We start from the raw sequence: 55379 nt of genomic DNA, 5'->3' as shown, positions 1-55379 counted from the left end.
GTGGCGCTGACCGCGGCGGCAACCGACCTGACCATCCATCAACTCGACAGCCTTGCGCCCGCCGAAATCCCCGAGCCGGACCTCTTCGGACGCCGGGTGCCGCGCACCTTCGACTCACCACGCACCCGCGCCTTGATGAGTGTGATCGTCGAGCGGCATATGCTGCATGACGGCGAGGCCCTGCGTGAAAAGGCCCGGCAGCCGATCACCCTGGCTGAGGCCGTGGCCGGTTACGATCCATGGGCCGACTACCTGCGCCGCTGTGCACCGCCGGTACGTTGGAGCTTGAATAATGGCGACTTTTAGCTGACGCTGCTCGCCTGCCCGTTCAACTGCTGCGAGGAAGCGCCCGCCCATGACTGCTGCCACTGCTCCGTATTTCTGGCGTGACCCCGCGCTGGCCTTTATCGAGGCACGGACCATCGCCGATGGGCGCAAGGTCACCTACAGCCGGCATGCCCACGAGCATTTTTCCATCGGCGCGATCACCACCGGGCGCAGCTATTACCACTACGGCAGCGAGACATTCCAGATCAGCGCCGGCACGGTGGTGTTGATGAATCCGGGCGATGTGCACGCCTGCAACCCCATCGACAATGAGCCGTGGTCCTACCAGATGCTGTACATCGACACGCCCTGGCTGACGGAGTTGCAGCATCAGTTGGGCTTCAGCACCGACCAGGGTTACCGACCGTTCAATACGCCCCATACCCAGGACGCCGTGCTGTACCGTGGCTTGCTGGAGTTGTACCGCATTCTGGTCGATGAACAGGCCGAGCACTTGCAGAAACAGGACGCGCTGGTGAGTTACTTCAGCGACGTACAACAGCGCCTCAACCCAGCCGGCACCCCGCTGCGCGAGGTCAACCACAAGCTGGAGCGGGCCGCCGAGTACATCCGCACGCACTGCACCGAAGGGGTGAAGCTGGAAGACATCTGCCTGGCGGCCGAACTGTCGCCGTCCTACCTGATCCGCGCCTTCAAGCAATATTATGGGCTGACACCCCATGCCTTCCTGGTCAACCAGCGCATCCAGTTCGCTCGCGCCCGATTGCGTCAGGGCGCGCCCATCGCCGACGTGGCCCTGGCGGCGGGGTTTGCCGACCAGGCGCATTTCCAGCGCGCGTTCAAACAGCATTTCGCCGCAACGCCAGGGCAATACCGCGACGTGCTCAAGCCATCAGCAAATAACCCACACTGGCCACCAGCAACGCGGCCATTGAACGGTTGAATATGCGCACGCCCTGGGGGTTGCCCAGGTAGCGCCGCAGAAACGTGCCGGCATAGGCCCAGCACGCCACCGACAGATAGCAGATCACCAGGTAGAGCCCGGCAAACAACCACACCTGCCGTGCATCGCCATCAGCGACGAACAACCCCATCCCGGCCACACACGCCAGCCAGGCCTTGGGGTTGAGCCACTGCATGATCGCGCCGTACAGCATCGACGGCGCCGTGGCACTGCCATCGGCGTCCAACCGACCATCGTCCACCGCCAGTTTCCAGGCCATGTACAGCAGAAAAGCCACCCCGCCCCACTGGATCAATTGGGTCAGTATCGGCCAACGTATCAGCACCTCATGCAACCCCAGGCCAATCAACACCAGCAGCAAGGTGAAGCCCACGGCGGCCCCCAAGACGTGTTTCTGGCTGGCGACAAAACCGAAACGCGCCCCCGAACTCAGTGCAACCACATTCACCGGGCCGGGGGTGATAGACGTGGCGAGTGCGAAGGCAGCCATGGAAATGATCAGACTCATTGCAGTTCCTTGTTATTCGAGCGAGTGACGATGGGACCACGGTAAAGGGGCCGCTCGGTCGAGGTATTGAAGAAAATGCCCCTCGCTCGCTTAGACGCTTTTATTCCATTGATATAACTGTATTTTTTCTTTCGCACAGGCGATTGTGATAGGCAAAAATGCGTATTTGCCGTGCGGGGGCCGATGCTAGAGTTCAATTCCTACTGATCAAAAAAAGGAACCGCCATGTCACGTCGCCTGCTGGCAGCCGCCTGTCTGATGTTGTGTTTTTCCGCCGCCCAAGCCGCTGAGCGCTGGGAAACGCTGCCGCCAACACCCGCCCCCGTGGCCGGTGCCAAGACCGGCTATGCCGCCGTCAACGGCATCAAGGTCTACTACACCCGTACCGGCCATGGCTCGCCGGTGGTGCTGCTGCATGGCGGCCTGTCCAACTCCGATTACTGGGGTAATCAGGTCAAGGCCCTGGCAGCCAGGCACACGGTGATCAGTATCGACAGCCGCGGCCACGGACGCAGCTCGCGGGACGAAAAACCCTATGGTTATGACTTGATGGCCGATGACGTGGTGGCCGTGCTCGACCACCTGAAAATCCCCCGCGCCGACATCGTCGGCTGGAGCGACGGCGCCATTATCGGCATCGACCTGGCCCTGCGTTACCCGGACCGCCTCGGCAAAGTCTTCGCCTTCGCCGCCAACACCCAGACCGCTGGGGTGAAGGAAGGCGTCGAGAAGAACCCGACCTTCGCCGCCTTCATCGAGCGCGCCGGCAAGGAGTACGCCAAGCTGTCGCCGACGCCGAAAGAGTACGACGCGTTTGTCGAGCAGATCAGCCATATGTGGGCCAGCCAGCCGAACTGGACTGACGCACAATTGCAAAGCATCAAGACGCCGATCCTGATTGCCGATGGCGACCATGACGAAGCGATCAAGCGCGAACACACCGAGTACATGGCCGCAACCATCCCCGGCGCCGGCCTGCTGATCCTGCCGAACACCAGCCACTTTGCGTTCCTGCAAGACCCGGCGTTGTTCAACGCAGCACTGCTGGGCTTCCTCGACGGCAAATAGGCACCGCCTCAAGTGCCGGGCATCTGGGTGACGATGTCGCCGATGCCCAACACCCGGCCATCCTCGGCGAGGATCTCGACCTTGCGCAGTGGCTTGAGCGAGCGCGCATCCAAGACTTGCGCGCCGACATCCTCCGGCTCGGTATAGGCCTGGCCCCATTGCGCCAGCGTCACCAGCACCGGCATCAGCGCACGGCCCTTGTCGGTGAGTTGGTATTCGCTGCGTGCGCCGACTTCGCTGGTCTGCAACAAACCTTGCTCGACCATGTCCTTGAGCCGTGTGGCGAGGATGTTTTTCGCCACGCCCAGGTGTTTTTGAAAATCACCGAAACGTGTTACTCCGGCAAAGGCGTCGCGGATGATCAACAACGTCCACCAGTCGCCCACCACGTCCAGGGCGCGGGCAACCGGGCAGCCATCGCCTTCCAGGCATTTGCGTTTCATCGTCGGGCCTCCGAGCACTTGCAAAATAAGGTTGCATTATAGGACCAACAGGCTCAGGATAAAAACGGTTTCATTATTAAACCTAATTAACTGTCTGGAGCGCATCATGGATATTCGTGGAAAAGTGGTACTGGTCACCGGCGCCAATCGCGGCCTGGGTAAAGCATTCGTCATTGCCTTGCTGGAAGCCGGCGCGGCCAAGGTCTACGCCGGCGCACGCGATCCAGGCAGCGTGAACCTCCCCGGCAGCACGCCGATTGCCCTGGACATCACCGACCAGGCCAGCGTGCAGCGCGCCGCCGAGCAGTGCACCGATGTAGACGTGGTGATCAACAACGCGGGGTTCCTGAAATACGGCGCGGTGCTGGCTGAAGACAGCGTCGAAAACCTGCAACAGCACTTTGACGTGAACACCTTCGGCACCCTGCGCGTCAGCCGTGCCTTTGCGCCGATCCTGGCCAGGCAAGGCGGCGGCGCGCTGATCAATGTGCTGTCGGTATTGAGCTGGCTCAGCCCGCCCGGCACTGGCGGCTACAGCGCCTCCAAGTCCGCCCAGTGGGGCCTGACCAATGGACTGCGCGGCGAACTGCGCGAACAGAAGACCCTGGTGATCGGCGTGCACCCCGCCTACATCGACACCGATATGGTGGCCGAAGTGCAGGCGCCGAAGAGCACGCCCCAGGACGTGGTCGCCATCACCCTCAAGGCCCTGAGCGAAGACCGCGAGGAAGTGCTGATCACCGACATGACCCTGGCCGTGAAGGCCTCGTTGTCCACCGACAGCCCGTTCTACCTCAACAACTGATCAACCCGATGCCCGCCAGCGGCTTATCACCGCTGCGCGGGAATCCGGACGTCGCCATCGCGGCACTGGGTTTTCACACTGCGCGGGCAACCAGCAAAGGCCAGGTCCTTGGTCAGGCATACCCGCACCTCGGACAGCACTTTGCCTTTGCAGATGACTGCCAGCCCATGATTGCCCATGCGCGGGTTGCTCTCACGGAACAACGCCTCGATCTCACTGGCCTGCAACGCCGGCGGCGTATTGAACGGCTGCAGTTGCTGCGGAATGCTCACCACCCCCAGCGCCTGGTCGGTTTTTTCCAGGTAGGCCGACGGTTCCAGGCCACTGCAGGTGCCATGCTTGGACCATTCATGCTTGAGCAATGCACGGGTCGGAAACAGTGTTGCGCCCTTCTCGATTTCTTCACGACTCAACGGCGACTGCGGCGCACAGGATGCCGGCCAGCCGCCACGCGCATACTGCGGCCACAGACCATGCAATACAAAACCGTAACCCTTGCCGGAACATTGCTCGTTGTCCGGGTGCGTCAGGCAAAAGGTCGGCGACCACGACAACGACAGCACATAAAAATCAAACTCCCCCGGTGTGCCTTGGCTGCGCGGAGCCGCCATCGCACTGGTAGCCAGCACCAGCCACATCGCCATCCAGTATTTCATTTGTCTATTCCTTGGAAAAAAACGACCCTAACGCGCCTACTCAGGACGATGGGGGTTACGTTGTAGCACCTTGTCCAGGATCCGATCGGTCTTCAACGCTTCGATACCCAGCGATGGGTGCTCGGCTTCGCCACGGATATGTGCGTTCATCGCCAACACGTGGTGCCACTGGATATGCGCGTGGCACGGCACTTCCAGCACTTCGCACGATTCACCCTCAAGGTGCAGCGGCTGGTCTTCGAAGACCGAGAATCGGATGCGCCCACGGCTGCCGATCAGTTCCACCCGGTCCTCGCGACGGTCCGCGACAAAATTCCAGCAGCCCATGCCCAGTGCGCCCGAACTGAACGTCCAGCACGCCGTCACTGCATCCTCGGCCGCATAGCGCCCGGCTTGTCGCGCGGTAAAGCCTGTGACCTCAACGATGTCCCCGGCCAGGTACTGGAACAGGTCGAAACCATGGCTGGCCAGGTCGGCGAAGTAACCACCGCCAGCGATGGTCGGGTCAGTGCGCCAGTTGGCGGGGCTGGCGTCGTCGGCACCCGGTGGCTTGCACAAGGTCCAGGTCAGGTGGCGCAGTTCGCCGATGCGCCCATCTCGCAACCAGTCGCGCACTTGCTGGAAACGCGGCAGTGAACGGCGGTAATAGGACACAAACAGATACAGCCCGGCACGCTCGAAGGTGCGCTGCATCAACGCGCTCTGCTCGGCGTTGAGCGACATGGGCTTCTCGACGCAGCAATGCTTGCCGGCCGCCGCGACCATCAGGCTGTATTCGAGATGGCTGTCCGGTGGCGTGGCGATGTACACCGCGTCCACCTCGGGGTCGTTGATCAGCGCCTGGGCGTCGGTGTAGAAACGCGCAATGCCATGGCGTGCCGCATAATCACGCACCGCCGCTTCGCGGCGCCCCATCACAGCCACCAGCGCAGAACCTGGCGCTTTGTAGAAAGCCGGTCCACTCTTCAATTCAGTGACACTGCCACAGCCGATCATGCCCCAGCGTACGGTGCTCATCTGCCCTCCTCGTGCGTTTTGATCAATCGGGCAGTATCCACATCCCCACACGTCAGTGCCATAAGCACTTAGCATGACAATTGCATTACACTTTTATGACACTCATCCCGCTGCGGGGGCACAGACGATGAAAATACGTGCAACGGTCATTTGCGAACACGAGGGGAATATCCTCTTCGTGCGCAAGGCCAGATCAAAATGGGCATTGCCGGGAGGCAAGGTCGAACGCAACGAGCGCCCGGTCGGCGCGGCCGAACGCGAGCTGGAAGAAGAAACCGGATTGAACGTGGACGGCTTGCTGTATTTGCAGGAACTCAAGGCCCGCGACACCGTGCACCACGTGTTCGAAGCGTCGGTGGTGAACGTCGCCGATGCAAAACCTTGCAATGAAATAGTCGATTGCCAGTGGCACCCCTATGGCGCCATGGACGAGCTGGACACCACCGACGCCACCCGCCACATCGTCAAATCCTTCCTGCGTCGCCTGTAGTTCAGCGCTCTGGGCGCAGACCTACAAGCGCCACGTTCAAGACTGAGGCTTGCGGCCTGCCGCCTGCCCCCGCAGATACAACGCCTCCACTAACTTCTGCCGCTCCTCCCGAGGCAACGTGCTGGCGAACTGCGCCAACGTCGTGTCCACCAACGCACGCAGCGCCATGTCGGCTTCACGGGCCTTGGCCAGTTCCGCCACCAGCACATCCCGATCCAGGGTCGGCGCTTCCAATTGCTTGATCACGCCCATGCGCGCTTCACGCCCGGCCATGATCAGCGGCTGGCTGTCGGCCCGGTTGTGCCGCAGCAGTTGGCGCAATTCCCGGCGGCGCTCCGGCGGCAGCTTGATCATCGCCTGGCGCAAGCCGTGCTGGTTGACCACCGCCTCCGCGGGCTTGGCGCTGGCCATCCAGTGGTAGAGGCCACCGCCGACGCCGCCGATCAGGAACACGTTGAGCAAGACCGAGGCCAGCAGCCAGGGTTTGAGGGACTTCAGGCTCATTGCTCGGTGTCCTCGGCATTGACGGTAAAGATGACTTGCGCATCGCCTTGATCGAAGACGCTGGGCAACACCTCGGACGACAGCATCGGCAGCGGCACGCTCAGGGAGGCCACCAGCATCCCGGTGACGATGCCCGCGACACCCACGCCTACCAGGCCGGCCGGCGACAACCAGCGGGCATAGCGCGACCAGAATGAATGGCCGCGCGGGGCCGACAGCCGAATCTGCCGCGCCAACGAAGGATCGACGTAGGCCAGTTGATGGCTGTCCAGTTGACCGTCGAGCCAGCGCGCCTGTTGCTGGGCCTCATGCGCAAGCACATTGCCGCTGTCCAGCAAAGCCTGGGCTGCGGGCTGTTCAGCGCGGGGCCAGCGGTGCAGGTCGGCGCCATAGGCGTCGGCCAGGTAAGCAAAACGTTCGGGTGTCATGGTTTTCCCCTTCCTGGGCGGGCAAGCCCGGGTGTGTCGGCAAGTTGGCTACGCAACTGGCGTCGGGCCCGCGACAGCAGGCTCTCCAGTGCCTCGACGCTGATGTTCATCAGGGCCGCGGCGTCGATGTTCGACAGCTCCTGGTAGTACTGCAACACAATCGCTTCGCGCTGACGCTCAGGCAGCGCCGCCAGGGCGGCAGCCATCCGGGCGCTGCGGTCGGCGGCTTCCAGCTGTTCATCCGGCGTCAGTGCGCTGTCTGTCAGCGCCAACGCTTCCTCGTCCTCCAACGGGCGCTCCTTGCGCCGGCGCAGACGGTCGTGGCACAGGTTGAGCGCCACCCGGTGCAGCCAGGTGTCGAAGCGCGCCTCGCCACTGCGCCAACTGGCGGCGTGGCGCCAGATGCGCAGGAAGCTTTCCTGGGCCACGTCCCTGGCTTCGTCGGCATCCCCCAGGATCCGGCCGGCGAGCGCCAGCAGACGCGGCAGTTTGCGCGTCACCATTTCGTTGACGGCCGCCGGTTCGTTGTTACCGATGCGCGCCAGCAGTTCAACGTCCGGATCAGTGTCTTTCAATCGGGCAATTCTCGGTCAGCGTATCCAATGCCCTTCACGCCAGTACCAATTGGGGCCGTGAGCCTCCCAATGGCCCGGTTCCCAACGCGCATTGCGCATCACCGGCTGCCAGTGCCCAGGCACCCACCCATAGCCGTGCCCTTCCCAGCGCCAGTGGCCGCGGTCCCAGGCGTAACCCGGGCGCTCCACGGGGATCACTTCCACGCGTTCCGGTGGCGGTGCCTGGCGGATGATGATTTCGGTCTGGGCAAACACAGGGGTGCTGACAAGCGCGGCAAGGGCCAGCGGAGCAAGCAAGGCATAGCGCAATTTGGCCAGGGGTCTCATGGCAACTCCTTCATGCAACACGCGAAAGTGCGGGTGCTGATGGGTTGAACGGCGGGGGCGGGAAAATCCGTCGCAGATTTTTTGGCAGTATTGCTCAGGGGGTGGCAGGGCTTGATGAAATGTTTGAAAGCTTTGCGACGGATTTATGCCGATGGCCGCGTTGAAGGATTAACGCTGATCAACCCAAGAGGAAACACCATGTATCGCCGACTTTACATGCTGGTTGCCGCACTGCTGATCGTCAGCCTCAGTGGCTGCGTGATCTTGCCGGAACATCGCCATTGCTGCTGGCGCTACTACGGCGCGCTCGAAGCCCCGAGCCACACCGTCGATGCCTGACCCAGCGCAGTACACCGGATACCCCGGTCAACAGAGGGTCGCCCCGTCCGGCGACCTCTCGTCTGCTGCACCGCCGAAGGCTTGACTCGGCGCCCCGATCGAAAGACGCTCTTGGCTTTTCGCCATCATCCAGAGCAGCCGCCCCATGAGCATCGACCCTCCGAGCCAGCCCGACAGCGATGTGTACAAGACCTTGCTGGAGTCGACCAAGGCCATTCCCTGGCGTATTGATTGGCAGAGCATGACCTTCAGCTATATCGGCCCGCAGATCGAGGAGTTGCTCGGCTGGACCCCGCAAAGCTGGGTCAGCGTGGACGACTGGGTCGAGCGCATGCACCCGGACGACCGTGAATATGTGGTGGATTTCTGCGTATCGCAGTCCCGCGCCGGGGTCGACCACGAAGCGGATTACCGCGCGCTGACGGTGAATGGCGACTACGTGTGGATCCGCGATGTGGTGCACGTGGTGCGCAAGGACGGCGAGGTCGAGGCGCTGATCGGTTTCATGTTCGATATCAGCGAGCGCAAGAAGACCGAAGAGCACCTGGTGCGCTTGCAGAAACAACTCGAGGAATATTCCTACCAGGATGGCCTGACCGGTATCGCCAACCGCCGCATGTTCGACACCGTGCTGGAACGGGAGTGGGCCAGTGCCCAGCGCAGCCAGTTGCCACTGTCGTTGATCATTCTGGATATCGATTTTTTCAAGCAGTACAACGACCACTACGGCCATATCAAAGGCGATGAGTGCCTGCGCCAGGTGGCACACACCTTGTCCCAGGCGGCCAATCGGCCACGGGATTTCATTGCGCGCATCGGCGGCGAAGAGTTCGTGTGGTTGCTGCCGGAAACCGATGCGCAATCGGCCAGGCAGGTGGCGCAACGCTGTCTGCACCTGATCCGCCAGCAACAGATCGAGCATGGTTATTCGGCGGTGTCGAACCTCCTTAGCCTGAGCCTGGGCGTGGGCACACGTATCGTCAAACCTGATACGCCGATGCTGGGGTTCGTCGAAGAGGTCGACAAGTTGCTGTACCAGGCCAAACGCAATGGACGAATGCGCGCGGAGTTCACCGACAGTGAAGTTTGACGCGAAGGTCAAATCCCAGGCAAAAAAAATCCCAAGTAGCTGATGGAAACTTGGGATTTAAAAATGCATAAACCGTGGGAGGTGAACGCCCGGCTATAGTAACGATTGTAAAAAGCTGTAACAAGATTATTTTAATCCTTTCGTCGGATTAAAAGCGCTGTAAGTCATTCAATAACCACACGTTTTTTAAGGTAGCCAACCCTATAAGTGCCACTTTTTGGTGCAACTACTGGTGCTATTTCCACTGATAAGAAAGGGTTATTGAGTTAAGGCGACTTCACACTTTTCGATATACGCTCGCTCAACTGTTCGCAGGCATCTTGTGTATCGAGGCTATTGGGCAACACCGAGCGCGCCACACTTTCCACCTGTCGACACAGCGCCAAGCGCTCATTGGTCGCATCCCGCTCGCGGTCTACCTGGGCATTGAGCTGCACAAAATAGACCCCCAGCAACACCGCCGCGCAAAGCACTCCGATCACGAAGTAGCGAAAGTTGTTGGACGGCGGCTCGGATGGACTCATGGCTCACTGCGCCCTGCTCTTTTCATAACGCACGTCGCCGTCCTCGACCTGCGCCGCCAGCGTCCAGCCCAGGCGTTGGTAAAACCCGTTGGCCCGGATTTCGTCGCGCCCATCGGTGATCAGAAACAACCTGTCATGGTGTTTAAACAGTGCGGCTTCGGCCACCGCCATCAGTCGACGCCCCAGCCCCAGGTTCTCGTGAGACGGCAATACGAACATCGCGAACACCTCGCCGGTTGCCAGGTCGACCATGCTGAAGGCCACGGGCCGGCCATCCACTTCGGCGATCCATACGCAGGGGGCTTCGCGGATGCGGTCAGCCAACACCTCTGGGGTGATGCCCAGCTCGGCCATCTGCTCGACACTCAGATGGTTTTGCACCACCGAGGTGCGAAGGGTGAAGAGCGTGTCGACATCGTCCTGCGTCGCCGCGCGGATAAGCGTTTGCATACTGGCCTCCCAATGAAGGACCCAATTGTATGTAAATTGAAACACAGCGACTGTCGTGGATTTGTAAAACCGCCGCCCTACAAGGCCTGGCCATGTTGCTGGCGACGGAATTGCCCTGGGGCCAGGCCATGGGCCTTGCGGAAGCAGCGGGAGAAGTACGCTTCATCGGTAAACCCGCAGCGGTGCGCAATGGGACCGATCATCTGCGCACTGTTGAGCAACAAGGTGCGCGCCAACTGCAGGCGGCGGTCGAGCACCAGTTGCGAAAACGGCTTGCCAGTCTCCTTGCGCAACAGGTGCGTGAGGTAGTTGGGTGACAGGAACGCCGCCGCCGCCGCGTCGGTAAGGTTGAGGGTCGGCTCGTGCAGATGCTCGCGGATGTAGCGTTGCACCCGCGCCAACGCATCCTTGCGCCCGCGCCGGGTGGCATTGTTGGCGGCGAACGCCTGCAACGGCGCGGCATACTGTTCGCAGACCAGGCCGATCAGTTGAAACAGGTAGCCCTTGAGACGCTCGCGGGCGCCAAAGGCACGGTGGGCGTCCAGTTCGCGCATGTGAACGAGCCAGCGTTGCACCTGCTCAAACGCCGCGTCATCGAGGATGAAGTCCAGCTGTTCCTGGAAGCGAAACGGCGAAAGCTCAGGCGCCTGGCCGATGGGAATGTCTTCCAGGTCGAGGGGGTCGCAGGTCAGTTGCGGCAGGAAAAACCCCTGACTGAAGTTGATCAGCATGAACTCGCCGTCTTCGGGATGGGGAATCACATGCAGGCGATGGGGCAGGATAAAGGCAAGGGCCTTGCGCGGAAACGGCCGCACCGCGCCACCAATGTGCTGCACGGTGTCGCCGCCAAGGTTGATCTGGATCTGGAAGTATTCATGCCGATGCGGGCTGGTCAGCGCCGCCCGCCCGCGCTTGTCGCGGATGTAGAAGTCGGAGCGGTCGCTGCGCTGCTGCATGCCGTAGGTGGTAACGCGGGTGCCTGGCATAACGGTCTCTCGGGTGGCCGGGTCACCACTTTAGCCTCAAGCCTGGCCGAGGGTGAACTGCAACTCGCCGATGCCCTCGATGCCCGCCGTAACCATATCGCCCGGCTGCAAGGCACCGACACCTGCGGGGGTGCCGGTGAAGATCAGGTCGCCCGCCTTCAGCGCGACCGACCTTGAGGCATGGCTGATCACTTCGCTGACCGACCAGATCTGGTCGGCCAGGTCGCCCACCTGACGCTGTTCGCCATTGACATCAAGCCAGATTTTTCCGCTGGACGGATGCCCTACCGCGCTCACCGGGCGCAATGCGGTACTCGGCGCAGACGCATCAAACGCCTTGGCCCACTCCCACGGCCGCGAGAGTTTTTTCGCATGGGCTTGCAGGTCGCGGCGGGTCAGATCGACGCCAACGCCATACCCCCAGATGTGGGAAACCGCCTGTTCCGGACTGATATCCACGCCGTCCTTGCCGATGGCCACCACCAGTTCCACTTCATGGTGCAGGTCGGCGGTCAGCGGTGGGTAGGCGATCATACCTTCGGCGGGCACCACGGCATCCGCCGGTTTCATAAAGAAAAAGGGCGGCTCGCGGTCCGGGTCGTGACCCATCTCACGCGCATGCTCACTGTAGTTGCGGCCCACGCAGAACACACGGCGCAGCGGGAAGCGCGCATCACTGCCCTGTACTGCGAGGGATGGGGTTGGTGCGGGGATGAATACGTAGTCAGTCATGGCCTGTGCCTCTGGGTTTGCCTGGCGCCAGTATGGCCAGGGGCGCCGAGGGAAAGTTGGACTGGCTTACGCAGATTTTGCACGGGGCGGTGCTTGCTCGATCATTTGCGTGCGACCTTGTAGCGCACGCAATCCTGATAGAAACCCCGGCGAATCGCCTCGGGCTTGAGCCGCGAACGGCTGTCGTAGGTCTGTTCGGTGATGCCCATGGCCATCATGCGCATCCAGGATTTGTTGAACTTCATGCTCTGGATCTTCTGCCGCGCCGCGTACAGCGACACCCCCGACAGTTTCAACTCCTGGGCCCTGGCCGCGGTGCCGGCGCCCCAACTGCACATGTACTTGTCACCCTCGCGCAGCTCCCGAGCCTGCACGGCTGCAGCGCCGCCGGCCAGGGAGCAGGCGATCAGCATGATTCCAACAGTGCGCATTTGCATCCCCACCTAACCACCTGAAAATAAAAGCGATTCTGGCGAGGATTTAGTTACAAAGGGGCCATTAAATTGCCTTATCACCACTGATAGGTTGCGCTCGCCTGCACAGTGCGCTGCGAGCCATACCAGCACCACGAATAGGAGTAGCAGGACGCGACATACTCTTTATTCGCCAGGTTGGTGGCATTGAGCGCCAGGCGCAGGTTGTCCTTTAGGCTGGTGATGTTGGGGATGTCGTAGTGCACGGCGGCATCGAACAAGGTGTAGCCCGGCACCTTGAGGGTGTTGGCGGTATCGCCCCACGAAGACCCGACATAACGCGCGCCCGCACCCGCGCCGAAGCCCTTGAGGTGACCATCGTGGAAGGTGTAGTCAGCCCATGCCGACGCAGTGTGGCGCGGCACGCCGTAGGTGGTGGTGCCTTCGGCGGCGATGGCCGGACCTACGCCGATATCGCTGATGGGCGCGTACCGCACGGTGTTGTTGGATTTGCTGATGCGGTTGTCCAGGTACGCGTAGGCCGCCGTGATGTCGAGGTTGTCGTTGAGGCTGGCCTTGCCTTCCAGCTCGAAGCCACGGGATTGCACTTCGCCGTCCTGGCTCTGGCAGCGCCCGGTGCCGCACAGGTGAGTGGGGTCCGGGTCGGTGGTGAGCACGTTGGTCTGGCGCAGGTCGAAGATGGCCGCAGTGATGAAGCTGTTGCTGCCCGGCGGTTGGTACTTGATGCCGATTTCGTACTGCTTGCCTTCGGTCGGTTTGAACACCGAACCGCCGTAACCGGTGCCCGATTGCGGGTTGAACGACTCCGCATAGCTGGCATACGGCGCCAGGCCATTGTCGAAGAGGTAGACCAGGCCGATACGACCGGTAAACGCCTTGCTGTCCAGGGACGACTCGGATTTGGCGCCGGTGCGCAGGGTCTTGGTGCTGCTGTCGGTGCTGGCCCAGTCATAGCGACCGCCCAGCAAGAGCACCCATTTGTCCCACTTCATCTGCTCTTGCAGGTACACGCCGGTCTGTTCGCTGCGCGAAGTGCCGTCGGTGGTGTAGGCCGGCACCGGGACAGCCGCGCCATAGACCGGGTTGAAAATATCCAGGGTCGGACCTGCGGTGTACACGCCGGAACCGGACTTGGTGTCGGTGCTGGTGTTCTGGTAGTCGAGGCCCATCAACAAGGTGTGCTGCAAGGGGCCGGTATCGAATCTGGCCTGCAACTGGTTGTCGAGGGTGTAGGCATCCAGGTCGACATCGCTGGCGATGGTCGAACGGCGGATGGTGCGGTAATCCGCCATCAGGTAGTTGTTGTAGAGGCTGCGGTACTGGCCTTCGCTGCGCAGGTAACGCGCATTCTGGCGCACAGTCCACACGTCATCGAAGTGATGCTCGAACGCCCAGCCGATCGAGTAATACTCGCGGTCGCTTTTCTCGAAGTTCTTTTCGCCATCGTAGAAATCCACATCGATGCTGCGTCCAGTCGGGCTGTGCAGCACCGACCCCCAGGCCGGCACCGAGCCGTAGGAAGCCCCCTTGGGGTCCTTCTGGAAATGCCCGAGCAGGGTCAGCGAAGTGGCGTCGTCCGGACGCCAGGTAAAGGCGCTGGACAATGACTGACGGCGCGTCTCGGTGTGCTCCACCTGCCCATCGGCATCGTCGAAAAGCCCGGCCACACGGTAGGAATACACACCCTGATCATCCAGGGGGCCACTCAAGTCGAAGGTGGTGCGCTTCTTGCTGAAGGTGCCGTATTCCACGCCCACTTCATGAAACGGCGTGTCCAGCGGGCGCTTGCTGACCATGTTGATGACCCCGCTCGGCGTGCCCTGCCCGTACAGCACCGACGCCGGGCCGCGCAGCACTTCCACGCGTTCCAGGTCGAAGGCGTCTTTCTGCGGCAAGGCGTCACGGCTCGACGGCATGCGCAGGCCATCGAGGTAGGTGGCCGGGGAGAAACCGCGGATGGTCAGTTGATCGAGACGCGATGCGGTGGCGCCACGGGTTTCCGGGATGACGGCGGCGCTGTAGCGCAGGATCTGGTTGAGGCTCTCGGCGTTCTGCGCACGCATCTGGTCTTTGGTGACGATGGAAATCGACTGCGGGGTTTCGATCAGCGCGGTGTCGGTCTTGGTACCCGACAAGCTGCGCGTGGCCACATAGCCGGCCACCGGCCCGGTCGGGCTTTCGGCCTGGTACGCGCCGCTGATGGTGGTGGCCTGGAGTTCCATGGCCCCACCGTTATCCGGGATGGCTTCGAGGCGGTAGCGGTCGGCGGAAATCTTCAAGGCTTGCAGGCCGCTGCCGGCGAGCAATTGGCTCAGTGCCACGTCGGTGTCGTATTGCCCGCTCAAACCCTTGCTGCGCTTGCCCCGGGTCAGGCCCGCATCGAAGGCCAGCACCAGACCCGCCTGCTCGGCCAGGCTATTGAGTGCCTGGCTCAAGTCACCCGCAGGAATCGAGAAACGGCGCAGCGCGCTGCTGCTCTCTTCGGCATAGGAGGATTGGACGGTCAACAACGGCACGGCGGCAAAAGCCATCGCCACTGACAGAGCCAGTGGGTGCAAGGGACGAGCAAGGCGCGACATGGGAAATCCTGCGTAAGGGAGGTTCTATTAACCATGACGGCCATGTCGGGAAATCGGGCAAGGATGCGAGCGATTTTTATTTGGCGGGCAATTTTGCAATCAGGTTTATCGCTTTTCGGTGTAGCACTTCGGGCTGACTTTTCGCGGTTTTTCCCCCTGCGTAGTGGGCTCTTTCTGAATTTTCCAACCGTTCATCCAGCCGCATTTTGCTGCGGCATGCTCCGACGCCTTGCCCTTTGCCGAGACGTCATGGATGACCCACGCTGCCCACATTGCCCTGATCGAATTTGAGCTGGATGGCTTTCATCAGAGCCTGGTGATTTATCGCCAGCAGATGAACGCCTGGTATTCGCGCGCGCTGGATTCAGTGAGCCATGCGGCTGACATGCCGTCGTTGCTGGGGATTGACCGGGTATTGCGGGTTGGCGATTCGCAGCGTTCGGTGAGCCTTTCCGACACTGACTTTTCGACCGTGACCCGCTGCCCGATGGGCGGTGAACTGAAGATCGAGAGCAAGTTCGAGTCGGTATATGACGTACCAATCGGCAATATCCCAGTTGAGGTCATCGGCCTGGATGACGGCAGTTCCAGCGTAATCATGCTGGATGAACAGGGTAAGGGCTCACATCACTGCGCGGCGGGTGGGCGCTATCAGGTGCGGGTGCAGGGCGGTGTTTCCAGCGAGCAAGTCGACGCGTTGTTTGCCTCCTACGACGGGTTGATGGGGGATCTGCAGCAGTGGCTTCGGGAGCAGTGGTCTGGCTTTAAACCGCACTGGGAGCGCTCGACCGCCAGTGCGATTGGCAGCGGTCTGTTGGCGGGCAGTTGGGCGGCGATTCACGACGTGTGGGACAGCATCAAGCTGGTACAGGCGATTCTTGAAGACCCGATGCAGTTCGCCGAGCAGTTAGGTGATCAAGCCGCCAAGTTGGCACAAGTCGCCACCGATACGCCAAAGGTCATGGAGCAGGCCATGTTGCTGGCCAGTGACGAGGCGGCGCTGTACCTGATGGTACGCACGGCGATGCTCTGGCTGGACGCATTACCGCCCAGTGAAATGGCCGAGGTAGCGGCAGGGTTTGTGGTGTCGCTGCTGATTGACCTGGTGATTGGCGCCGTGTTGACCATCGCCTTGCCGGCCGCGGGTGTGGCGTATTTGAGTTTGCGGTTGGTCAAGTATGGAGTGCGGATTCTTGAGGCGGCGGTGGGTTTTGTTAAGGGTCTTCTTGCGATTCTGACGAAGTTCATGCAAGCGGTGGATCGCTACAAGGCGGTGGCGGTTCGCGGGGTGGTCGGCGGGCTCAAGCAAGGCACGATGCAGATGCGCTGGAAGGCGCGGCAGAACGCGGTGCTGAAGCAGAAAGAGCATGTGGATGATGTGCCGGTTTTTGCTCGAAACCCGAATGGGGATGCGGCGGCACCTGCGGACAAGACCGCCACCAACGGCTGCCCGGTGTCGATGGTCACCGGCGAGGAACTCCTGACCCTCACCGATGGGACGCTGGACGGGATCTTGCCGTTTGAGTGGACGCGGTTGTATCGCACCAGTGCGGTTGAAGTGGATTGTGGGTTGGGGTTTGGCTGGAGTCATGCGCTGGCGCATCGGCTGAGTGTTTCCGGGGATTCGGTGCTTTGGACCGATCATGAAAACCGCTCCACCACCCTGCCCTTGCCGTCTACTTCTCGCCCCGCAATCACCAACAGTCTTGCCGAAGCCGCAATCTATCTGGGTTCGTCGCCTGATGAACTGGTGCTGGCCCAGGCGTCACGTTTCTACCACTTCCGCGACGGTGTGCTGACAGCGATCAGCGATGCGTATGACAACCGCCTGCGCATTTCCCGGGATTTTCTGGGGCGTATTGAGCGGGTGGATAACGGCGTCGGGCGCTCGCTGTTTTTGCGCTACGCGTCGGGCCGCATCGTGGCGGTGGATTACCAGATTCATCGCGTTATGGATGACGGTCCGTTTGTGTGGGTGACGGAGCAGACGGTTGTTTCCTACGCCTATGACGACTTGGGACGACTGGTTTCAGCGACCAACGCGGTCGGCGAAAGCGAGGTTTATCGCTACGACGAACAGCACGTCATCCTTGAACGTGGCTTGGCCGGTGGGGCGAGTTTCTTCTGGGAGTGGGAACGGCCTGGCAAGGCGGCGCGGTGCATTCGGCACTGGGCCAGTTTCTCGCAGATGGACACGCGTTATGCCTGGGATGACAACGGCCAGGTCACGGTGTTTAACGCCGATGGCAGCCAGGAAGTCTACGTGCATGACCAGCGGGCGCGGCTGGTGCAGCGGGTGGATCCGGATGGGGCCGAGCATTTCAACTCCTACGATGACAGAGGCCGGCTGACGGTTGAGCAGGACCCGCTCGGGGCGATCACGGCGTATCAGTACGACGAAGCCGGGCGCTTGGTGGCGGTGTTTCCGGGGGACGATGAGCCGACGACCTACGAGCATGATAACGGCTTCGTACGGGTTGTAAGGCGGGGTCAGGCGGTTTGGAAGTATGAGCGCAACGATCAGGGCGATGTAACGCGCAAGACCGATCCAGACGGTCACGTTACCGATTACACCTACAACAAATACGGACAGCTGATTGGGGTTTGGTACCCGGACCACAGCTGTCAGCGGCTGGTGTGGAACGAGCGTGGGCAGTTGCTTGAGGAGCAGTTGCCCAATGGTGGGATCAAGCGTTATCGCTATGACGATCTGGGGCGACAGATTGCGCGTGAGGATGAGCATGGCGCGCTGACCCAGTACCAGTGGAACGACGTTGGGCGGTTAGTCCAGGTCGTCTTGCCGAGCGGCGACACGCGTAAATATACCTACAACGCTTACGGAAAAATCACCGCCGAACGCGACGAACAGGGCCACGTCACCCACTACGAATACGCCGACGGCCTGCATCTGATCAGCCGACGCATCAATGCCGATGGCACCCAGGTCAAGTACCGCTACGACAACGCGCGGTTACTGCTGACCGAGATCGAAAACGAGGTGGGCGAGACCTACCGGCTCCAGTACCACAACAACGGCCTGATCCAGCAGGAAATCGGCTTTGACGGTCAGCGCACGGCGTACGTATACGACCTCAACGGCAACCTTCAGGAAAAGACCGAACACGGCGATGACGGCAGTCAGCTGGTTACCCGTTACCAGCGCGATCATGCCGGACGCCTGATCAGAAAAACCCTGCCCGATGGCAATACCGTCGATTACACCTACGACCGCCAGGGCAATCTCTTAGGCGTCGAAGACGGCCACTGGTCACTGGCCTACGAGTACGACAGCCAAAACCGCCTCACCGCCGAACACCAAGGCTGGGGCACCCTGCGCTACGGCTACGACGCCTGTGGTCACCTGCAAAACCTGCGCCTGCCGGACAACAACCGCCTCACCTTCACTCACGACAAAGGCGGCCACCTCGCCACCGTCGAACTGAATGGCGCAGTACTCACCTCACACCTGTTCAAGGCCGGTCGCGAACAGCAACGCCAACAAGGCCAACTGTTCAGCCACTACCAACATGACCACCAAGGCCGCTTGTTCAACCAGAGCATCAAAGATGCCGAAGGCCCGGTCTATCGCCGTCATTACGACTACGACAAATCCGGCAACCTCACCCGCCAGCTCGACACCCGCAAGGGCGAACACCGCTACCACTACGACCCACTCAACCGCCTCACCCGCGCCGACCACACCCAAGCCGATCAGGAACGCTTCGGCCACGACCCCGCCGGCAACCTGCTCATGCACAACCGCCCCGGCCCCGACATCGTCGCCGGCAACCGCCTGATGATTCAGGGCGACCATCATTACGACTACGACGCCTTCGGCAACCTCATCCGCGAACGCCGCGGCAAGGGCCACGCACTCGTCACCGAATACCGCTACGACTGCCAGCACCGCCTGATCGGTATTAAAAAACCCAACGGCCAGACCGCCAGCTACCGCTACGACCCGTTTGGGCGGCGTATCAGCAAAACCGTCGACGATGTAACCACTGAGTTTTTCTGGCAAGGCGACAAACTCATCGCCGAACACCACTCGGATCGGCATCGCAGCTATCTCTATGAACCAGACAGCTTTCGCCCGCTGGCGCTGCTGGAAGGCTTCGGTCCAAAGGAAACCAAGGCCTACCACTACCAGCTCGACCACTTGGGCACCCCGCAAGAACTCACCGCCCCGGATGGCGAAATCGTCTGGTCGGCGCATTACCGTGCCTACGGGGAAATCACCCGCCTCGACATCGGAAAAGTCGACAATCCGCTGCGTTTCCAGGGTCAGTATTTCGATCAGGAAAGCGGGCTGCACTACAACCGCCATCGCTACTACAATCCGGATGTTGGTCGGTACCTGACGCCGGATCTGGTGAAGCTGGCGGGTGGGATCAATGCGTACCAGTACGTGCCCAATCCGACGGGATGGGTGGACCCTTTAGGACTGAGTGCCTGTCCCGGGGAGGACAGCTGCAAACTACAGACAATCCCAGGCGCGGACGATCCAACCCAAAAAGCACATGTGGACGATGGAGTTCAATCGCCTCCCCTCATCCACGGAGTTAATGCGGAAACCTTGATTCGAACACACACCATCGAGGGCAAACGCTCAACCAAACGGGTTGAGAGAATTGCTCTCAGCATGCGAAGCGATGGGTACAAAATCAACGAACCCATTGAAATACTCGAACACAACGAACGGCGCTATATTGTTGACGGGCATCATCGTGCCTCGGCAGCAAGACAAACACATACGCCAGTCACCTTAAAGTTAATCACCGATATATATAGCCACAAAACCACGTTCAACAGCATTGAAGAAGTGATAGAAGCATCAAATGCGGTTGGGCTCGATAGATTGGATAGGCCAAGACGATGAAAAATCAGACCCTGGAAAATTTGATAGCCGAGTATTTGACGCAAGTAAAAATAGCGACTGACTTGCTTGAACAAACTTTTGGAACCAAGAACATTCTCAGGCTGTGGCACTCCAAAAAAATTCCGCGACGAGGATTTGTCACCGACGGCGTAACCTATGAGTTGCATGGCATTGGATGCAGCGTTTATCTATCTGAACTCTGTGTCGACTTTGATTACGGCCCGAATGAAAGAGTCGATGGATTCGACCCGTGGAGACTATATATGTACGCGTGCGAGGTACCATGCAGATACAAGAAATATACCAATAAAGACTCGCTTGAGCGTGATTTCAGCGAGTACCTGAAAAAGGGCAAAGCTCAGAAAATCTCTGGATCCATGTCCAACTTGTACTTCATACAGCCTTGATTGCATGGCCTGATCCAATGATCAGGCCCTCCACTTCTCACCCCCACGCCACCACCAACAACCCCACCCCCAACACCAGACACAACGGCGAATAAAAATACGTATCCCACCGCGCAAACCTCGACCCACCGACCTTCTTGAAGAACCCGACCAACTCCGAATCCCCAATCGCCCGGGCAAACATCAGTACGGCAATCGCGCTGATGCCCCACTGCAACGCCCCATGGGATACCGCCGAGAAGTACAACCCGGCGCGCAGGCACACCAGCAGTGCAATGGCCACCAACCCCATCGCCACCAGGAACGTGCCCAATGCCGAGGGCTTGAATGCAGGTCTGGGTCCGTTGGCGAATTCGCCGGGCAGTTGGGGAATGGCGGCCTGGAAGCCGAGTTTGCCGCCGGCGGCCCAGTACAGGTGGACCATGCTGATGCAGGTAAAAACGCCGACAATCCATCGTGCGACAACGAAGCTCATGGCTGGCTCTCCCTGAAAAGGTGCGAAACAGGATAGTCGCCCTGAGATTTTTTGCAGGCATTTCGTCGGCGGCTGATGGTAAAGTGCCGCCCCATGAAACTTGCCCGTGCCGACCGCTCGCTCATTGCCTGGATGCTCTACTGCTGCGTCCTGTTCAATGTGTTCGCCTGCAGTATCGGGCATGGGCAGATGGTCGGGATGCAGCTCAATGGCATCGGCGGCCAGTTTTGTACGGTGGACCCACGTACCCAGGCGCCCAAGCCGTCCAATTCCACTGAAGAGAATTTGCCGACGCTGTCCAAGGCGTTTGGCTGCCCGCTGTGTTCCACGGGCGGCATGGGCCCGGCGCTGAGTTCCAGCCTGAACGTGGCGGTGTTGCCACAGCCCCATGCTCCACCGCCTGCCATCGTCCTGGCTGCCGATATCCCTGCCCGCTTCACCTGGCCTGCGGCCAATCCGCGCGCGCCGCCTGCCTTCGCCTGATGCCTTCGCTTTCCGATCTGCACTGAGTACCGTTTCCGCAAGGAAGTACGGGCGGCTGTGCGTTGTTTTCAAGCCAAGTTTTTCAGGATTCAACCATGAAACATCTCCCCCTGTTGGCAGGCCTGTTCGGCTGCCTGCCTGTCTGCGCCTGGGCCCTTGAGTTGGCCCCGACCACCATCGATGGCGCGCAAGCCGACGAACCCGGCCTGGCCCTGGATCAATCCAGCGGCGTGGCGTCGCGGTTGGGCTTGAGCGTGCGGGAAACCCCGGCGTCGGTGGCCATCGCCAATCGCAGTGACATCGAGCGCCATGGCGCCAAGACCTTCCGCGATGCCGCCAACACCTTGCCCGGCGTCAACGCCAGCGCCCCGCCGGGGTTCGGCGGGTTTGTTTCCTATCGCGGCTTTACCAGCAGCCAGATCACCCAGATGTTCAACGGTATCAACGTCGCCACCGGCCTGGCGCGCCCCGTGGATGCGTGGATCTATGACCGGGTGGAACTGGTGGGTGGCCCCTCCTCGCTGATCAACGGCGCAGGCTCCGTGGGCGGCTCGCTCAACTACGTGACCAAGTTGGCCACCCGTGAGGAACAGGCCGCCGAAGGCCAGCTCACCTACGGCAGCTACGACACCGCCGGCATGGCCTTCGGCGTCAATCATGCCCTGACCGAACCTGGCGCCGAGATGCAACATTACGCACGCCTGGATGTGAGCCGCAACACCAACCACAGCTACATCGACCGCGATCAGCGCGACGCGTGGAGCCTGGCGTTTTCCCTGCTCAGTGACCTCACGCCCGACCTGTCCCACACCCTGGCGCTGGAATACCAGGATGAGCACGAAGACAGCCCCTACTGGGGCACACCGGTGCTCAACCCCAAGGCAGGCGAGTTGAAGATCGACAGACACAACCGCTTCAACAACTACAACGTCGCCGACGGGCGCTACGAACAACGCACGATCTGGGCACGCTCGATCATCGACTACCGGCTCAACGACAGCACCACGCTGAAAAACACCCTTTACCATTTGGACAGCCAACGCGATTACCGCAACCTGGAAACCTATCAGTACAACGCGAACAACACGGCGGTAAACCGCTCGACGGCCTATCAGGTACGTCATCAGGGCGAACAAAACGGCAACCAGTTCGAACTGCGCCACGACGATAGCCTCTTCGGCCTGTCGACTACCTGGTCCGGCGGCTTCGAGTACAAAGTCAACAGCACCACCAACACTCCGTGGAATGTGCCAGGCAACAGCACGGTAGACCCGAACAACTTCGACCCCGGACACTTCTTTGACCTGCCGCGGACCCGGGAACGCTTCGGCAAGGACAAGACCAACGAAGTCACCACCAAAGCACTGTTCGTGGAAAATCGCCTGGGCCTTACCGACACATTGTCGCTGCTGACTGGCCTGCGTTATGACGCCATCGACCTGGATGTGACCAACCACCGTGCGATAACCGCCACCAACCCCGGCCACTTCAAACGCAACTGGGAACCGGTGACCGGCCGTGTGGGCCTGACCTACCAGTTCATCCCAACGGCTAATGTGTATGTGCAATACAGCACCGCCGCCGAGCAACCGAACACCACCACGCAAGTGTTTGATGTCTCGACGGGCAAGCAGTGGGAAGTGGGCAGCAAATTCGACTACCTGGACGGGCGTGGCTCGGCCACCGCTGCTGCATACAAGATCGAGCGCAAGGACTTTGCCGTCACCGACCCGCAGGACCCCAGCAACAGCATTCCGGTCGGTGCGCAGTCATCCAAAGGGATCGAATTGGCCAGCTCGCTGCGCATCACGCCAAGGCTGCTGGCGGAAGGCAACTTCGCCTGGGTAGATGCCGAGTACGATGACTTCAACGAGAAAATCGCCAGTGGCGCCGTGGTGTCGCGCAAGGGCAACACGCCAACCAACGTGCCCAAGCGCGTGGGCAATCTGTGGCTGACCTATGATTTTGCCGAGGACTGGCAAGGGGGTGTGGACGCGCGATATGTAGCCCAGGTGTATGCAGACAACGCCAACACCCAGACAGTGCCAGCCTACACCCTGTTCGGAACGTTCCTGCGCTATAAGGTCGATTCGCACACCTCAGTGACGGGCCGGGTGCGCAACTTGACGAATGAGGTGTATGCCGAGTTTGCCCATGTGTCGCCGGCGTATTACTTGGGCTCACCACGAACCTTTGAGTTGGCGGTGCAGACCCGGTTCTGATCCTGGAATGCAGCTAAATGTGGGAGGGAGCTTGCTCCCGATAGTGTTGGATCAGTCAACCATGCCGTGACTGACTCGCTGCAATCGGCAGCAAGCCCCCTCCCACACCTGCTTCGCATTGAACTGAAAGATCCGTGGTTATTTCAGGCTCGCCTCAACCTTCTGCGCCACATCCTCAGTCAACCAGGCCTTCCACACCTCGGGATGCTCCTTGAGAAACGCCTGGGCCACCTCACGTGGCGCCGTGTGGTTCTCACTCATGCTCGCTAATGCCTTGTTCAACGGCTCAATCGGAAACTCGACCTTCTCGAAAAACTGCACAATCTGCGGATGCTCTTTCTGGAACGGCGTCGAGACCCCGATACTCAACTTCGACGCCAATGACCGGGTCGGCTTCGGATCAGGGTTATCCGCATCCGTCAGGGTTTTCCACGCATCGGCATCAAACGGCGGCTCTTCCAGCTGGATCAACTTGTAACGCCCCATCAGCGGCGTCGGCGACCAGTAATAGAACAGCACCGGCTTGCCGCGCCGGATCGATGAAGCGATCTCCGCGTCCAGTGCCGCGCCCGAGCCACTGCGGAAGTTCACGTAGCTGTCATCCAGGCCGTAGGCCTTGAGCTTCTGTTTGTTGACCACTTCCGAGGTCCAGCCGATGGGGCTGTTGAGAAAGCGCCCCTTGCCGGGGGATTCGGGGTCCTTGAACACATCCTTGTAGCGTGCCAAGTCCTTCACGCTCTTGAGGTCCGGCGCCAGGGGCTTGATACCTTTGGCGGGGTCGCCCTTGACCACGTATTCCGGCACCCACCAGCCTTCGGTCGCACCCTTGACCGTGTCACCCAGGCCCACCACTTTGCCTTCGGCCTCGGCCTTGACCCACACCGGGCTGCGGCCGGCCCACTCTTCGCCGATCACCTGGATGTCGTTCTTTGCCAGGGCGGTTTCCAGTGTGATGGTGGTGCCGGGCAAGGTATCGGTGGGCAGGTCGTAGCCCTTCTCGACAATCACCCGCAGCACTTCGGTGATCAGGCTGCCGCTTTCCCAGTTCAGGTCGGCAAAATGTACCGGCGCCTCGGCGGCGCTTACCGGCAACGTGGCCACTGACAGCCCCAGTGTTGTCAGGGACGCAGCCAACAGCGTTCTCAATCCTTTCATGCCTTCGCACCTCGCGATATCGCAGCCAATGGCGGACGGCTTTGCTGCGTATGCGCGAAGCCTCTGAATAGTTAAGTCAACTCAACTGTAGTAGAGGTTCCGGGAGATAACGGGTGTTCGCGTTTTTTTGCTGATTATTCACTGGCCTTGAAGGTGACCAGTTCGCCCTTGCGCCATTTGGCGGCCTTGCCGGTGACAGCCTTCAGGGTTTTGGTCAGGCCTTCCTGCAATTGCTCGTTGGCGGCGAACACCAGCATCACGCTGTGGCCTTCCTTGAACACGATGCCCTGGCCTTCGGCCGACGACACAAAGGCGTAGTCGCCCAGGCCGTACACCGTCAACTTGATGTCGCGGAACTTCAATTCGAACTTGCCGCCCTCACGACTGGGCAATACCGCTGCACGAAAATGGTCGCCGACCTTGAGCTCAAGGCGTGGTTTGTCATCCACCACCATCGCCGCCTCGGTATCGATTTCGGCGATGTAAATGCCTTCCGGCGTCTGCTCGGTGATGTAGACAAAACGGGATTGGAACTGTTTGACCAACTTTGCGCGCAAATCACCCAGCACGAACAACGCGTGCATATCCAGATTACTGACTGCCAAGGAAACGCCCCCACATGGAAAAGAGCGCTGTCCGCCAAAGCGGGCAGCACAAAAAACGGCCATCACGGCACGATCACACAACTCATTCTTTGAAAAAACTGAAGAAAATCCTGCTGTCGAGCCGAAAGACTAGTACAGACATGCGCGATGGGCCTTGTGCAAGGTCATCAGGCGCCACAGGAGATCACAGGTTCAACGGCCCGAGAATACGGGTCGACCAACTTCAGAGAATAACCCAATTAAAAATGCAGTTTTCCGACATGCATACACAAATAAACACGCTGTCATGGAACCGGACGCTGACTGCTGACGACAATACTAAAACAGCAGCATGGATCAAGACCACTCAAAACGCTGCAATCCAGTCATCCCGCAAGATCGAAAAGGAGCAGGCCATGCAAAGATCACCCTACAGCGCTATGTCTTCGCAAACCCGTTCATCCTGTCAGGACGAGGCGCAATACTACCGCTTGAACAGCTTCGAGGGGTACCCGGATTCGGTTCTTTACCAAGTCGTACCTGCCGGCCGGAACTTCTTCCACGTGCGCGAAGTGCTCAGTGGCCGCATCAAAGGCTTCCGCAGCGACCATGTCAAGGCCTGCGAACTGGCCAAAAAACTCGAAGCCGTGTTGCACGCCCAACATGGAGCTATCGTTTCGTCCGCCCGGTAACTTTACCGCGCCGCCGACCCGCAACAACTGCCATACTGGCCCGTCCACTGAAGTTTGCGCCCCACGGGCCAGGTTTCTCCAGTGCAGTTATCTCCAAGGGAAGGCTCTACGTGACGGAATTTGATATCGGCGAATTTTTCATCCATGGCGACGCAAGGGAAGTAGACGGTGAGTTTCAAGCAGTGATCGTGATGCGGGCCAAGCCACCGCTGACCACTGTCAGCACGCACCAAGTGGAAAAAGACCGCTGGTTCAAAACCGTCGACGCAGCCGCCGCCGCTGCAAAAGAGGCCGCCAGGGCGTTAAAGACTGCCGTGGATGCCGGGGCCCTTAATTCCTGAACATTCGATAGAACTCCGCCGCGCTACAACCCTCCCATGCATAACGCCCCCCTGCATGGAGAACGAAATGGACGCGCCAATCCCCACCCTTGAAACCCTGTTTGAACAATTGGGCCTGGATTCAACCCCGGACGCCATCGATGCATTTATCGTCGCCCATCCGTTGCCTGAAGACGTGAAACTGATCGATGCGCCATTCTGGTCTGCACAACAAGCCAGCTTTCTCAAGGAAGAACTGCGTGACGACGCCGAATGGGCTATCGCGGTGGATGAGCTGAACCAGCGCCTGCATCAGTCGCACTAAACAGCCCTCAATGCAGGCTGTCTGACTGCTCCAGGCGCATCAGCGCCTGCCAGGCAGCCCTGCACTCCTCTGCCTCATCGCGACTTGCGAACGCCGTGCCGCGCTGCTCACCGTTGAGCAATACCACCCAACAGGCCTTTTGACCCAATGCCCGCAAGGCATGCGGTACACCACTGCCAATCATCACGGCAACATCGACTTTGTTTTGCATGGTGCTTCTCCACAGCATTAGTTAGCTGGCTAACAATGTTGCCCATGCTACGGTTTTACGTCCGCTTGAAAAAGCTATTACCGGAATAGCTCCCTTGCATAAACGGCAATAATCCTAACGCCCGCCTTTCGCGGCCTCGGGCTTGTAACCCAGGCGTAAACCGCCCCAGTGCCGGCCCTTGACCATGATCGGCACCGACAGATCGTGCATCAGCTCACCCGTGTCGCGGGTATAGGTTTGCAACAACACCGCCTGCTGATGGCTGCCGCAGCGGATTCCGGTACGGTCTTCAAACTTGCGTTTGGTGCGGTTCTGCACGGCGTCCACCTGCGCATCGCCGGTCAGCGCCTGCGAAAAAGCCTTGTTGTGGGTTGGCACATAGCCCTGGGGCGTGCAGGCGATGGCGAACACCAACCCTTCATGACGCGGCAACAGCGCCTCCTGGATCGCTGGCAATACCTGGTCGGTGTAGCCGTCGAAGCGGGTGTGGTACTTGATTGGGCTGGTATTGGCGATCGGCGTATAGCTGCGGTCGAACAGGTCGTCCAGGCTGATGCGGTTCTGTTGCACATCGGCTTCGAATTGCGCGGCAATCCGACTGGCACCTTCGCGGGCCAGGTCATAGATGCGCTGGTGATAGTCATCCAGCCCGACTTCCGCCAGGCGCTCGCTGATGGTTTCGGCCTGGCCTTCCATTTGTACGGCAGCATCCGCCAGCTGGCGGGTTTGCTGATCGCTGACGGCCAGGTCGCTGCGCATCTGCTCCACGGCATGGAACAGGCTGTCGAGCTGGGTGCGGTTGGTGTCGGTACCCTGGGCGATTTCATTGACCTGGCCTTCCACATCCGCCGCCAGGCTGGCGATATTTTGCAGCTGCTCGCCAGCGTGCTCTACCTGCTCGACACCGGTGTGCAGGTCCGCCGAGAGCTGGCGAATCTGCTCTACCACCTGAGCAGTGCGTTGCTGGATGTCGGCCACCATCACACCGACTTCATCGGTGGCCGTGGCAGTACGCCCGGCCAACCCACGCACTTCATCCGCCACCACGGCAAACCCGCGACCATGCTCACCGGCCCGCGCCGCTTCAATCGCCGCGTTCAGCGCCAGCAGGTTGGTCTGGCTGGCGATGGACTGGATCACCAGGGTCACCCGCTGGATTTCCTCGCTGCGCTGGCTCAAGGCCTCAATCAACTCACGGCTGGCATTGGCCCGCTGGCTGAGCTGGTGCATGCGGCTGATCGACTGGGCAAGCACTTCACGGCCTTCGGTGCTGCGCTGATGGGCCTGGCTCGCAGCCCCCAACGCCTCACGGCTGAGCTGGGAGGTGACTTTTTCGGTGCCGATCATCACCTCGGCACTGCTGACGATCTGCCTGGCCGCGCTCAACTGCGACTGCAGGCGCGCCGCCAGTTGCTTGACCGAATAGGCCACGCCGGCGGCGGAAAGTGCGTTGTGGCTGGTGGTATACGACAGATCACGAGTCAACTCGCCAATGGCATCGGCGGCGTCGGAAGCTGCAATCACTGGTGTGCGACTTTTCAGGCGAGGCAGCCAGATCACCAATAGGACCAGTGGCAGGCAAAGGTAGAGCGGCAGGCTGGCGAACGCGAGGCCCAGCAGTACCAGCACCAGGGCGGTGCTCTGCAACAACGGCGTGAGCCAGCCGGGCAGCCCGCGCGCCACCGGTTGCGGTGACACGGCTGCGCCCATCAGAGGTCCGTCTCCAGCCATCTTCGTTACCCCACTGCTTGTCATTATTGTCACTGCATTAAACGCCACTATCGGGCCATTATCCATGGGCCTTTAGTGGGGTAGCTTGCAGCAGATCAATAGACGGGGTGTAACGGGTCTTGCCCTGGGGAACCGCGTGGCGGCTCCCCAGCTTCAACGCATCAGGCTTGGCGCTGGTGCTTGTCGATCTGCTCGTGGCGCTCTTGCGCTTCGATGCAGTACTTGGTGGTGGGGCTGATCAGCAGGCGCTTGAGGCCGATAGGCTCGCCGCTGTCGTCACACCAGCCAAAGGAATCTTCCTTGATGCGCTCCAACGCGCGCTCAAGCTGCGGCAGCATGCGCTGGTCGCGGTCGATGGCGTTGACCAGCCAGGTACGCTCTTCTTCAACGGAAGCGGCGTCGGCCGGGTCGGCCGGGGTGTCAAGGCTTTCAATGGCGATACGGTTCTGTTCAATGCGCTCGTGGTGTTCCACTTTCATGTCTTGCAGCAACTTCTCGAAAAAAGCGTGCTGTTCGGCATTCATGTAGTCATCCGCCGGCATGGCCAGCAACTTTTCCTTTGTCATTGATTTCTCTATAAAAAATACGTGCATTAAGGCGAATAAGGGAGCGTTCCGGAAGGCCTCTGCAGGTCTCGGAAAGGCGCCGTCCATTTCAAGCGCCACCCGGCACTCAATTTACGAGGGGCGGCAGTCTAAGGCCGACTTGAGAGCGCAGCAACTGAAATGACAGGCATTTTTTCCCGGATAACCCCAAAAGGCACCAGGACGGGCTTGGCGAATGGTTATCGGAGTGCGTTTATAGCAGGAAAGTTCGTGAAGCAGCTATAAGCCGCAAGCGGCAAGCGACAAGCTGCAAACATCAGCATGCTTGCAGCTTGAGGCTTGCCGCTGCGCCTCAGCGCTTGAGCTTGCGCTTGTTGCGGTATTGGTCGATGACCACAGCCACCACAATGATCAGCCCCTTGATGATGTCCTGGATATACGCATCCACCCCGACAAAAGTGAACCCGCTGGCCATCACCCCGAGGATCAGCGCGCCGATCACCGTGCCGGTAATGCGCCCTACCCCGCCCGCCAGGCTGGTGCCACCGATCACTGCGGCGGCAATCGCATCCAGTTCATAGGACATGCCCATGCCCGCCTGCCCGGTCGCAGCACGTGCCGAAGCCACCACCCCGGCCAGACCTGCCAGCAAACCGGCGATGCTGTACACGATGATCAGGTGGCGCTTGACGTTGATCCCAGAGGTGCGCGCCGCCTGCATGTTGCCGCCGATGGCGTAGGTGTACTTGCCGTATTTGGTGTAGCGCAGGGCGATGTGGAAGATCACCGCCACCACCAGGAAGATGATCACCGGCATCGCGCCGTGGCCAATGGCCGTGTACGAGTCCGAGAGCATGCTCACCGGCTGGCCTTCGGTGTAGTAACGCGCCAGGCCACGGGCCGAGACCATCATGCCCAGGGTGGCAATGAACGGCGGAATGCCGGTGACAGCAATGATGCTGCCGTTGATCGCCCCCGCCAACAGTCCTACGCCCAGCCCCATGGCCACTGGAATCCATACCGGCAAGTCGGTCAGGCTGGGGAACACCGCCCGGGAAAAGTCGGACGTCTGCGCCAAACTGGCAGCAATCATCGCCGAAAGTGCCAGCACCGAGCCCGAAGACAGATCGATCCCCGTCGTGATGATCACCTGTGTCACGCCAATTGCCAGCAGGCCGATGATCGACACTTGCAGGATCATCAGCACCAGGCGCTGGGAGTTCATCAGGAAGCTCTGATCGCGCACGATCCAGCCGAACAATTCAAACACCAGGCCAATGCCGATCAGCACCAGGAAGATGCTCAGCTCGGTGGGCATGCGTCGACGACTTTTGGTTGGCACCGTCGCAGGTTTGTTATCCGTTATTGCGTTCATAGCCCATCACCTTTTTATTCTGTACGTCAGTGGACTGCGGTCATCCCGGAGGCCAACTGCATGACTTTTTCCTGGGTCGCATCGCTGCGGTCCAGGGTGCCCATCAATTCGCCCTCGTGCATCACCATGACCCGGTCGCTCATGCCCAGCACTTCGGGCAGCTCGGAAGAAATCATGATCACCGCCATGCCTTCACTGGCGAGGAACGAGATCAGCCGGTAGATCTCGGCCTTGGCGCCCACGTCAATGCCCCGGGTCGGTTCATCGAGGATCAGCAGGCGCGGGTTGGTCATCAGCCAGCGCGCGAGCAAGGCCTTCTGCTGGTTGCCGCCGGACAAGGTGTCGATGCACTGCTCAAGGGAGGGGGTTTTCACCCGCAGCTTCTTGCACATGTCTTCGCACAGCGCTCGCAGGGCTTTCTGCTGGATAAAGCCGTTGCCGGTGTAGTGCGGCAGCACCGCCATTTCCATGTTTTCCAGCACCGACAGGCACGGGAACAGGCCACTGAGCTTGCGGTCCTCGGTCAACAGGGCAAAACCTTTCTCGATGGCCATGTGCGGGTCGGTAATGCGCACCGCCTTGCCATCCAGGGTGATCTGGCCGCCGCTGCTGGGGGTGATGCCGAAAATGGTTTCGGCCACGTTGGTACGGCCCGAGCCCATCAACCCGGCGATGCCGAGGATCTCGCCAGCATGCAGATCGAAGGACACGTCCTTGAACACGCCGTCCAGGCTAAGGTCGCGTACCGACAGCAGCAGATCGCCGATGGGCGTCTCGCGCACCGGGAACAATTGGCTCAGCTCACGACCGACCATCATCGAGATCAGGCTGTCGCTGTTCATGCTGTCGGCGCGCTGCAGGCCGATGTACTGGCCGTCGCGGAACACCGCCACTTCATCGGCGATGGCGAACACTTCGTTCATTTTGTGCGTGATGTAGACGATGCCTTTGCCTTGGGCCTTGAGGTCGGCAATGATCGAAAACAGATGGGCCACTTCCTTCTCGGTAATGGCCGAGGTCGGCTCATCCATGATCAGGATGTCGGAGTCATAGGACACCGCCTTGGCAATCTCGACCATCTGCCGTTCGGCGATGCTCAGGTTGCCCACGTGTTCCTCGGGGTCCAGGTTGATGCGCAGGCGCGCCAGCAACTCGGCGGTGCAGCGATGCATTTCGCGGTGGTTGACCATGTGCAGGCTGTTGAGCTGCTCGCGGCCGATCCAGATGTTCTCGGCGATGCTCATGTGCGGCATCAGGTTGAGTTCCTGGTGGATCATCGCGATCCCGGCCTTCTGGGCCGCCAGGGGGGTTTCAAACACAATCGGCTTGCCGCGCAGGCGAATCTCGCCGGCATCGGGCTGGTAGATGCCAGCGATGATTTTCATCAGCGTCGACTTGCCCGCACCGTTCTCGCCCATCAGCGCCAGCACCGTGCCAGGGCGAACGCGCAACTGCACGTCGGCCAGGGCCACGACGCCGGGAAAGCCTTTGCTGATGTTGACGATTTCCAGCAGGTAGGGTTCGTCCAGCGGCAGCGGCTGGATACCGGGAGGCTGCGAGACAGCGGCTTGAGCGAGCATAGGGAGGTACTCCATCGGCAAGGCGGGCACGACCGCCCTGCCGGCTTATTGTTGTTATGTAGGGACTACTTGAAGTCTTTGACGTTGTCCGGAGTGATCAGCTGGAACGGGATCACCACGTTCTGCTCGATGGGCTCGTTCCGGGCCATCTTGCGCGCGGTCTCCACCGACTTGTCCGCCTGGCCCTTGGCATCCTGGAAGGCCGACACGGTCATGTCCCCCTTGGTGATCGCGTTCAAGCCGTCCGGCGTGCCATCGACACCAGCGATCAACACGCCCTTCTTGCCCGCCGATTTCAGCGCCATGGACGCGCCAATGGCCATTTCATCGTTGTTGGCCAACACCGCGTTGAATTCACGGCCCTGGGTCAGCCAGTCGTTGACCAGGGTCATGCCCTTGTCACGCAACCAGATCCCGGTCTGTTCCTGTTCGATCTTGATGCCCGGGTATTGGGTCAGGACTTCCTTGACCCCCTTGGTGCGGTTGGTGGTGGAGTTGTTCGCCAGATCGCCCAGCAGGATCACGATATTGCCCTTGCCGCCGAGCTTTTCGGCGATGTACTGCATCTGCAGCTTGCCGGCCTCGACGTCGTCGGAGGTCACCGCCGCTACGCCCGGCGCCAGGGTCGGGCTGTCAGGACGGCGGTTGACGAACACCAGGGGGATTTTCGCCGCCGTGGCGGCCTTGATGATGTTGGCTGTCGAGGCGGTGTCCACCGGGTTGACGATGATCGCGTCGACTTTCTGGCTGATAAAGTTCTCGACCTGGCTCAACTGCTTGACCACGTCGGCACGGGCATCTTCGAACTGCAACTGCACGCCGTCACCCTTGGGGTAGGACTTGGCTTGCTTGTCCATGTCTTCGCGCAGGTAGGTGAGGAAGGTGTCATCGAAGGCGGACATGCTCACGCCTATCTTGAGATCGGCAGCCGCGGCAACACCGCTGGCGAGCAGCATGGACAAGGCCAGCGCGGTAAAACGGATCGGGGTCTTCATGAACGGTCTGTCTCCACTTTCTTGTTGGTTTTCTGGACGTTGCGTTTATCAGAGCTCGGCAGGCAGCCGGACGACCGGCGCGCCGGGAATGCAGCACACCAGCGCGCCCTGGTTTTCGACGCACAGCACATTAAGGAAGGAGAAGTAGAACGGCCGAGCGCGGGGCAGTCCGCGTGGCGTGTGGGCAGGGCGTAAAACTCGCAGTACAGCGTTGAAGATTTTCATCTGACGGTACCTGGTTGTTTTTGATCTTGTTTTTGTTGAGTCGCCAGGATCGAGTCCGGACGTACTTTCTGCAACCTGGAAAAGACTTTATTGGAAAATAATTTCCATATCAACACTATTTAGAATTTTGTTCTATTTTTATCGAAATCTCCTACAGCAGAGCCGTCTCGATCACTTGTCGGCGCTCCGCGCTCAGGCGCGCGGCGTCCAACAGGCGAGTGGTTTCCAGCGCTTCATACGCATCCACCGGCAGCGGTCCCTGCCCTTGCACGGCTATTTGCAACTGGCGATAGAACTGCGTCCAGCAGCCTTTCTCCGACGGCACTCGCTCGCGTTCCGCGCCTTGCTCGAACCAGCCCCAGCGTCGGTGTTCCTCTGCCCCCCAATGCTCGCCTTCGGTTTTCGGCGACTTGCCGGCCAGCAGCGCTTCTTCCTGACCGTCCAGGCCGTCGACGGTGTAGCAACCGGCGGTGCCACTGACTCTGAAACGCGGGGCCTGACAGTTCTGCAAGGCATTGCCCCACAAGTGCGAGATGACGCCGTTGGCATGGGTCAGGGAGACAAAAAAACCGTGGTCCACCGTGGGGTGTTCGGCGGTGTAGTGCAACTGGGCGAACACCCGATCCACCGGGCCGAACAGTTGCAGGGCCTGATCGACCAGGTGGCTGCCCAGGTCGCGCAGCCAACCGCCACCGCTGGCGTTGCCCACGGCTTGCGGGCTGTAGCGCTCCACGCGGGATTCAAAGCGGGTGATTGTGCCCAGGGCGCCGGCGTCGATGAGTTTGCGCAGGGTCAGGTAGTCCGAGTCCCAGCGCCGGTTCTGGTAGACGCTGAGCAGCGAGCCCTGGCGTTCGGCGGCTGTGATCAATGCCTGGGCCTGTTCGGCGCTGGCGGCGAAGGGTTTGTCGCTGACCACGGTTACGCCGTGCTCGATGGCCTCGAGTACCAGCGCGGGGCGGCCCTTGAGGGTGGTGGAGATGACCAGGGCGTCGACGCCGGCTTCGACGATCTGGCCGATGGAGTCGAAGGCCTTGAGGCCTGGGTGGTCGGTTGCCAGTTGCTGGCGGCGTTCCGCAGACCTGGTGACCACGCCGACAAATGTGGCACCGGCCAATGTGGCAATCAGCGGCGCATGAAAGAAGCGCCCTCCATGGCCGTAGCCGACTAGTCCGATTCGCATACCTACACTCCTTGCTTGAAGTGAAAACCCGATTCAAATGTGGGAGGGGGCAAGCCCCTCCCACATTTTTCACAGCATTTCTTCAGTGATTCAGCCGTAGAAACGTGGGCGATCCGGCAAGCTCACCTTCACAATCTGCTCACTGCCCTGCGCTTCAATACACGCATCCGCCGCCACCGCTGCGGCAAAGCCATCCCACGCCGACGGCCCACCGACCTGCCCGGCGCGCACACTGTCGATGAACGCCTGCAATTCCACGTCATACGCGCCGATAAACCGATCCTTCCAGTCCATCAGGATCGCGTTGGACAACTTCGCGCCACTGCGCAGTTGCACCTGGGAAGGCTCCGGCAGCTTGGCGATGCCGGTCTCCCCCACCACTTCACACTGGATGTCGTAGCCGTACTGGCAGTTCACAAACACTTCCACGTCGATGCGCGTGCCCTTGGCGGTTTCCAGCAGCACGATCTGCGGGTCACGCAGGTGGGCCAGGGCCTTGCTGGATTTGCGCGGGAACACTACCTGCACCGACACGTAGTCGTCATTGAGCAGCCAACGGAGCACATCCAGTTCGTGGATCAAGGTGTCGGTGATCGCCATGTCGGTCTTGTAGTTTTCGCCCACCGTCGGGTTACGGTGCGCGCAGTGCAGCATCAGCGGCTCGCCGATCTGGCCGCTGTCGATCACGGCCTTGAGTGCGCGATAGCCTTCGTCATACGGGCGCATGAAGCCGACCTGCACCAGGCGCTTGCCGTAGGCGACTTCGGCGTCGACGATCCTGCGACAGCCCTCGGCGGTGACCGCCAGGGGTTTCTCGCAGAACACCGGTTTGCCGGCGGCAATCGCTGCGAGCACAAACTCTTCGTGGCTCGGTCCCCAGGACGTCACCAGCACGGCCTCGACCTGCGGCGAGTTGATCAGCGCATGGCCGTCGGCGTACACCTCGGCGTCCAGCTTCAAATCGGCGACGACCTTGGCGGCCTGCTCCAGGTTGATGTCAGTCACCGCCACCACCTGGCTGTTGAGCAAGGTCTGGCTGCAACGACGGATATGGTCCCGGCCGATAGCGCCTGTACCGATGACACCTAGCTTCAAAGACATACACACACTCCTCTTGTTATTAGTACTGCCGGGCCTTCGCCAGGTGTTCATTGAGTTTTTTCGCAGCGGCATTCGTGCGTTCGCTGGTGGACACTTGCGCCACACCCACTCGCCACCACGACAGGTAGCCGTGGACCATGGTCTTGGGCAGCACCTTGATATCGATCAGCGTCGACACCGTTTGTATACGCGCATCCGCCAGCGCGGCTTCGAGTTGCTCCACGGTGCTGACCTTGTAGGTCTTGCAGCCATAGGCCGCCGCGCTCATGGCGAAGTCCACCGGCACCAGGCCGCCGTCAAGCTTGCCGCTCTCGGGGTTGCGGTAGCGGAATTCGGTGCCGAAGCTGTCCATGCCGTTGCCGATCTGCAGGTTGTTGATGCAGCCGAACGCCATGTTGTCGAGCAGCACCACGTTGATCTTGCGCCGCTCCTGGATCGAGGTGGCAAGCTCCGAGTGCAGCATCATGTAGGAGCCATCGCCGACCAGCGCGTACACCTCTTTAGTCGGCTCGGCGAGTTTCACGCCGAGCGCCGCGTTGATTTCGTAGCCCATGCACGAGTAGCCGTATTCGACGTGGTAGGTGTTGACGCCCTTGCTGCGCCAGGCGCGTTGCAGGTCGCCGGGCAGGCTGCCGGCGGCGGCGACGATGATCGAATCGTCGGCCAGGGTCTGGTTGAGCACACCCAGTACACGGCTCTGGGTCAGGCACGAGCCGGTCAGCTCGATGAATTCACGCAGCACGCTACGGTCGAGACGGTCGTCGACCTCGGGCACAAACCCGTCGCCGTCATATTCCACCTGGTGCACACGATCCACTTCGGCGTCCAACTGCGCCTTGGCCGCGACGACCTGCCCACCCCAGCCGGAGCGGTAATCGCCGAGGGCATCGGCCAATGCTTCGAGGGCGACCTGCGCATCGGCCAGCACTTGCACGCCGTCGAGCTTCAAGGCATCGCAGGGGCTGACATTGAGGTTGAGGAACGTCACCTCAGGGTGCTTGAACAGCGATTTGGACGAGGTGGTGAAGTCGGTGTAACGCGTGCCCACACCAATGATCAGGTCGGCCTCGGGCGCCAGCAGGTTGGCCGCCAGGCAGCCGGTTTCGCCAATGCCACCCACGTTCAGCGGATGGCTGGAGACCACGGCGCTCTTGCCCGCCTGGGTCTCGGCGAAGGGAATATCAAAGCGTTCGGCAAAGGCTTGCAGCGCGGCATTCGCGCCGGAGTACTTAACACCGCCACCGCAGATGATCAGCGGCTTGCGCTTGCCCCGGAAGGCGGCCAATGCATCACCGATCATCGCGCCGGTGGCCGGGCGACGCTCGATACGGTGCACACGTTTGCGCAGGAAATAATCCGGATAATCCCAGGCCTCGGCCTGCACATCCTGGGGCAATGCCAGGGTCACCGCGCCGGTTTCAGCCGGATCGGTGAGCACACGCATGGCGTGGATCGCGGCGCTCATCAACTGCTCGGGGCGGTTGATGCGGTCCCAGTATTTGCTGACCGAGCGGAAGGCATCGTTGGTGCTGATGCTCAAGTCGTGGAACTGCTCGATCTGTTGCAGCACCGGGTCAGGCTGGCGGCTGGCGTACACATCGCCGGGCAACAGCAACAACGGGATACGGTTGGCCGTGGCGGTCGCGGCGGCGGTCAGCATATTGGCAGCGCCTGGGCCGACGGACGCCGTACACGCGTAGATCTTGCGGCGCAGGTGCTGCTTGGCGAAACCGATCGCCGCATGGGCCATGCCTTGCTCGTTGCGGCCCTGGTGCACCACCAGGTCGCCGCTGTCCTGCTCCAGGGCCTGGCCCAGGCCCAGCACGTTGCCGTGGCCGAAAATGGTGAATACCCCGGCGACGAACTTGCTCTGCACGCCATCGACTTCGATGTATTGGTTGTCCAGGAACTTCACCAGGGCCTGGGCCATGGTCAGTCGGGTTGTGGTCATGTCGCGCCCCTTATCGTTTCTGCAGGTGGGCGATGCTTGCGCCCAAGGCCTGCTGGATATCCGCCAGCCCGTGCACGCTCTCGGCAAACGGCTCGAACGACAGGTAGCCGCTGTAGCCGGTGCTGAGCAAGGTGTCGATCTGCGCCGCATTGCCGAGGATGTCGCCCTCGCCCACCAGCACGCGGTGGCCGTCGCGAATCGAACTCAGCGGCGCTTGGGCATCTTCGACGCCGGAGATATGCACCAGGCCGGTCAACTCCGGGAAGAACTCATGTTCGCTGGCCAAGTGATGATGGAAGGTGTCGTGCACCAGCCGGAACACATCCAGGCCGCCGATGGACTTGATCGCGTCCACCGCCACGCGCTTGCGCCGCAGCGCACACTCTTCAAAGCCCAGGGGCTCGATAAACCCGAGGATGCCGTACTCGCGCAGGATCGGCGCCAGCTCGCTCAAGGCCGTGCGCAAGCCGGCTGCACGCTGGGCTTCGTTGCGGGTGTCGCCCGGCTCGTTGAGCGGGCACATCACCAGGCCCTGGGCGCCGCACTCGCGGGCATAGGTCGCCATCTGGATTGCCTGGGCACGGCGCTCGTCGTTCCACACATCAAAGGGATACAGCGCGTTGATCGACAGCACCGTGATGCCCTGCACCGCGCACAACTCACGCACGCGGCTGGCCGGGGTGCCGAACTCGATCTGCTTGTCCGCCAGGTCATTGCGCAACTCGATGGCATCGCACTTGAGCGCCGCCGCCAGCTGGATGAAATCCGGCAGGGACAGGTTGGGCGCGACAATGCGGTTAAGGGCGAAACGTAGAGGCGACTTCATTGTTGTTATTCTCCGTCCGGAACCGCTGATTAGAGGTCCAGCAGCCAGCTGTGCTGCGGGTCGTTGTGGAAATGCCAGGCGCGCTTGGGGCCGGCCATCACGTTCAGGTAATAGGACTCGTAGCCATAGGGCACGCTGACCGGGTGATAGCCCTTGGGCACGACGACCAGGTCGCTGTTTTCCACGGCCATGGCCTGGTCGATGCTGCGGTCGTCGGTATAGACGCGCTGGAACACAAAGCCCTGGGGCGGATTGATCTGGTGGTAGTAGGTCTCTTCGAGGAAGCTCTGGCGCGGCAAGTCATCGGTGTCGTGTTTGTGCGGCGGGTAGCTCGATGAATGCCCGGACGGCGTGCGCACCTCCACCACCAGCAGCGAATGGGCCGGCTCGCTGTCGGGCAGGATGTCGCACACATAGCGGGTGTTGGCACCTTTGCCGCGCACGCTGCGCTTGCAGGTTTCCGGGCGGATCAGCCGCGGTTCGTAGCCTTCGGCGCCGGGCGCGGCGCAGACCGCAATCTGCACATCGCTCAAGGCGGTGACCTGGGCATCGGTGCCCGGCGGCAGGTAAGCGGCGAACGGCGATTTGTCTTCGAACACCGATTGGCGATCCCCCAGGTTCTGCCAGTTGAAGCCCTCCCCCTCGATGTTTACGCGGCCGCTGAGCAATACCAGGCACAACTCCTGGTCACCGGCGCTGACCGGCAGGGTTTCGCCCAGGCTCAGGCGGTAGGCGGCGAACCCTACGTACTCCAGGCGCCCGGGCTCCAGGGCGACCATGGTCTGGCCGCGTTTGCTGCTTTTGACCAACAAGCTCATTGTCCGGTCCTCTCATTCAGAAGCGCACGCAAGGTGTCGTAGCCTTTTTTCGCATAGATATAGCTGGGCGCCACGGCCGGGTCCTGTTCGGCTTCCACCACCAGCCAACCTTCATAGTGGGCGGCCAGCAGCACATCGAGCAGTTCGGCGAAGTCGATATCGCCATCGCCGGGCACGGTGAAGGTGCCGTTGACGATGCAGTCGGGAAAACTCCACATCTGATTGCGCGCCAGTTGCACCACCGGTTTGCGCACGTCCTTGAAATGCACATGGCAGACGCGATCGATATGTTTGCGCAGCACCGCGAGAGGCTCGCCGCCGCCCATGTAGCAATGGCCCGAATCGAACAGCAGGCCGACTTCGGGGCCGGTGCGTTGCATCAGTTGGTCGATGTCTTCCGGGGACTCGACGTACGCGCCCATATGGTGGTGATAGGCCAGGCGCACACCCTGGGACAGGGTGAACCGCGCCAGTTCGTTGAGTTTGTCGGCATAGTCCTGCCAGGCCTGTTCGCTGTGGAAACGCGGGCGCTCGATCAGGCGGATGCGCGAGCCCTGGATCGAATCGGCCACTTCGCCGTAGACCAGTACCGAGGCGCCGTTCTGTTTGAGCAACTCGACATGGCCGGCGATGGCCTCGATTTCTTCCGCCACCGAGCGCCGGGCCAGGCGGCTGGAGTACCAGCCGGAAACCAGCGCCAGGTCATACGGGCGCAACACATCGCCAACGCCCTTGGCGTCCTTGGGGAATTTGCCGTTGAGCTCGAAGCCTTCGTAGCCGATTTCCTTGCCTTCGCTGAGGGCGGTGCTCAGGGGCGTTTCACCGCCCAGGGCCGGCAGGTCGTCGTTGCTCCAGGAGATCGGGTTGATGCCAATTCGGATTGCGGGCATGGCTGCACCTTTATTATTTTCAGGTATCACTGAGATCTGCTTTTTGCTGTATGTGGGAGGGGGCTTGCCCCCGATAGCTGAGTGTCAGACACCACTGCTGTCACTGAACAACCGCAATCGGGGGCAAGCCCCCTCCCACATTGGATTGCATTTCAAATCAAGAACTGGGTTTAGCCTCGGGAACTGCGCCAGGCGTTGATCAGTTGTTCGAACGTGGCCTGCACCTGCTGGATCAGGGTTTCATCGTCGATCTCCCCCGCCATCCACGCCCGGCTCGGCGCCTGGAAGATCGTGCGGCCCACGGCAAAGCCTCGGCAGGTGGTGCTCAGGCGGGCCTGCTGGAAGCCATCGGCGAGGCATTCGGCCGAGGCATTCAGGCCCAGCAGCACCACGCCACGGCAGTAGGGGTCGCGCTCCTGGATCAGGGCGTCGAGCTTGCGCCAGTCCTCGGCCGATTGCGCCTCGATCTTCCACCACGCCGGGTAGATCCCCAGGTTGTACAGGCGCTTGAGGCTGCGATAGAGCACGTCGGGATAGGTGGACGGGTGGTCTTTGGGTGGGATGACTTCCAGCAGCAGTTCATGACCGCTGACAATCGACGCCTCGTACACCGCTTTCAGTTGCGCTTCCTGTTCCAGGCGCAGCAGCGGTTCGTCATCCGGATGGAATTGCACCAGGCACTTGATGATCTGTTCCTGGGGCCAGGCAATCAGGTTGCTGCCCACCGAACGGCCATGCTCAAACGCCAGCGGCCGCGAGTTCTGCACTTCCACCGGGCGCGCGATCCACCAGCCACGACCGCTGGCGGCGTTGAGTGCGTCCTGGCCGAAGCGCTGGTCGGCGAGCAGGCCGACATCGGCCTCTACGCCTTGTTCGGCGAGCTTTTGCTCGACGCGTTCGATGGCCTGGATAAACAGTTGCTTGGCCTCGCTGATGCGCGCAAGGTCCTGGCCGCCCTTTTGTGCCAGGTCCACCAGTTGCCAGCGGTGGTCGAAGGCAAACACGAACAGCTGCTTCCAGCGTTTGCGCGGTACCGTCACGCGGTGCAGGCGTTGCAGGGTCACGTCCTGGTCCGGACGGGTAATCGGCACCGGGCTGTTGAACAGGTATTCCAGCTCCGCCGGCGTCGGCATCGCCGGTGCGCAGGCGTGGCGCGAAACCACCAGGCCACCGCAGGCATTGGCCAACTGGCTGCAACGCTCGTCGCTGGCATCGTTGAGCCAGCCGCTGAGGAAGCCCGACATGAACGCATCGCCGGCCCCCAGCACGTTAAGCACTTCCACGCGCACGCCGGGGTAGATGGCGCCGTCTTCCAAGCGTGCGGGGATGGCGCCGTGGATGACCGTGCAGCCTTGCGGACCAAGCTTGACCACCAGGGTCGCCGGGGTCAGTTCACGCACCTTGCGCAGGGCGGCGAGCAAGTCTTCACTGCCGCCCGCGATGAGGAATTCTTCTTCGGTGCCGACGATCAGGTCGAAGCGCGGCAGGATCTTCTGCACGTGCTGGCTGACATTCTGGTCGGCAACAAAACGGGTTTCGCCATCGGCCTTGCCCGCCAGGCCCCACAGCACCGGGCGGTAATCGATATCCAGCACACACTTGACGTTGTGCCTGGCCGCGTAATCCAGCGCCTGGATGCTGGCCTTGTACACGCCGTCAGTGGAGAAATGCGTGCCGGTGATCAGCAGGGCTTTACTGGACGCGATAAAGGCTTCGTTGACGTCTTCGGCACGCAGGGCCATGTCGGCGCAGTTTTCGCGGTAGAACACCAGGGGGAAGGTTTCGCGGTCCTTGAGGCCGAGCAACACCAGGGCGGTGAGGCGTTCCGGGTCGACCTTGATGCCGCTGACATCGCAGCCTTCGCGGGCCAGGGACTCCACCAGGAAGCGACCCATGTGGTCGTCGCCGACCCGGCTCAGCATCGCCGACTTGAGCCCGAGCCTGGCGGTGCCGAAGGCGATGTTGGCGGAGGACCCGCCGAGGTACTTGGCAAAGCTGGACACGTCCTCAAGCCGCGCACCGACTTGCTGTGCATAGAGGTCGACGCCCAGGCGCCCGAGGCAAATCAGATCCAATTGACGCCCACTGGCAAAACGAGTCTGGCCCATGCTGGCTCCTGTTATTTTTATCAGCCTGCGTTGTGCCGCCGTGGGCGGCAAACGCTCTTGGTGGGAGCAGACTAGAACGTCCGGCGGCACCAATCAATATTTATTCCATATATTTTTTCATTGGAATATTTTTTCCATTAAGCTCGTACAGGGGCGCTCCCACCACAGTGCATCGTTTCAGCAGGCCACGCCGGCCGTGATGCCGGGGTATTTTTTTGCGCCTACCCTGTAGACTTGCGCCACCCATCAGCGCAACAGACGAAAACGCCAGAAGGATTGCCCATGTCCCGCACCGATCCCGAGACCACCCTGGAAGACTCTATCGCCAGCCCTCCGATCAATGCCGAGCGCCTGTTGCAGCTGATCACCGACGAATACGAGAGCCTGCCGCGCCAACTCAAGCGCATTGCCAGCTACATGAGCCAGCAGAGCGACCGGATCATGGTCGACCGCATCAGCGACATCGCCCGTGAATGCGAAGTGCACCCGTCGGCCATCGTGCGTTTCTCGCAGCGTTTCGGGTTCAGTGGGTTCAGCGAGATGCAGGCGCTGTTCCGCGAGGCCTACACCCACAAGACCACGCCGGTGCAGAACTACCAGCAACGCATCCGCAGCATGATCGCCAACAAGTCGCAGAAAGCCAGCGGCGGCGACCTGGCGCGCGAATGCGTCAACGCGACCTTGTCCGGCATCGAGCGTCTGGGGCTGGAGCTCGACGATGCCGCGTTCGACAAAGCCGTGGACCTGGTGGTCAACGCCGACAATATCTACGTGGTCGGCGTGCGCCGTTCCTTTGCGGTGGCCGATTACCTGGTCTACAACCTGCAGCACACCAACAAGCGCATCCACCTGATCTCGGGCCTGGGCGGCAGCTACCGCGAGCAGATGCGCAGCGTGCGCGCCAATGACCTGGTGATCGCCATCAGTTTCACGCCCTACGGCAAAGAGACCCAGCACTGCCTGCGCATCGCTCAGCACCACCAGGCCAAGACGCTGATCATCACCGACAGCAACCTGTCGCCCCTGGCCAAGCGGGCTAACGCGGTGCTGTTGGTGAATGAAGGCTCGTCGTTCGCCTTCCGCTCGTTGAGTGCCACCTTGTGCCTGTGCCAGGCGTTGTTTATTGCGGTGGCGTACCGGTTGGAGTTGAAGGTGGACGAGATTCACGAGCAGGTCGGGTTCGACGACTGAACCTGCCGGCGTTGGAGATCCCTTGTGGGAGGGAGCTTGCTCCCGATAGCGGTGTGTCAGTCACTGGATTTGTGCCGGGGCAAGCCCCCTCCCACATGTTTATCGGCGGCGCATCAGGTAGTAGGCTGCGGGAATGACGAACAGCGATAGCAACGGCGCCGTCAGCATCCCGCCAATCATCGGCGCAGCAATCCGGCTCATCACCTCACTGCCGGTGCCGCTGCCCAGCAAAATCGGCAGTAGCCCGGCGATGATCACCGCCACCGTCATCGCCTTGGGCCGAACCCGCATGACTGCGCCTTCGGTGATGGCCGCCAATAGATTGCCATCCTTGCGCTCGGCCCAGGCGTTCTTCAGGTACAGCAGCATGATCACGCCGAACTCCGCCGACACCCCCGCCAGCGCGATAAAGCCCACGCCCGTGGCCACCGACAGGTTGAAGCCCAGCCAGTAAAGCAGCCACACGCCGCCGGTCAACGCGAACGGCAAGGTCGCCAGGATCAGCAACGCCTCCCCCACCCGGCGAAAGGTCAGGTACAGCAGTACAAAGATGATCAGCAAGGTGGCCGGCACCACCAGCTTCAGGCGCTGATTGGCGCGTTCGAGGAACTCGAACTGCCCCGAATAACTGAGGCTCATGCCCGGTTGCAGTTGCACCTGCTGGTTGATCGCCGCACGCAGGTCCCTGACCACCGAGGCCAGGTCACGATCACGCACGTCGATATAGACCCAGCCGGAAGGCCGCGCGTTTTCGCTCTTGAGCATCGGCGGGCCATCGTTGACCTTGATCCTGGACACCGTGCCCAGGGTGATCTGGCTGCCCTGCGGCGTGTACACCGGCAGGTTGCGTAGCGCCTCCACCGAGTCGCGCCATTCCTTCGGATAGCGCAGGCTGATAGGGAAACGCGCCAGGCCTTCCACGGTTTCGCCAATGGTTTCACCGCCCACCGCGCCCGACACGATGGACTGCACATCGCTGATGTTCAGCCCGTATTGCGCGGCGGCGGCACGGTCGATGTCGACGTCGATGTAGCGCCCGCCGGTCAGGCGTTCGGCCAACGCCGAACTCACGCCCGGCACGGTCTTGGCGACTTTCTCCACGGCCTGGGTCACCGCATCGATCTGCATCAGGCGGGTGCCTGCGACCTTTACGCCAATCGGGCTCTTGACCCCGGTGGCCAGCATGTCGATGCGGTTGCGGATCGGCGGAATCCAGATATTGGTCAGGCCCGGCACCTGCACCACGCGGTCCAGCTCCTTGACCAGTTTGTCCGGGGTCATGCCGGGGCGCCATTGATCCTTGGGCTTGAACGCGATGGTGGTCTCGAACATCTCCAGCGGCGCCGGGTCGGTGGCGGTTTCGGCACGACCGGCCTTGCCAAATACGTGAGCGACTTCGGGCACGGTCTTGATCAGGCGGTCGGTGCGTTGCAGCAATTCGCCCGCCGTCTGTGTCGACAAGCCCGGCAGCGCCGAAGGCATGTACAGCAAGTCGCCCTCATCCAGCGGCGGCAGGAATTCCCCGCCCAGTTTCGACACCGGCCACAGCGCGCTCGCCACCACCAGCAGCGCCACCAGCAAGGTCATGCGCGGCCAGCGCAGCACCGCCTCCAGCGCCGGCTGGTAGAGCTTGATCAGGCCGCGATTGAGCGGGTTGCGTTGCTCGTCGGGTATGCGCCCGCGAATCCAGTAGCCCATCAGCACCGGGACCAGGGTCACCGACAACCCGGCGGCGGCCGCCATGGCGTAGGTCTTGGTGTAGGCCAGCGGCCCGAACAGACGGCCTTCCTGGGCCTGCAAGGTGAACACCGGAATAAACGACAGCGTAATGATCAGCAGACAGAAAAACAGCGCCGGGCCCACCTCGACCGCGGCGTCCGTCATCACCTTCCAGTGCTCATCGCCCTTGAGTTCCCGGCCGGGATGGGCGTGGTGCCAGGCTTCGATTTTCTTGTGGGCGTTTTCGATCATCACCACCGCCGCATCCACCATCGCGCCAATGGCGATCGCAATGCCGCCCAGGGACATGATGTTGGCGTTGATGCCCTGGAAACGCATGACGATAAACGCGATCAATACGCCCACCGGCAACGAGATGATCGCCACCAGGGACGAACGCAGGTGCCACAGGAAAATCCCGCACACCAGCGCCACCACCAGGAACTCTTCCAGCAGTTTATGGCTGAGGTTATCCACGGCACGGTCGATCAGCTTGCTGCGGTCGTAGGTGGTGACGATTTCCACACCGGGCGGCAGGCTGCTTTTCAACTGTTGCAGTTTGGTCTTGACCGCCGCGATGGCTTCCCGCGCATTCTTGCCGCTGCGCAGGATTACCACGCCGCCGACCGCTTCGCCCTCACCGTCCAGCTCACTGATGCCCCGGCGCAGGTCCGGGCCCAGCTGGATGTTCGCCACGTCGCCGAGGGTGACCGGCACATTGTTGGCGTCCAGGCGCAGCGGGATGGCACGGAAGTCGGAGAGATTCTTCAGGTAGCCGGAGGCGCGCACCACATACTCGGACTCGCCCAGGTTCAATACCGAGCCGCCGGCTTCCTGGTTGGCCTGGTCAATCGCTGCTTTCACCTGTACCTGGGTGATGCCGCGACTGGCCAGGGCCAGCGGATCGAGCTGCACCTGATATTGCTTGACCTGGCCGCCGATGGTAGCGACCTCCGCCACGTTTGGCAGGGTCTTGAGTTCGAACTTGAGGAACCAGTCCTGCAACGCGCGCAATTGCGCCAGGTCGTGCTGGCCGGTGCGGTCCACCAAGGCGTACTGGTAGATCCAGCCCACGCCGGTGGCGTCCGGCCCCAATGACGGTTTGGCTGATGCGGGCAGCCGCGCCTGCAACTGGCTGAGGTATTCCAGCACCCGCGAGCGCGCCCAGTACAGGTCGGTGCCTTCGTCGAACAACACGTACACGTAGCTGTCGCCGAAGAACGAAAAACCGCGCACGGTCTTGGCCCCCGGCACCGAGAGCATGGTGGTGGTCATCGGGTACGTGACCTGGTTCTCGACGATCTGCGGCGCCTGGCCCGGGTACGGGGTGCGGATGATCACCTGCACATCCGAGAGATCTGGCAAAGCGTCGACGGGTGTGTTCTGCACCGACCAGACACCCCACGCGGTGATGAACAAGGTGGCGAGCAGCACCAGAAAACGATTGGCCACTGACCCGCGAATCAACAGGGCGATCATGGCTGGGCTCCCGGCTGCATGTTCATCGCTGCTTCGGCCGCGGTGGCCGTAACACCCTTGAGACTGGCCTCGGAGTCGAGCAGGAACTGCCCGGAGGCGACCACCTGTTGGCCTTCCTGCAGGCCGCTGAGGATCACTGTGTGGTCCTGGTTTTCTACCCCGGTTTCAACCTCGACCGGACGATAGCGCCCGCCCTCCTCGGCCAGCATCACCAGCACGCGCTTGCCGGTGCGGATCAACGCTTCGCTGGGCACCTGCAACAGCGCTTGTCCGCCGGTCTGCGCCAGACTGACCTGGGCGGTCATGCCAGGGCGCAGGGCGCCGTCGGGGTTGGGCAGCTCGACCCGCACTTGCACAGTGCGACTGTCCATGGCGGTGGCAGGCAAGATCGCGCTGACCGTGCCGTCGAGCGTCTTGCCCGGTAAACCGACAAAGTGGCTCTGCACCCGTTGCCCCACGTTCAACATTGCGCTTTGGGCTTCAGGCACGGCGACCTGCAACCACACCTGATCCAGGCCGTTGAACCGCGCCAGGGTCTGCCCTGGCGTCACCGTCATGCCTTCGCGCACCTCAAGGGTTTGCAGAGCGCCGCTGATCGGGCTGGTCACGGTCAGGACCGACTGCACCTGGCCGCTGCGCTCCATCTGCGCAATCAACCCCGCCGGCATCCCGCTCAGACGCAGGCGTTGGCGGGCAGCGTCGATCAAGCCGCGCTCGCCGCTGCGCCGCAGGGCCAGGAACTCTTCCTGGGCGGCCGCCCACTCGGGTATCAGCAGGTCCACCAATGGCGCGCCAGCCTTGAGCACATCCCCCGGTGCCCGTGCGTAGACCCGCTCGACAAACCCCGCCGCCCGCGCCTGCACCACCGCCACGTCACGCTCGTTGAAGGCCAGAATGCCCGATAGCTCCAGGCGGGACGTCAGCACGCCGCGGCTCACGCTCGCCAGGCGCACGCCGATGTTCTGCGCCAGGCCTGGGTCAATCTGCACCGCCGGCGTGGCCGCCGATGCGGCCCCGTCGGCGTAGCGCGGCACCAACTGCATGTCCATGAACGGCGACTTGCCGGGCTTATCGAACTGTTGTTGCGGGAACATCGGGTCGTACCAGTACAGCGCCTGCCTGTCGGCCTTGACGGGCATGGATGAGGCGCCGGGCTGCCACTGCGCCAGCCCGTAGCCCGCTCCCAGGCCCAGCAGCAATACAGCGGCCACGATTGAATTATTCATTGGCGGGTTCCCCATAGGCGAAATACAGCTGCGCACCGACCAGGGCGCGTTGCTCGATGGCATCGATCTGTTTGAAACGGGCTTCGACCAGTTCACGGCGCGCGTTGACCAGCGTCATCAAGTCGCCTTTGCCGGCGCGATAGCCGGCCAGGCTCAAGCCGACTTTTTCCTCGGCCAGCGGCACCAGGCTGTCCTGGCTGCGCTGCACCGCACGGTCCAGGCGCTGGTAGTCGGCCAGGTCGTCATCGAGCATCTGGATATGCTCACGGGTAGCGGCTTCGCGCTCGGCGTCGAGCTGGTCCAACTCGGCCTGCTTGGCGGCGATGCCGGGGTTTTGTCGACGGCCGGGGAAGATCGGCAAGTCAAAGGTGAACTGCACGTTGACCATGTCACCGAACTCACGGCTGCGGTGCCCGTAATCGACCTCCCAACTCCAGTCCGAGGTCTTTTGCGCCTTGGCCTCCTGCAACCGCGCCTGCGCTTCACGGGTGCGTGGCACGTAGGCTTGCAGTGCCGGGTGCTGATGCAGGTTGTGGTTCAGGCTATGGGGGTCGAAGGTCCAGTCGGGCAGTTGCCCGCTGGGGGCTTCGTTGGCGGCCGGGCCGATCCAGCGCTTGAGCGCGGCGCGGGCCTGGGTACGTTGCTGGGTCAACTCATCTTCGCGCCCGGCCAGCTCCGCGGCTTCCTGCCGAGGGATGACCGCGTCGGCGGCCTGGCCACGGCCGCCGGCCAACTGCGCACGCACGGTGTCTTGCAACAGGCGGTTCTGTTGGTAGAAGTCCTTGAACAGGGCTTGCTTGCGCGCGACCGCATACGCACGAATCCAGGCCTGGGCCGTGGCCTGGCGCACGTTCAGGCGCTCGATGCGCCCTTCGGCGGCCGCCCGCTCGACGGTTGCATCGGCCAGCTCGACCCGAGCCTTGCGCTTGTCGCGGCTGGGCACCTGTTGCTGGATGCCGATCATCTGTTGCGTCATCTCGTCGCCATACAACGTGCCGCGATTGGGCCCGCCAATGGGAAAGTCCTGCAGGCCGACCACCAGCTTCGGGTCAGGCAATTCGCCCGCCGGGATCGCCGCCTGGGTAGCGGCCTGCAACTTGGCCGACTCGGCCAGCAGCGACGGTGCATTGTTTTGCGCCAGGCGCAGGGCGTCATCCAGGGTCAGCGCATTCGCCAACGCCGGCCACGCCAGCACGCCCACCACCAGGGCGCGCATGTAGGAGGCATTCATGTTGAAAATTCCTGTTCCGTTGCGCTGTGCACCGCGTCAGGCGGCCCACAGCAAAACCATCCCGGTCAGGGGATGCGTCTTGAGGTGCAACAGGAATCAGGCCCGGGGTGGGCGCCAGACGCCGGACGGCGTGCGATCGGGGATAAAATCGGACGCGGTGCCGACGAGCAGCGGATGGGCCGGGGTCAAGGAGGCCTTGAGCAGCGGCAGGGAGAATTGCAGCACGCCACCGGTCTTGCATTCCTGACCGGGTTTACAGGCCTTGCCATGATCCGCGCCGTCCTGGCAGCAGTCAGGCGACATGTCGCTCATCATCGGCATGTCCGACATCTTCATCGGGCACGGCTCGGTGCTTGACGGCACCCCCGCCATCCCGGTCAGGGGAAGCGTGAGGCTCAACAACAGGACGAGGACTAAACGCAGAAGGCGGCTCATGGTGCGCGAGTCTAGCCAAGCGCGGGTTAAGCCGCTATTAACAATTGCGTGAGAACTCGGCAGGCCCACCGGCTGAACTTAGGGCACGATATCGAACACAACATTGACATGGAAGGGTAGCTCCTGATTCTTCTGTACCATGCAGTCGAGGCTGCCGGCTGCGCGACCGCTGGCAGGCAAAGAGGTGAAGTTCAACGACCCGCTGATGGCATACGCAAACCCAAAGGAGTCCATCATCGCAAAAAGAGCCCGGGCTTCACGGTTGCTCCCCAACACGTAAGTCGAAGCCGTCTGGTCAATGTTCAGCAAGATGGCAACATAGTTCTGAACCCTGAACTCATCGTACTGCCTGCCGATGATTTCAAAGTAGTTCTTGATAATGCCACCACCGTCGACTTCTCTGAGGCTGACAACTTCCGCGTCAAAGTTCGGGTTTGGCAAAGGTCCGCCTACGACATCACCTCGCATATAGCCCGTACCTGTGACCGGCGGCGGCCGTACCGGTACTGGCTGGGTAATAAAGCCCGTCAGCTCGAGCCGACCTTGGCTGACGCTGACTTGATGGCTGCCGTTTTTCCCTGAAAAGCTGAACGCCCCCACCAGTGTGTCGTTCAGGTCCAGTGAAACTTCGATGGTGCCATTTTCAGCCGGGTACGGAGTGATACCTCCATGTTCATGAGCCCAATAAACGCCCTGAGCATCGACATCAAATACGAAAATATGCTGCCCACTGCCCGGAATGATGTCCGGTATACGGAAATTGAGACCGTTGTAATCATTGACAGTGGATCCCAACCTTTGCGTTGCGGCAATCTGTATGGAGCCACCTGATCGGTACATCAACATTTCACCCGGATCGCCGATAAAGGGTTGGTTCGGTGGGGTGACTTGTGGGTTGACGACATGTGCCGTCAACGTGCCGGTCGTCTGGTTCATGGCGGTGTACTCGCTGAGTTGGAGGTTGGACCAAACTAAGCACTTTCAACGCCCGAAGATACTGTCAAACCTGACAGGTATAAGCCTCGTGCCTGCAGACAGTAAAAAGCCGCGCTTGTAAAAACAGGCGCGGCTTGGGTAAACCCGTAATCAGTGCATGAAGATCGCAATCAGGATGATCACCGGGATAGGCACGCCGAGGAACCAGAGCAGTAATGAGCGCATGTTGTTCTCCTTGAATTGATTAACGAACGAAGTGTTCGGTTTCGACATACACCACGGCATCGCGGCGGCGACCGCCAAAGGTAGCGGCGAGGCTGGCGAAGAACGCACCGATCAACAGCGCGACAAAGGTCCACAGCGAGGTGTACGCAGCGACTTTGGCGGCGGTTTCCGCGGCTTGCTTGGCTTTGAGCTTGGCGTCTTCCACCGCTTTACGGGCATCGCCGTAGACTTTGTCGATACGCGCTTCGGCATCCGCCTGGCTGAGGTTGGTGCGCTGGCTGATCAGCTGTGCCAGGTAGGCACGGTCTTCTGGCGCAAGCTGACCGTCGTTGCTGAGGGTGCGGGTGAAGATGCGCGCTACCACACCGTGGGCGGCGTCATCGCTGACGGCGACCGGGCGATCATCACGGAACAGGCTGTCGACGTAATAGTCGAAATCGCCACCGTTGACGCCTTTGGCGGCACTGCCGGCGGCTTGGGTGATACCACTGGCTGCACCGGCTGCAACGCTGGCGCCGGCTTTCACACCACCGCTGACCACACTGCCGACCGAACCGACTACCAGCACCGCCGTGATCAACGTGGCAACAGCCCAGGCCAGGAAGCCATGGGCGGTGTCGCGGAAGTACACCTCATCACCGTGCATATTGGCCCACTTCACACGCAACCGACCGGCGATGTAGCCACCCAGGCCGGATGCGACGATCTGGGTAAAGGCCAGCCAGACAATCGTGGAAATGCCCAGCCCTTTTGCGCTGATACCGCTGTCAGCCCACGGCGACACCGCCGAAAAGCCCAGGCCGAAACCCAGCAGCACCAGGATCAGCGACAACGCAGCCGCGGCGGCGGCCCCGGCAAAAATCGCCCCCCAGGAAACCCCGGAGAGCGCGCTCGACTCTTGCAGCGTGGATGAGGATGTGATCATTGTTGTTTTGCTCCAAGGCAGAAAAATAGTGTTACAAGTCTCAAAACAGACAGTGCAGGCACCATGCCAGTCGGCGCAAAAAATAAATCCCTTACATTTCAGATAGTTAAGTAAATTGAACTAACCTGATCCATGCAACTTGCAAGAAATGGCGGTTTGAAGCGGGCGTTATGCACTCCCCGGCCCGGCGATGAAATCTGTGTCAGTTTTGCCAACATGAAGTTTTATTTAGGAAGCATTCAGCCATTTCTTGGCAAAATGCCCCCACTTCTGTAGGAGCCGGCTTACCGGCGATTGCGGTCTTCCAGTGTAAAGGTAATCCCATGACCCGAATTTTGACCATCGAGGATGACGCCGTAACGGCCCGCGAGATTGTCGCCGAGCTGAGTAGCCATGGACTGGATGTAGATTGGGTAGACAACGGCCGCGAAGGCCTGGTCCGCGCCGTGAGCGGCGATTACGACCTGATCACCCTCGACCGCATGCTGCCGGAACTCGATGGCCTGGCCATCGTCACCACCCTGCGCACCATCGGCGTCTCTACGCCGATCCTGATGATCAGCGCCCTCTCCGATGTGGACGAACGTGTGCGTGGCCTGCGTGCCGGCGGTGATGACTACCTCACCAAACCGTTCGCCTCGGATGAAATGGCGGCGCGCGTCGAAGTGCTGCTGCGGCGCAAAAGCACGGTCCAGGAATTCGAAACCGCCCTGCGCGTGGCCGATCTGGAACTGAACCTGATCAGCCGCGAAGCCAGCCGCGCCGATCAACCCCTGAGCCTGCTGCCCACCGAATACAAGCTACTGGAATTCCTGATGCGCAACACCGGGCAGATTCTGTCGCGAATGATGATCTTCGAGGAAGTCTGGGGCTATCACTTCGACCCGGGTACCAACCTGATCGACGTGCACATCGGTCGTCTGCGCAAAAAGATCGACCCACCGGGCCTCCCGCCGCTGATCCGCACGGTGCGAGGCTCCGGTTATGTCATTGCTGAACCCCTCTAAGGGCTGGCGCTCTTCCAGCAGCCGTTTGCTGGCGCTGTACAGCTCGCTGTTCGTGGCCTGGAGCTGCATCCTCATGGGGGTGCTGTATTACGAGGTGTCCGGTTACCTGGGCGACCTGTCGCGCCACTCCCTTATGCAACGCCAGCACCTGTTCCAGCGCTTCGACGGCGAAGAACTGGTGGAAGCCCTGACCACCAGCATGACCTTCGACATGAAGGGTGTGGATGCCTACGGCCTGTTCGATGAGCAATTCCGCCCCTTGAGCGGGCCGATCCGCGCGGTGCCGCCGGACCTGCCCCTGGACGGCAAGATCCACGCCCTGGTCAATTGTGTCGAGTCCGACGACCCCAAGTTGCCCAAGGACAGCTGCGATGCCGTGGCCACCCACACCGAAGACGGCCGCTGGCTGGTGCTGGTGCGGGCCAACGGCTCACTGTTCGGTGTGACCCGCATCATCTGGCACGCCCTGCTCTGGGCACTGTCCCTGACAATTATTCCGGGCGCCGCCGGCTGGCACCTGTTGCGCCGCCGCCCGTTGCGGCGAATCCGTGGGATCCAGGCCAGTGCCGAAGCCATCGTCGCCGGCGACCTGACTCACCGCCTGCCACTGTCCAACCGACGTGACGAACTGGACATGCTCGCGGCCATCGTCAACGCCATGCTCGACCGTATCGAGAAGCTGATGAACGAGGTCAAGGGCGTGTGCGACAACATCGCCCATGACCTGCGCACCCCGCTGACGCGCCTGCGTGCGCAGCTGTATCGCATCAAACAGGAGGCCGAAGCAGAGTCTGGCTACGCGGTGAAACTGGACGACGCGATTGCCGAGACCGACACCCTGATGGCGCGCTTTCGCGGGCTGTTGCGTATCTCCGAGCTGGAAGACCATCAGCGTCGCTCAGGTTTCCTGGTCATGGACCCGTTGCCGCTACTGCGCGAATTGCACGACTTCTATCTGCCCCTGGCCGAGGAAGGCGAGCTGCAACTGAAGCTCGAAACCCCGGAGTCCCTGCCGTGGATCACCGGCGACCGCGCGCTGTTGTTCGAAGCCCTGGCCAACCTGCTGAGCAACTCGATCAAGTTCTCCCCACCGGGCGGCACGGTGATCCTGCGCGGGGTCAATGATGCGGGCAGCACGCGCATCGAAGTGCACGACTCCGGGCCGGGCATACCGGCGGCGGAGCGGGATGCGGTATTCCAGCGTTTCTATCGGGTGGATGAAAGCGACCAGCAAGGCGGGTTCGGCTTGGGCCTGTCGATTGTGGCGGCGATCATCAACTTGCATGGGTTCAAGTTGGACGTGGGTACCAGCGAACAAGGCGGCGCCCGGTTAGTCCTGGAGTGCCGCCAGCAACTGATGCCCGAGGCCTGAAACCACTGGTGTCCCAATGTGGGAGGGGACTTGCCCTTCCCACATTGGACTGGATCAGGCCGGAAAGTTGGCGCGCAGGGCCTCAAGGCCACCGCTGTAGACACCGGCAAACAACTCCTCCACCGCCGCATCCGTAGTCCCCGCCACCGGCGTGAACACACCTGACCAAGTCACTTTCGCTGACGCCTCGCCCAACGCCTCGACCTGCAACGTCGCCAGGTACGCACTCACCGGAAACGGCGACTGCTCGATGGTATAGCTGTAGGTACGCCCGACGTTATCAAAGCGCTGCAACCGCTCCACCACCACACTACCGTCGGCGGTCTGCAGATGACGCACACGGCCGCCATCGCCCGCCTCGCTTTTGACAATAAACGGCAACCAGTCCGGCAGGCTGTTGAAGCCGCCGACCAATTGCCAGACCTGATCGGCCGATACCGGGATTTCAATCACAGAAGACGCTGTTGCCACGATAAATACTCCAGAAAATGAAAAACAACTCAGATCGCCATGCTGTCGACCACACCACCGTCGACGCGCAATGCAGCCCCTGTGGTCGCAGAAGAAAGCGGTGAAGCAATGTACGCCACCAGGTTGGCGACTTCATCCACATTCGCCGCCCGCTGGATGATCGACGTCGGCCGCGCATTGCGCACAAACACATCCGCCTCATCCCGCGCACTGCGCCCGGATTTTTGTGTGGCTTCCTTGAGCATCTGCTCCAGGCCGTCGGTAAAGGTCGGGCCGGGCAGCACGGCGTTCACCGTCACTCCCGTGCCCGCCAGGCGCTTGGCCAGGCCATGGGACACCGCCAGGTTGGCGCTTTTGGTCACGCCGTAATTGATCATGTCCGCCGGTGTCGCCACGCCCGACTCCGACGACACGAAGATCACCCGACCCCAGCCCTGTTCGACCATGCCCGGCACATAATGCCGCGCCAGGCGCACGCCGGAGATCACATTGACCTCATAGAAACGCGTCCATTCGGTGTCCGAGGCCTCGAAAAAATCCACATCGTTGAAGATGCCCAGGTTGTTGACCAGAATGTCGGCACGCGGTTCGGCGGCAAACAGTTTCTCTGCGCCCTCTGCGGTGCCAAGGTCAGCCACCAGCCCACGCAGGTCTGCGCCCGGGACAGCCTGGCGGATGCTCGCCAGTGCATCGTCGACCTTGCCGGCTTCACGTCCGATCACCACCACCGTGGCGCCAGAGGCTGCAAGCGCCTGGCTGATTCCCAGGCCTATGCCGGCGGTACTGCCGCTGACAATCGCTACTTTACCGCTCACATCAATTTTCATCGGTTGAACTCCTGAATTTAAAGCGGCAGGGGCGCACGGTCCGAAACCAG

The 55379-nt window shown here is 61.3% G+C and carries 57 protein-coding genes and 1 pseudogene (2 of these 58 running past the window's edge); 18 read left to right on the top strand and 40 right to left on the bottom strand.

What is annotated here, in order from left to right; translation table 11 throughout:
* Together LUU92_RS12570 and LUU92_RS12565 are read left to right on the top strand one after the other, a co-directional pair.
* Positions 1-306, top strand: the final stretch of a protein-coding gene (locus LUU92_RS12570; protein WP_257103728.1) for a hypothetical protein. The gene continues 3186 nt to the left of window position 1, outside the view; the window shows 306 of its 3492 coding nt (coding positions 3187-3492); its start codon lies off the left edge, out of view; the stop codon is at positions 304-306.
* A gap of 49 nt (positions 307-355) precedes the next feature.
* Complete coding sequence (locus LUU92_RS12565; RefSeq protein WP_071490691.1) at positions 356-1231, top strand: AraC family transcriptional regulator; 876 nt, start codon at positions 356-358, stop codon at positions 1229-1231.
* Here LUU92_RS12565 and LUU92_RS12560 read toward each other — a convergent pair.
* The gene (locus LUU92_RS12560) at positions 1173-1760 is read right to left on the bottom strand and encodes a LysE family translocator (protein WP_071490692.1); all 588 of its coding nucleotides are present in this window, start codon (positions 1758-1760) and stop codon (positions 1173-1175) included. The genes LUU92_RS12565 and LUU92_RS12560 overlap by 59 nt on opposite strands.
* A gap of 225 nt (positions 1761-1985) precedes the next feature.
* On the opposite strand from LUU92_RS12560, the gene LUU92_RS12555 reads away from it, so the two are divergent.
* Complete coding sequence (locus LUU92_RS12555; protein ID WP_257103727.1) at positions 1986-2828, top strand: alpha/beta fold hydrolase; 843 nt, start codon at positions 1986-1988, stop codon at positions 2826-2828.
* An 8-nt stretch (positions 2829-2836) separates the two neighbouring features.
* Here the strand turns inward: LUU92_RS12555 and LUU92_RS12550 are convergent, their stop codons facing one another.
* Positions 2837-3271, bottom strand: coding sequence for a winged helix-turn-helix transcriptional regulator (locus LUU92_RS12550; RefSeq protein ID WP_257103726.1), 435 nt, complete (start codon positions 3269-3271; stop codon positions 2837-2839).
* 106 nt (positions 3272-3377) lie between these two features.
* On the opposite strand from LUU92_RS12550, the gene LUU92_RS12545 reads away from it, so the two are divergent.
* Positions 3378-4076 carry an SDR family oxidoreductase gene (locus LUU92_RS12545; RefSeq protein WP_257103725.1) on the top strand — a complete coding sequence of 233 codons (699 nt, stop codon included), beginning with the start codon at positions 3378-3380 and terminating at the stop codon, positions 4074-4076.
* Between the two features lie 26 nt (positions 4077-4102).
* On the opposite strand, the gene LUU92_RS12540 is transcribed toward LUU92_RS12545, so the two are convergent.
* Both LUU92_RS12540 and LUU92_RS12535 read right to left on the bottom strand, forming a co-directional pair.
* Complete coding sequence (locus tag LUU92_RS12540) at positions 4103-4732, bottom strand: ribonuclease T2 family protein (RefSeq protein ID WP_092248831.1); 630 nt, start codon at positions 4730-4732, stop codon at positions 4103-4105.
* Between the two features lie 36 nt (positions 4733-4768).
* Positions 4769-5749, bottom strand: coding sequence for a Gfo/Idh/MocA family protein (locus LUU92_RS12535; RefSeq protein WP_071490697.1), 981 nt, complete (start codon positions 5747-5749; stop codon positions 4769-4771).
* A gap of 127 nt (positions 5750-5876) precedes the next feature.
* Between LUU92_RS12535 and LUU92_RS12530 the strand changes: the two genes are divergently transcribed.
* Positions 5877-6239, top strand: coding sequence for an NUDIX hydrolase (locus LUU92_RS12530; RefSeq protein ID WP_071490698.1), 363 nt, complete (start codon positions 5877-5879; stop codon positions 6237-6239).
* A 36-nt stretch (positions 6240-6275) separates the two neighbouring features.
* Here the strand turns inward: LUU92_RS12530 and LUU92_RS12525 are convergent, their stop codons facing one another.
* From LUU92_RS12525 to LUU92_RS12510, 4 genes are read right to left on the bottom strand one after another with little or no spacing between them, the layout of a single operon-like run.
* Positions 6276-6743, bottom strand: a complete 468-nt coding sequence (locus LUU92_RS12525) for a periplasmic heavy metal sensor (protein WP_071490699.1) — start codon at positions 6741-6743, stop codon at positions 6276-6278.
* The gene (locus LUU92_RS12520) at positions 6740-7171 is read right to left on the bottom strand and encodes a hypothetical protein (RefSeq protein ID WP_071490700.1); all 432 of its coding nucleotides are present in this window, start codon (positions 7169-7171) and stop codon (positions 6740-6742) included. Before LUU92_RS12520 ends, LUU92_RS12525 begins: the two co-directional genes overlap by 4 nt.
* Positions 7168-7746 carry an RNA polymerase sigma factor gene (locus tag LUU92_RS12515; RefSeq protein ID WP_071490701.1) on the bottom strand — a complete coding sequence of 193 codons (579 nt, stop codon included), beginning with the start codon at positions 7744-7746 and terminating at the stop codon, positions 7168-7170. Before LUU92_RS12515 ends, LUU92_RS12520 begins: the two co-directional genes overlap by 4 nt.
* Before the next feature lie 15 nt (positions 7747-7761).
* Complete coding sequence (locus tag LUU92_RS12510) at positions 7762-8073, bottom strand: YXWGXW repeat-containing protein (protein ID WP_071490702.1); 312 nt, start codon at positions 8071-8073, stop codon at positions 7762-7764.
* A gap of 198 nt (positions 8074-8271) precedes the next feature.
* Here LUU92_RS12510 and LUU92_RS12505 point away from each other — a divergent pair, with 198 nt between their 5' ends.
* Together LUU92_RS12505 and LUU92_RS12500 are read left to right on the top strand one after the other, a co-directional pair.
* The gene (locus tag LUU92_RS12505) at positions 8272-8412 is read left to right on the top strand and encodes a hypothetical protein (protein WP_165447930.1); all 141 of its coding nucleotides are present in this window, start codon (positions 8272-8274) and stop codon (positions 8410-8412) included.
* A gap of 145 nt (positions 8413-8557) precedes the next feature.
* Positions 8558-9502, top strand: coding sequence for a GGDEF domain-containing protein (locus LUU92_RS12500; protein WP_071490703.1), 945 nt, complete (start codon positions 8558-8560; stop codon positions 9500-9502).
* Between the two features lie 266 nt (positions 9503-9768).
* Here the strand turns inward: LUU92_RS12500 and LUU92_RS12495 are convergent, their stop codons facing one another.
* The 6 genes from LUU92_RS12495 to LUU92_RS12470 all read right to left on the bottom strand — a co-directional run bounded on the left by LUU92_RS12495 (position 9769) and on the right by LUU92_RS12470 (position 15207).
* Positions 9769-10026 carry a hypothetical protein gene (locus LUU92_RS12495; RefSeq protein ID WP_071490704.1) on the bottom strand — a complete coding sequence of 86 codons (258 nt, stop codon included), beginning with the start codon at positions 10024-10026 and terminating at the stop codon, positions 9769-9771.
* A gap of 3 nt (positions 10027-10029) precedes the next feature.
* Entirely contained in the window at positions 10030-10476 is a 447-nt protein-coding gene (locus LUU92_RS12490; RefSeq protein ID WP_257103724.1) for a GNAT family N-acetyltransferase, read from the bottom strand.
* A 77-nt stretch (positions 10477-10553) separates the two neighbouring features.
* Positions 10554-11462, bottom strand: coding sequence for a helix-turn-helix transcriptional regulator (locus tag LUU92_RS12485; RefSeq protein ID WP_071490706.1), 909 nt, complete (start codon positions 11460-11462; stop codon positions 10554-10556).
* Positions 11463-11498: 36 nt separating this feature from the next.
* Entirely contained in the window at positions 11499-12194 is a 696-nt protein-coding gene (locus tag LUU92_RS12480; protein WP_071490707.1) for a fumarylacetoacetate hydrolase family protein, read from the bottom strand.
* Positions 12195-12295: 101 nt separating this feature from the next.
* A complete protein-coding gene (locus tag LUU92_RS12475) occupies positions 12296-12625 on the bottom strand; it encodes a hypothetical protein (RefSeq protein ID WP_071490713.1) in 330 nt (109 codons plus the stop codon).
* Between the two features lie 80 nt (positions 12626-12705).
* Positions 12706-15207, bottom strand: coding sequence for a TonB-dependent siderophore receptor (locus LUU92_RS12470; RefSeq protein ID WP_257103723.1), 2502 nt, complete (start codon positions 15205-15207; stop codon positions 12706-12708).
* Positions 15208-15460: 253 nt separating this feature from the next.
* Between LUU92_RS12470 and LUU92_RS12465 the strand changes: the two genes are divergently transcribed.
* Positions 15461-20086: an RHS repeat-associated core domain-containing protein gene (locus LUU92_RS12465; protein WP_257103722.1), complete on the top strand. Its 4626-nt coding sequence runs from the start codon at positions 15461-15463 to the stop codon at positions 20084-20086.
* Positions 20083-20493: a DUF6896 domain-containing protein gene (locus tag LUU92_RS29210; protein WP_071490046.1), complete on the top strand. Its 411-nt coding sequence runs from the start codon at positions 20083-20085 to the stop codon at positions 20491-20493. Before LUU92_RS12465 ends, LUU92_RS29210 begins: the two co-directional genes overlap by 4 nt.
* A 37-nt stretch (positions 20494-20530) precedes the next feature.
* Here LUU92_RS29210 and LUU92_RS12460 read toward each other — a convergent pair whose 3' ends face one another.
* Positions 20531-20968, bottom strand: a complete 438-nt coding sequence (locus LUU92_RS12460; protein WP_058425721.1) for a DUF3995 domain-containing protein — start codon at positions 20966-20968, stop codon at positions 20531-20533.
* 93 nt (positions 20969-21061) lie between these two features.
* On the opposite strand from LUU92_RS12460, the gene LUU92_RS12455 reads away from it, so the two are divergent.
* Positions 21062-21451 (top strand): DUF2946 domain-containing protein, encoded by a 390-nt coding sequence (locus LUU92_RS12455; protein WP_058425722.1) that lies wholly within the window; start codon positions 21062-21064, stop codon positions 21449-21451.
* A 95-nt stretch (positions 21452-21546) separates the two neighbouring features.
* A complete protein-coding gene (locus LUU92_RS12450; protein ID WP_257103721.1) occupies positions 21547-23673 on the top strand; it encodes a TonB-dependent receptor in 2127 nt (708 codons plus the stop codon).
* Between the two features lie 138 nt (positions 23674-23811).
* Here the strand turns inward: LUU92_RS12450 and LUU92_RS12445 are convergent, their stop codons facing one another.
* Together LUU92_RS12445 and LUU92_RS12440 are read right to left on the bottom strand one after the other, a co-directional pair.
* A complete protein-coding gene (locus LUU92_RS12445) occupies positions 23812-24828 on the bottom strand; it encodes an ABC transporter substrate-binding protein (RefSeq protein ID WP_257103720.1) in 1017 nt (338 codons plus the stop codon).
* 134 nt (positions 24829-24962) lie between these two features.
* Positions 24963-25412 carry a hypothetical protein gene (locus tag LUU92_RS12440; protein WP_050554011.1) on the bottom strand — a complete coding sequence of 150 codons (450 nt, stop codon included), beginning with the start codon at positions 25410-25412 and terminating at the stop codon, positions 24963-24965.
* A gap of 35 nt (positions 25413-25447) precedes the next feature.
* On the opposite strand from LUU92_RS12440, the gene LUU92_RS12435 reads away from it, so the two are divergent.
* The 3 genes from LUU92_RS12435 (at position 25448) to LUU92_RS12425 (ending at position 26749) form a co-directional block, all read left to right on the top strand.
* Positions 25448-26104 carry a hypothetical protein gene (locus LUU92_RS12435; RefSeq protein ID WP_231999497.1) on the top strand — a complete coding sequence of 219 codons (657 nt, stop codon included), beginning with the start codon at positions 25448-25450 and terminating at the stop codon, positions 26102-26104.
* Positions 26105-26214: 110 nt separating this feature from the next.
* On the top strand, positions 26215-26445 hold the full coding sequence (locus LUU92_RS12430) for a hypothetical protein (RefSeq protein ID WP_071490050.1): 231 nt from the start codon (positions 26215-26217) through the stop codon (positions 26443-26445).
* A 67-nt stretch (positions 26446-26512) separates the two neighbouring features.
* Positions 26513-26749, top strand: coding sequence for a DUF2789 domain-containing protein (locus tag LUU92_RS12425; RefSeq protein WP_071490051.1), 237 nt, complete (start codon positions 26513-26515; stop codon positions 26747-26749).
* Between the two features lie 7 nt (positions 26750-26756).
* Here the strand turns inward: LUU92_RS12425 and LUU92_RS12420 are convergent, their stop codons facing one another.
* The 14 genes from LUU92_RS12420 to LUU92_RS12355 form a co-directional block, all read right to left on the bottom strand.
* Complete coding sequence (locus tag LUU92_RS12420; RefSeq protein WP_071490052.1) at positions 26757-26960, bottom strand: hypothetical protein; 204 nt, start codon at positions 26958-26960, stop codon at positions 26757-26759.
* A 114-nt stretch (positions 26961-27074) separates the two neighbouring features.
* On the bottom strand, positions 27075-28307 hold the full coding sequence (locus LUU92_RS12415) for a methyl-accepting chemotaxis protein (RefSeq protein WP_371322055.1): 1233 nt from the start codon (positions 28305-28307) through the stop codon (positions 27075-27077).
* A 545-nt stretch (positions 28308-28852) separates the two neighbouring features.
* On the bottom strand, positions 28853-29257 hold the full coding sequence (locus LUU92_RS12410; RefSeq protein ID WP_003191666.1) for a TraR/DksA family transcriptional regulator: 405 nt from the start codon (positions 29255-29257) through the stop codon (positions 28853-28855).
* A gap of 331 nt (positions 29258-29588) precedes the next feature.
* Positions 29589-30611: an ABC transporter permease gene (locus LUU92_RS12405; protein WP_016975559.1), complete on the bottom strand. Its 1023-nt coding sequence runs from the start codon at positions 30609-30611 to the stop codon at positions 29589-29591.
* A gap of 26 nt (positions 30612-30637) precedes the next feature.
* Positions 30638-32191, bottom strand: a complete 1554-nt coding sequence (locus LUU92_RS12400; RefSeq protein WP_071490054.1) for a sugar ABC transporter ATP-binding protein — start codon at positions 32189-32191, stop codon at positions 30638-30640.
* A gap of 65 nt (positions 32192-32256) precedes the next feature.
* On the bottom strand, positions 32257-33186 hold the full coding sequence (locus tag LUU92_RS12395) for a sugar ABC transporter substrate-binding protein (RefSeq protein ID WP_071490055.1): 930 nt from the start codon (positions 33184-33186) through the stop codon (positions 32257-32259).
* Between the two features lie 48 nt (positions 33187-33234).
* On the bottom strand, positions 33235-33411 hold the full coding sequence (locus LUU92_RS12390; RefSeq protein ID WP_163033238.1) for a hypothetical protein: 177 nt from the start codon (positions 33409-33411) through the stop codon (positions 33235-33237).
* Between the two features lie 151 nt (positions 33412-33562).
* On the bottom strand, positions 33563-34591 hold the full coding sequence (locus tag LUU92_RS12385; protein WP_071490056.1) for a Gfo/Idh/MocA family protein: 1029 nt from the start codon (positions 34589-34591) through the stop codon (positions 33563-33565).
* 90 nt (positions 34592-34681) lie between these two features.
* Complete coding sequence (gene iolG, locus LUU92_RS12380; RefSeq protein WP_092245565.1) at positions 34682-35692, bottom strand: bifunctional inositol 2-dehydrogenase/D-chiro-inositol 1-dehydrogenase; 1011 nt, start codon at positions 35690-35692, stop codon at positions 34682-34684.
* A gap of 19 nt (positions 35693-35711) precedes the next feature.
* A complete protein-coding gene (gene iolD / locus LUU92_RS12375; protein WP_257103719.1) occupies positions 35712-37643 on the bottom strand; it encodes a 3D-(3,5/4)-trihydroxycyclohexane-1,2-dione acylhydrolase (decyclizing) in 1932 nt (643 codons plus the stop codon).
* 10 nt (positions 37644-37653) lie between these two features.
* Positions 37654-38469, bottom strand: coding sequence for a TIM barrel protein (locus tag LUU92_RS12370; protein WP_222539927.1), 816 nt, complete (start codon positions 38467-38469; stop codon positions 37654-37656).
* A 29-nt stretch (positions 38470-38498) separates the two neighbouring features.
* A complete protein-coding gene (iolB, locus tag LUU92_RS12365) occupies positions 38499-39287 on the bottom strand; it encodes a 5-deoxy-glucuronate isomerase (protein WP_071490060.1) in 789 nt (262 codons plus the stop codon).
* Entirely contained in the window at positions 39284-40177 is an 894-nt protein-coding gene (gene iolE / locus LUU92_RS12360) for a myo-inosose-2 dehydratase (RefSeq protein WP_071490061.1), read from the bottom strand. The genes iolB and iolE overlap by 4 nt, the downstream gene beginning before the upstream one ends.
* 170 nt (positions 40178-40347) lie before the next feature.
* Positions 40348-42285, bottom strand: coding sequence for a bifunctional 5-dehydro-2-deoxygluconokinase/5-dehydro-2-deoxyphosphogluconate aldolase (locus tag LUU92_RS12355; protein ID WP_257103718.1), 1938 nt, complete (start codon positions 42283-42285; stop codon positions 40348-40350).
* On the opposite strand from LUU92_RS12355, the gene LUU92_RS12350 reads away from it, so the two are divergent.
* Together LUU92_RS12350 and LUU92_RS12345 are read left to right on the top strand one after the other, a co-directional pair.
* Positions 42284-42517 (top strand): hypothetical protein, encoded by a 234-nt coding sequence (locus tag LUU92_RS12350; protein WP_257103717.1) that lies wholly within the window; start codon positions 42284-42286, stop codon positions 42515-42517. The genes LUU92_RS12355 and LUU92_RS12350 overlap by 2 nt on opposite strands.
* Positions 42518-42567: 50 nt before the next feature.
* Positions 42568-43476, top strand: a complete 909-nt coding sequence (locus LUU92_RS12345) for a MurR/RpiR family transcriptional regulator (RefSeq protein WP_058425739.1) — start codon at positions 42568-42570, stop codon at positions 43474-43476.
* 99 nt (positions 43477-43575) lie between these two features.
* Here LUU92_RS12345 and LUU92_RS12340 read toward each other — a convergent pair whose 3' ends face one another.
* From LUU92_RS12340 to LUU92_RS12315, 6 genes are all read right to left on the bottom strand, one after another.
* A complete protein-coding gene (locus LUU92_RS12340) occupies positions 43576-46674 on the bottom strand; it encodes an efflux RND transporter permease subunit (RefSeq protein ID WP_257103716.1) in 3099 nt (1032 codons plus the stop codon).
* Entirely contained in the window at positions 46671-47900 is a 1230-nt protein-coding gene (locus LUU92_RS12335; protein ID WP_257103715.1) for an efflux RND transporter periplasmic adaptor subunit, read from the bottom strand. Before LUU92_RS12335 ends, LUU92_RS12340 begins: the two co-directional genes overlap by 4 nt.
* Positions 47893-49131 carry a TolC family protein gene (locus tag LUU92_RS12330; RefSeq protein WP_257103714.1) on the bottom strand — a complete coding sequence of 413 codons (1239 nt, stop codon included), beginning with the start codon at positions 49129-49131 and terminating at the stop codon, positions 47893-47895. The genes LUU92_RS12335 and LUU92_RS12330 overlap by 8 nt, the downstream gene beginning before the upstream one ends.
* A gap of 96 nt (positions 49132-49227) precedes the next feature.
* Positions 49228-49566 carry a hypothetical protein gene (locus LUU92_RS12325; RefSeq protein ID WP_071490066.1) on the bottom strand — a complete coding sequence of 113 codons (339 nt, stop codon included), beginning with the start codon at positions 49564-49566 and terminating at the stop codon, positions 49228-49230.
* 78 nt (positions 49567-49644) lie between these two features.
* Positions 49645-50502: a hypothetical protein gene (locus LUU92_RS12320; RefSeq protein ID WP_257103713.1), complete on the bottom strand. Its 858-nt coding sequence runs from the start codon at positions 50500-50502 to the stop codon at positions 49645-49647.
* Between the two features lie 244 nt (positions 50503-50746).
* The gene (locus LUU92_RS12315; RefSeq protein WP_071490068.1) at positions 50747-51652 is read right to left on the bottom strand and encodes a hypothetical protein; all 906 of its coding nucleotides are present in this window, start codon (positions 51650-51652) and stop codon (positions 50747-50749) included.
* A 323-nt stretch (positions 51653-51975) separates the two neighbouring features.
* On the opposite strand from LUU92_RS12315, the gene LUU92_RS12310 reads away from it, so the two are divergent.
* On the top strand, positions 51976-52659 hold the full coding sequence (locus LUU92_RS12310) for a response regulator transcription factor (RefSeq protein ID WP_071490069.1): 684 nt from the start codon (positions 51976-51978) through the stop codon (positions 52657-52659).
* Positions 52637-54031: a sensor histidine kinase gene (locus LUU92_RS12305; protein WP_071490070.1), complete on the top strand. Its 1395-nt coding sequence runs from the start codon at positions 52637-52639 to the stop codon at positions 54029-54031. The genes LUU92_RS12310 and LUU92_RS12305 overlap by 23 nt, the downstream gene beginning before the upstream one ends.
* A gap of 54 nt (positions 54032-54085) precedes the next feature.
* Here LUU92_RS12305 and LUU92_RS12300 read toward each other — a convergent pair whose 3' ends face one another.
* From LUU92_RS12300 to LUU92_RS12290, 3 genes and pseudogenes are all read right to left on the bottom strand, one after another.
* The gene (locus LUU92_RS12300; protein ID WP_071490071.1) at positions 54086-54502 is read right to left on the bottom strand and encodes an SRPBCC family protein; all 417 of its coding nucleotides are present in this window, start codon (positions 54500-54502) and stop codon (positions 54086-54088) included.
* Between the two features lie 29 nt (positions 54503-54531).
* The gene (locus LUU92_RS12295; protein ID WP_071490072.1) at positions 54532-55329 is read right to left on the bottom strand and encodes an SDR family NAD(P)-dependent oxidoreductase; all 798 of its coding nucleotides are present in this window, start codon (positions 55327-55329) and stop codon (positions 54532-54534) included.
* A gap of 17 nt (positions 55330-55346) precedes the next feature.
* Positions 55347-55379, bottom strand: a pseudogene (locus tag LUU92_RS12290) (aldo/keto reductase); its annotated part runs 117 nt beyond the window's last position; the annotation flags it as partial.

The sequence above is a fragment of the Pseudomonas extremorientalis genome, from assembly GCF_024584605.1.
Lineage (GTDB): Bacteria > Pseudomonadota > Gammaproteobacteria > Pseudomonadales > Pseudomonadaceae > Aquipseudomonas > Aquipseudomonas extremorientalis.
Note: the sequence above shows the minus strand (reverse complement) of the source record. Positions and strands in the feature narration are given on the sequence as shown.

Excerpts from the sequence above, each read along its gene's own strand:
- LUU92_RS12565 (WP_071490691.1), top strand. The coding sequence starts at position 356 with ATGACTGCTGCCACTGCTCCGTATTTCTGGCGTGACCCCGCGCTGGCC.
- LUU92_RS12560 (WP_071490692.1), bottom strand. The coding sequence starts at position 1,760 with ATGAGTCTGATCATTTCCATGGCTGCCTTCGCACTCGCCACGTCTATC.
- LUU92_RS12555 (WP_257103727.1), top strand. The coding sequence starts at position 1,986 with ATGTCACGTCGCCTGCTGGCAGCCGCCTGTCTGATGTTGTGTTTTTCC.
- LUU92_RS12550 (WP_257103726.1), bottom strand. The coding sequence starts at position 3,271 with ATGAAACGCAAATGCCTGGAAGGCGATGGCTGCCCGGTTGCCCGCGCC.
- LUU92_RS12545 (WP_257103725.1), top strand. The coding sequence starts at position 3,378 with ATGGATATTCGTGGAAAAGTGGTACTGGTCACCGGCGCCAATCGCGGC.
- LUU92_RS12540 (WP_092248831.1), bottom strand. The coding sequence starts at position 4,732 with ATGAAATACTGGATGGCGATGTGGCTGGTGCTGGCTACCAGTGCGATG.
- LUU92_RS12535 (WP_071490697.1), bottom strand. The coding sequence starts at position 5,749 with ATGAGCACCGTACGCTGGGGCATGATCGGCTGTGGCAGTGTCACTGAA.
- LUU92_RS12530 (WP_071490698.1), top strand. The coding sequence starts at position 5,877 with ATGAAAATACGTGCAACGGTCATTTGCGAACACGAGGGGAATATCCTC.
- LUU92_RS12525 (WP_071490699.1), bottom strand. The coding sequence starts at position 6,743 with ATGAGCCTGAAGTCCCTCAAACCCTGGCTGCTGGCCTCGGTCTTGCTC.
- LUU92_RS12520 (WP_071490700.1), bottom strand. The coding sequence starts at position 7,171 with ATGACACCCGAACGTTTTGCTTACCTGGCCGACGCCTATGGCGCCGAC.
- LUU92_RS12510 (WP_071490702.1), bottom strand. The coding sequence starts at position 8,073 with ATGAGACCCCTGGCCAAATTGCGCTATGCCTTGCTTGCTCCGCTGGCC.
- LUU92_RS12505 (WP_165447930.1), top strand. The coding sequence starts at position 8,272 with ATGTATCGCCGACTTTACATGCTGGTTGCCGCACTGCTGATCGTCAGC.
- LUU92_RS12500 (WP_071490703.1), top strand. The coding sequence starts at position 8,558 with ATGAGCATCGACCCTCCGAGCCAGCCCGACAGCGATGTGTACAAGACC.
- LUU92_RS12495 (WP_071490704.1), bottom strand. The coding sequence starts at position 10,026 with ATGAGTCCATCCGAGCCGCCGTCCAACAACTTTCGCTACTTCGTGATC.
- LUU92_RS12490 (WP_257103724.1), bottom strand. The coding sequence starts at position 10,476 with ATGCAAACGCTTATCCGCGCGGCGACGCAGGACGATGTCGACACGCTC.
- LUU92_RS12485 (WP_071490706.1), bottom strand. The coding sequence starts at position 11,462 with ATGCCAGGCACCCGCGTTACCACCTACGGCATGCAGCAGCGCAGCGAC.
- LUU92_RS12480 (WP_071490707.1), bottom strand. The coding sequence starts at position 12,194 with ATGACTGACTACGTATTCATCCCCGCACCAACCCCATCCCTCGCAGTA.
- LUU92_RS12475 (WP_071490713.1), bottom strand. The coding sequence starts at position 12,625 with ATGCGCACTGTTGGAATCATGCTGATCGCCTGCTCCCTGGCCGGCGGC.
- LUU92_RS12470 (WP_257103723.1), bottom strand. The coding sequence starts at position 15,207 with ATGTCGCGCCTTGCTCGTCCCTTGCACCCACTGGCTCTGTCAGTGGCG.
- LUU92_RS12465 (WP_257103722.1), top strand. The coding sequence starts at position 15,461 with ATGACCCACGCTGCCCACATTGCCCTGATCGAATTTGAGCTGGATGGC.
- LUU92_RS29210 (WP_071490046.1), top strand. The coding sequence starts at position 20,083 with ATGAAAAATCAGACCCTGGAAAATTTGATAGCCGAGTATTTGACGCAA.
- LUU92_RS12460 (WP_058425721.1), bottom strand. The coding sequence starts at position 20,968 with ATGAGCTTCGTTGTCGCACGATGGATTGTCGGCGTTTTTACCTGCATC.
- LUU92_RS12455 (WP_058425722.1), top strand. The coding sequence starts at position 21,062 with ATGAAACTTGCCCGTGCCGACCGCTCGCTCATTGCCTGGATGCTCTAC.
- LUU92_RS12450 (WP_257103721.1), top strand. The coding sequence starts at position 21,547 with ATGAAACATCTCCCCCTGTTGGCAGGCCTGTTCGGCTGCCTGCCTGTC.
- LUU92_RS12445 (WP_257103720.1), bottom strand. The coding sequence starts at position 24,828 with ATGAAAGGATTGAGAACGCTGTTGGCTGCGTCCCTGACAACACTGGGG.
- LUU92_RS12440 (WP_050554011.1), bottom strand. The coding sequence starts at position 25,412 with ATGCACGCGTTGTTCGTGCTGGGTGATTTGCGCGCAAAGTTGGTCAAA.
- LUU92_RS12435 (WP_231999497.1), top strand. The coding sequence starts at position 25,448 with ATGGAAAAGAGCGCTGTCCGCCAAAGCGGGCAGCACAAAAAACGGCCA.
- LUU92_RS12425 (WP_071490051.1), top strand. The coding sequence starts at position 26,513 with ATGGACGCGCCAATCCCCACCCTTGAAACCCTGTTTGAACAATTGGGC.
- LUU92_RS12420 (WP_071490052.1), bottom strand. The coding sequence starts at position 26,960 with ATGCAAAACAAAGTCGATGTTGCCGTGATGATTGGCAGTGGTGTACCG.
- LUU92_RS12415 (WP_371322055.1), bottom strand. The coding sequence starts at position 28,307 with ATGATCGGCACCGAAAAAGTCACCTCCCAGCTCAGCCGTGAGGCGTTG.
- LUU92_RS12410 (WP_003191666.1), bottom strand. The coding sequence starts at position 29,257 with ATGACAAAGGAAAAGTTGCTGGCCATGCCGGCGGATGACTACATGAAT.
- LUU92_RS12405 (WP_016975559.1), bottom strand. The coding sequence starts at position 30,611 with ATGAACGCAATAACGGATAACAAACCTGCGACGGTGCCAACCAAAAGT.
- LUU92_RS12400 (WP_071490054.1), bottom strand. The coding sequence starts at position 32,191 with ATGCTCGCTCAAGCCGCTGTCTCGCAGCCTCCCGGTATCCAGCCGCTG.
- LUU92_RS12395 (WP_071490055.1), bottom strand. The coding sequence starts at position 33,186 with ATGAAGACCCCGATCCGTTTTACCGCGCTGGCCTTGTCCATGCTGCTC.
- LUU92_RS12390 (WP_163033238.1), bottom strand. The coding sequence starts at position 33,411 with ATGAAAATCTTCAACGCTGTACTGCGAGTTTTACGCCCTGCCCACACG.
- LUU92_RS12385 (WP_071490056.1), bottom strand. The coding sequence starts at position 34,591 with ATGCGAATCGGACTAGTCGGCTACGGCCATGGAGGGCGCTTCTTTCAT.
- iolG (WP_092245565.1), bottom strand. The coding sequence starts at position 35,692 with ATGTCTTTGAAGCTAGGTGTCATCGGTACAGGCGCTATCGGCCGGGAC.
- iolD (WP_257103719.1), bottom strand. The coding sequence starts at position 37,643 with ATGACCACAACCCGACTGACCATGGCCCAGGCCCTGGTGAAGTTCCTG.
- LUU92_RS12370 (WP_222539927.1), bottom strand. The coding sequence starts at position 38,469 with ATGAAGTCGCCTCTACGTTTCGCCCTTAACCGCATTGTCGCGCCCAAC.
- iolB (WP_071490060.1), bottom strand. The coding sequence starts at position 39,287 with ATGAGCTTGTTGGTCAAAAGCAGCAAACGCGGCCAGACCATGGTCGCC.
- iolE (WP_071490061.1), bottom strand. The coding sequence starts at position 40,177 with ATGCCCGCAATCCGAATTGGCATCAACCCGATCTCCTGGAGCAACGAC.
- LUU92_RS12350 (WP_257103717.1), top strand. The coding sequence starts at position 42,284 with ATGCTGGCTCCTGTTATTTTTATCAGCCTGCGTTGTGCCGCCGTGGGC.
- LUU92_RS12355 (WP_257103718.1), bottom strand. The coding sequence starts at position 42,285 with ATGGGCCAGACTCGTTTTGCCAGTGGGCGTCAATTGGATCTGATTTGC.
- LUU92_RS12345 (WP_058425739.1), top strand. The coding sequence starts at position 42,568 with ATGTCCCGCACCGATCCCGAGACCACCCTGGAAGACTCTATCGCCAGC.
- LUU92_RS12340 (WP_257103716.1), bottom strand. The coding sequence starts at position 46,674 with ATGATCGCCCTGTTGATTCGCGGGTCAGTGGCCAATCGTTTTCTGGTG.
- LUU92_RS12335 (WP_257103715.1), bottom strand. The coding sequence starts at position 47,900 with ATGAATAATTCAATCGTGGCCGCTGTATTGCTGCTGGGCCTGGGAGCG.
- LUU92_RS12330 (WP_257103714.1), bottom strand. The coding sequence starts at position 49,131 with ATGAATGCCTCCTACATGCGCGCCCTGGTGGTGGGCGTGCTGGCGTGG.
- LUU92_RS12325 (WP_071490066.1), bottom strand. The coding sequence starts at position 49,566 with ATGAGCCGCCTTCTGCGTTTAGTCCTCGTCCTGTTGTTGAGCCTCACG.
- LUU92_RS12320 (WP_257103713.1), bottom strand. The coding sequence starts at position 50,502 with ATGAACCAGACGACCGGCACGTTGACGGCACATGTCGTCAACCCACAA.
- LUU92_RS12315 (WP_071490068.1), bottom strand. The coding sequence starts at position 51,652 with ATGATCACATCCTCATCCACGCTGCAAGAGTCGAGCGCGCTCTCCGGG.
- LUU92_RS12310 (WP_071490069.1), top strand. The coding sequence starts at position 51,976 with ATGACCCGAATTTTGACCATCGAGGATGACGCCGTAACGGCCCGCGAG.
- LUU92_RS12305 (WP_071490070.1), top strand. The coding sequence starts at position 52,637 with ATGTCATTGCTGAACCCCTCTAAGGGCTGGCGCTCTTCCAGCAGCCGT.
- LUU92_RS12295 (WP_071490072.1), bottom strand. The coding sequence starts at position 55,329 with ATGAAAATTGATGTGAGCGGTAAAGTAGCGATTGTCAGCGGCAGTACC.